Source organism: Anaerovorax sp. IOR16 (assembly GCF_017168145.1).
In the GTDB taxonomy this organism is placed as follows: Bacteria; Bacillota; Clostridia; order Peptostreptococcales; family Anaerovoracaceae; genus IOR16.
This window is the reverse complement of record NZ_JADQTL010000011.1, coordinates 172,087-229,757: the sequence shown is the minus strand read 5'-3', so window position 1 is coordinate 229,757 and position 57,671 is coordinate 172,087. Positions and strand designations below refer to the sequence as shown.

The 57,671-nt window shown below is 35.2% G+C and carries 49 protein-coding genes, 3 tRNA genes, 2 pseudogenes and 1 riboswitch (1 of these 55 running past the window's edge); of the genes and pseudogenes, 3 read left to right on the top strand and 51 right to left on the bottom strand.

The window, feature by feature from the left end:
• The first annotated feature begins 76 nt into the window (after positions 1–76).
• Positions 77–1,474 (top strand): trimethylamine methyltransferase family protein, encoded by a 1,398-nt coding sequence (locus I2490_RS14945; RefSeq protein WP_206460562.1) that lies wholly within the window; start codon positions 77–79, stop codon positions 1,472–1,474.
• A 23-nt stretch (positions 1,475–1,497) separates the two neighbouring features.
• A pseudogene (mttB, locus tag I2490_RS14940) lies at positions 1,498–2,937 on the top strand ([trimethylamine--corrinoid protein] Co-methyltransferase).
• A gap of 114 nt (positions 2,938–3,051) precedes the next feature.
• On the opposite strand, the gene I2490_RS14930 reads toward mttB, so the two are convergent.
• The 28 genes and pseudogenes from I2490_RS14930 to I2490_RS14795 all read right to left on the bottom strand — a co-directional run bounded on the left by I2490_RS14930 (position 3,052) and on the right by I2490_RS14795 (position 32,789).
• Positions 3,052–3,864 carry a MerR family transcriptional regulator gene (locus I2490_RS14930; protein ID WP_206460559.1) on the bottom strand — a complete coding sequence of 271 codons (813 nt, stop codon included), beginning with the start codon at positions 3,862–3,864 and terminating at the stop codon, positions 3,052–3,054.
• A gap of 185 nt (positions 3,865–4,049) precedes the next feature.
• Positions 4,050–4,994: an ABC transporter ATP-binding protein gene (locus I2490_RS14925; RefSeq protein ID WP_245157218.1), complete on the bottom strand. Its 945-nt coding sequence runs from the start codon at positions 4,992–4,994 to the stop codon at positions 4,050–4,052.
• 2 nt (positions 4,995–4,996) lie between these two features.
• The gene (locus tag I2490_RS14920) at positions 4,997–5,785 is read right to left on the bottom strand and encodes an ABC transporter ATP-binding protein (RefSeq protein WP_245157217.1); all 789 of its coding nucleotides are present in this window, start codon (positions 5,783–5,785) and stop codon (positions 4,997–4,999) included.
• A 20-nt stretch (positions 5,786–5,805) separates the two neighbouring features.
• A complete protein-coding gene (locus tag I2490_RS14915) occupies positions 5,806–7,338 on the bottom strand; it encodes an ABC transporter substrate-binding protein (protein WP_206460558.1) in 1,533 nt (510 codons plus the stop codon).
• Between the two features lie 45 nt (positions 7,339–7,383).
• Positions 7,384–8,202 carry a nickel transporter permease gene (nikC, locus tag I2490_RS14910; protein WP_206460557.1) on the bottom strand — a complete coding sequence of 273 codons (819 nt, stop codon included), beginning with the start codon at positions 8,200–8,202 and terminating at the stop codon, positions 7,384–7,386.
• Complete coding sequence (gene nikB, locus I2490_RS14905) at positions 8,199–9,140, bottom strand: nickel ABC transporter permease (RefSeq protein ID WP_206460556.1); 942 nt, start codon at positions 9,138–9,140, stop codon at positions 8,199–8,201. The genes nikC and nikB overlap by 4 nt, the downstream gene beginning before the upstream one ends.
• A 108-nt stretch (positions 9,141–9,248) precedes the next feature.
• Positions 9,249–9,430: riboswitch (cobalamin riboswitch) on the bottom strand.
• A 144-nt stretch (positions 9,431–9,574) separates the two neighbouring features.
• A complete protein-coding gene (locus I2490_RS14900; protein ID WP_206460555.1) occupies positions 9,575–10,399 on the bottom strand; it encodes a 3-keto-5-aminohexanoate cleavage protein in 825 nt (274 codons plus the stop codon).
• Between the two features lie 62 nt (positions 10,400–10,461).
• Positions 10,462–11,826: a TRAP transporter large permease gene (locus I2490_RS14895; RefSeq protein WP_206460554.1), complete on the bottom strand. Its 1,365-nt coding sequence runs from the start codon at positions 11,824–11,826 to the stop codon at positions 10,462–10,464.
• A complete protein-coding gene (locus I2490_RS14890) occupies positions 11,819–12,364 on the bottom strand; it encodes a TRAP transporter small permease (RefSeq protein WP_245157216.1) in 546 nt (181 codons plus the stop codon). The genes I2490_RS14895 and I2490_RS14890 overlap by 8 nt, the downstream gene beginning before the upstream one ends.
• Positions 12,365–12,469: 105 nt before the next feature.
• A complete protein-coding gene (locus tag I2490_RS14885) occupies positions 12,470–13,504 on the bottom strand; it encodes a TRAP transporter substrate-binding protein (protein WP_206460553.1) in 1,035 nt (344 codons plus the stop codon).
• Positions 13,505–13,596: 92 nt separating this feature from the next.
• Complete coding sequence (locus I2490_RS14880; RefSeq protein WP_206460552.1) at positions 13,597–14,631, bottom strand: zinc-binding dehydrogenase; 1,035 nt, start codon at positions 14,629–14,631, stop codon at positions 13,597–13,599.
• A 207-nt stretch (positions 14,632–14,838) separates the two neighbouring features.
• Positions 14,839–16,926 (bottom strand): sigma 54-interacting transcriptional regulator, encoded by a 2,088-nt coding sequence (locus tag I2490_RS14875; RefSeq protein ID WP_206460551.1) that lies wholly within the window; start codon positions 16,924–16,926, stop codon positions 14,839–14,841.
• A 248-nt stretch (positions 16,927–17,174) separates the two neighbouring features.
• On the bottom strand, positions 17,175–17,456 hold the full coding sequence (locus I2490_RS17090; RefSeq protein WP_206460646.1) for a PspC domain-containing protein: 282 nt from the start codon (positions 17,454–17,456) through the stop codon (positions 17,175–17,177).
• Between the two features lie 401 nt (positions 17,457–17,857).
• Complete coding sequence (locus tag I2490_RS14865; protein ID WP_206460550.1) at positions 17,858–20,890, bottom strand: type I restriction endonuclease subunit R; 3,033 nt, start codon at positions 20,888–20,890, stop codon at positions 17,858–17,860.
• 131 nt (positions 20,891–21,021) lie between these two features.
• A complete protein-coding gene (locus tag I2490_RS14860; RefSeq protein WP_206460549.1) occupies positions 21,022–21,798 on the bottom strand; it encodes a hypothetical protein in 777 nt (258 codons plus the stop codon).
• Between the two features lie 69 nt (positions 21,799–21,867).
• Positions 21,868–22,527 carry a hypothetical protein gene (locus I2490_RS14855; RefSeq protein ID WP_206460548.1) on the bottom strand — a complete coding sequence of 220 codons (660 nt, stop codon included), beginning with the start codon at positions 22,525–22,527 and terminating at the stop codon, positions 21,868–21,870.
• Between the two features lie 324 nt (positions 22,528–22,851).
• Positions 22,852–23,856, bottom strand: coding sequence for a hypothetical protein (locus I2490_RS14850; RefSeq protein ID WP_206460547.1), 1,005 nt, complete (start codon positions 23,854–23,856; stop codon positions 22,852–22,854).
• A 36-nt stretch (positions 23,857–23,892) separates the two neighbouring features.
• Positions 23,893–24,066, bottom strand: coding sequence for an AbiH family protein (locus I2490_RS14845; RefSeq protein WP_206460546.1), 174 nt, complete (start codon positions 24,064–24,066; stop codon positions 23,893–23,895).
• Between the two features lie 313 nt (positions 24,067–24,379).
• Positions 24,380–26,011, bottom strand: coding sequence for an MBL fold metallo-hydrolase (locus I2490_RS14840; RefSeq protein WP_206460545.1), 1,632 nt, complete (start codon positions 26,009–26,011; stop codon positions 24,380–24,382).
• A gap of 73 nt (positions 26,012–26,084) precedes the next feature.
• A complete protein-coding gene (locus tag I2490_RS14835) occupies positions 26,085–26,597 on the bottom strand; it encodes a hypothetical protein (RefSeq protein ID WP_206460544.1) in 513 nt (170 codons plus the stop codon).
• Positions 26,591–27,154: a hypothetical protein gene (locus I2490_RS14830; RefSeq protein WP_206460543.1), complete on the bottom strand. Its 564-nt coding sequence runs from the start codon at positions 27,152–27,154 to the stop codon at positions 26,591–26,593. The genes I2490_RS14835 and I2490_RS14830 overlap by 7 nt, the downstream gene beginning before the upstream one ends.
• Before the next feature lie 428 nt (positions 27,155–27,582).
• Positions 27,583–28,764 carry a restriction endonuclease subunit S gene (locus I2490_RS14825; RefSeq protein ID WP_206460542.1) on the bottom strand — a complete coding sequence of 394 codons (1,182 nt, stop codon included), beginning with the start codon at positions 28,762–28,764 and terminating at the stop codon, positions 27,583–27,585.
• Positions 28,765–28,782: 18 nt separating this feature from the next.
• Positions 28,783–29,262, bottom strand: a pseudogene (locus I2490_RS14820) (tyrosine-type recombinase/integrase); the annotation flags it as partial.
• Between the two features lie 156 nt (positions 29,263–29,418).
• Positions 29,419–30,492: a hypothetical protein gene (locus tag I2490_RS14815; RefSeq protein ID WP_206460540.1), complete on the bottom strand. Its 1,074-nt coding sequence runs from the start codon at positions 30,490–30,492 to the stop codon at positions 29,419–29,421.
• A gap of 62 nt (positions 30,493–30,554) precedes the next feature.
• Positions 30,555–32,072 carry a class I SAM-dependent DNA methyltransferase gene (locus tag I2490_RS14810; protein ID WP_206460539.1) on the bottom strand — a complete coding sequence of 506 codons (1,518 nt, stop codon included), beginning with the start codon at positions 32,070–32,072 and terminating at the stop codon, positions 30,555–30,557.
• Positions 32,073–32,518: 446 nt separating this feature from the next.
• Positions 32,519–32,594: transfer RNA gene (locus I2490_RS14805), tRNA-Met, on the bottom strand.
• Between the two features lie 25 nt (positions 32,595–32,619).
• A tRNA-Leu gene (locus tag I2490_RS14800) sits at positions 32,620–32,708 on the bottom strand.
• Between the two features lie 6 nt (positions 32,709–32,714).
• Positions 32,715–32,789, bottom strand: a tRNA-Asn gene (locus tag I2490_RS14795).
• A 203-nt stretch (positions 32,790–32,992) separates the two neighbouring features.
• Between I2490_RS14795 and I2490_RS14790 the strand changes: the two genes are divergently transcribed.
• On the top strand, positions 32,993–34,192 hold the full coding sequence (locus I2490_RS14790; protein WP_206460538.1) for a M20 family metallopeptidase: 1,200 nt from the start codon (positions 32,993–32,995) through the stop codon (positions 34,190–34,192).
• Between the two features lie 72 nt (positions 34,193–34,264).
• Here I2490_RS14790 and I2490_RS14785 read toward each other — a convergent pair whose 3' ends face one another.
• The 23 genes from I2490_RS14785 to ftsW form a co-directional block, all read right to left on the bottom strand.
• Positions 34,265–35,068: a hypothetical protein gene (locus tag I2490_RS14785; protein WP_206460537.1), complete on the bottom strand. Its 804-nt coding sequence runs from the start codon at positions 35,066–35,068 to the stop codon at positions 34,265–34,267.
• Between the two features lie 121 nt (positions 35,069–35,189).
• Positions 35,190–35,765, bottom strand: coding sequence for an indolepyruvate oxidoreductase subunit beta (locus tag I2490_RS14780; protein ID WP_206460536.1), 576 nt, complete (start codon positions 35,763–35,765; stop codon positions 35,190–35,192).
• A complete protein-coding gene (iorA, locus tag I2490_RS14775; protein ID WP_206460535.1) occupies positions 35,766–37,541 on the bottom strand; it encodes an indolepyruvate ferredoxin oxidoreductase subunit alpha in 1,776 nt (591 codons plus the stop codon).
• A 66-nt stretch (positions 37,542–37,607) separates the two neighbouring features.
• On the bottom strand, positions 37,608–38,630 hold the full coding sequence (locus tag I2490_RS14770; RefSeq protein WP_206460534.1) for a tetratricopeptide repeat protein: 1,023 nt from the start codon (positions 38,628–38,630) through the stop codon (positions 37,608–37,610).
• A complete protein-coding gene (locus tag I2490_RS14765; protein ID WP_330634692.1) occupies positions 38,627–39,298 on the bottom strand; it encodes a DUF4080 domain-containing protein in 672 nt (223 codons plus the stop codon). The genes I2490_RS14770 and I2490_RS14765 overlap by 4 nt, the downstream gene beginning before the upstream one ends.
• Positions 39,265–40,143, bottom strand: a complete 879-nt coding sequence (locus tag I2490_RS14760; RefSeq protein WP_206460532.1) for a B12-binding domain-containing radical SAM protein — start codon at positions 40,141–40,143, stop codon at positions 39,265–39,267. The genes I2490_RS14765 and I2490_RS14760 overlap by 34 nt, the downstream gene beginning before the upstream one ends.
• Before the next feature lie 12 nt (positions 40,144–40,155).
• Positions 40,156–41,028: a radical SAM protein gene (locus I2490_RS14755; RefSeq protein ID WP_206460531.1), complete on the bottom strand. Its 873-nt coding sequence runs from the start codon at positions 41,026–41,028 to the stop codon at positions 40,156–40,158.
• Between the two features lie 36 nt (positions 41,029–41,064).
• Positions 41,065–42,783 carry an arginine--tRNA ligase gene (gene argS / locus I2490_RS14750; RefSeq protein ID WP_206460530.1) on the bottom strand — a complete coding sequence of 573 codons (1,719 nt, stop codon included), beginning with the start codon at positions 42,781–42,783 and terminating at the stop codon, positions 41,065–41,067.
• A 35-nt stretch (positions 42,784–42,818) separates the two neighbouring features.
• The gene (locus I2490_RS14745; protein ID WP_206460529.1) at positions 42,819–43,265 is read right to left on the bottom strand and encodes a DUF523 domain-containing protein; all 447 of its coding nucleotides are present in this window, start codon (positions 43,263–43,265) and stop codon (positions 42,819–42,821) included.
• A 16-nt stretch (positions 43,266–43,281) separates the two neighbouring features.
• Positions 43,282–43,773 (bottom strand): Smr/MutS family protein, encoded by a 492-nt coding sequence (locus I2490_RS16750; RefSeq protein ID WP_245157215.1) that lies wholly within the window; start codon positions 43,771–43,773, stop codon positions 43,282–43,284.
• Positions 43,749–45,650 carry an endonuclease MutS2 gene (locus I2490_RS14740; RefSeq protein WP_245157214.1) on the bottom strand — a complete coding sequence of 634 codons (1,902 nt, stop codon included), beginning with the start codon at positions 45,648–45,650 and terminating at the stop codon, positions 43,749–43,751. The genes I2490_RS16750 and I2490_RS14740 overlap by 25 nt, the downstream gene beginning before the upstream one ends.
• Before the next feature lie 5 nt (positions 45,651–45,655).
• Positions 45,656–46,276, bottom strand: coding sequence for a cell division protein ZapA (gene zapA / locus I2490_RS14735; RefSeq protein ID WP_206460528.1), 621 nt, complete (start codon positions 46,274–46,276; stop codon positions 45,656–45,658).
• A gap of 24 nt (positions 46,277–46,300) precedes the next feature.
• The gene (gene pheT, locus I2490_RS14730; RefSeq protein WP_206460527.1) at positions 46,301–48,733 is read right to left on the bottom strand and encodes a phenylalanine--tRNA ligase subunit beta; all 2,433 of its coding nucleotides are present in this window, start codon (positions 48,731–48,733) and stop codon (positions 46,301–46,303) included.
• Positions 48,734–48,751: 18 nt separating this feature from the next.
• On the bottom strand, positions 48,752–49,774 hold the full coding sequence (gene pheS, locus I2490_RS14725; RefSeq protein WP_206460526.1) for a phenylalanine--tRNA ligase subunit alpha: 1,023 nt from the start codon (positions 49,772–49,774) through the stop codon (positions 48,752–48,754).
• Between the two features lie 33 nt (positions 49,775–49,807).
• Positions 49,808–50,623 carry a TrmH family RNA methyltransferase gene (locus I2490_RS14720; protein ID WP_206460525.1) on the bottom strand — a complete coding sequence of 272 codons (816 nt, stop codon included), beginning with the start codon at positions 50,621–50,623 and terminating at the stop codon, positions 49,808–49,810.
• Positions 50,624–50,712: 89 nt separating this feature from the next.
• Entirely contained in the window at positions 50,713–51,867 is a 1,155-nt protein-coding gene (gene ftsZ / locus I2490_RS14715; protein WP_206460524.1) for a cell division protein FtsZ, read from the bottom strand.
• Between the two features lie 62 nt (positions 51,868–51,929).
• Entirely contained in the window at positions 51,930–52,301 is a 372-nt protein-coding gene (locus I2490_RS14710) for a small basic family protein (RefSeq protein ID WP_330634682.1), read from the bottom strand.
• Positions 52,298–52,915 carry a DUF881 domain-containing protein gene (locus tag I2490_RS14705; RefSeq protein ID WP_206460523.1) on the bottom strand — a complete coding sequence of 206 codons (618 nt, stop codon included), beginning with the start codon at positions 52,913–52,915 and terminating at the stop codon, positions 52,298–52,300. Before I2490_RS14705 ends, I2490_RS14710 begins: the two co-directional genes overlap by 4 nt.
• 125 nt (positions 52,916–53,040) lie before the next feature.
• Positions 53,041–53,772, bottom strand: a complete 732-nt coding sequence (locus I2490_RS14700) for a DUF881 domain-containing protein (RefSeq protein WP_206460522.1) — start codon at positions 53,770–53,772, stop codon at positions 53,041–53,043.
• A 20-nt stretch (positions 53,773–53,792) separates the two neighbouring features.
• Positions 53,793–54,557: a cell division protein FtsQ/DivIB gene (locus I2490_RS14695; protein WP_206460521.1), complete on the bottom strand. Its 765-nt coding sequence runs from the start codon at positions 54,555–54,557 to the stop codon at positions 53,793–53,795.
• Positions 54,544–55,812, bottom strand: coding sequence for a UDP-N-acetylglucosamine 1-carboxyvinyltransferase (gene murA / locus I2490_RS14690; protein WP_206460520.1), 1,269 nt, complete (start codon positions 55,810–55,812; stop codon positions 54,544–54,546). Before murA ends, I2490_RS14695 begins: the two co-directional genes overlap by 14 nt.
• A gap of 103 nt (positions 55,813–55,915) precedes the next feature.
• Positions 55,916–57,007, bottom strand: coding sequence for an undecaprenyldiphospho-muramoylpentapeptide beta-N-acetylglucosaminyltransferase (gene murG, locus I2490_RS14685; RefSeq protein ID WP_206460519.1), 1,092 nt, complete (start codon positions 57,005–57,007; stop codon positions 55,916–55,918).
• A 10-nt stretch (positions 57,008–57,017) separates the two neighbouring features.
• On the bottom strand, positions 57,018–57,671 hold the 3' portion of the coding sequence (ftsW, locus tag I2490_RS14680) for a putative lipid II flippase FtsW (protein WP_206460518.1). It continues 474 nt past the right edge of the window; the window shows 654 of its 1,128 coding nt (coding positions 475–1,128); its start codon lies off the right edge, out of view — the gene reads right to left on this strand; the stop codon is at positions 57,018–57,020.

The window sequence follows — 57,671 nt, the reverse complement described above, 5'->3', positions numbered from 1 at the left end:
ATGAAACGATTTGAAAAGGAGGAAGTTAGATGGTGAAGGAAATGCATGATGTTAATGCAGAAAAAGGAGGTAACTCATGAGATTCAAGGCGGAAATTTTCTCACAAGAAGAGATTAAACTGGTTCATCAGAAAACTATGGAGCTTCTGGAAAACACGGGAATTTGGGTCAAAAGCCGCAGAGCATACCAACTGATGAAAGAAGCCGGTGCACAGGTAGACGATGAAACACAAAGAGTATATTTTACAGAAGACCGTATCATGGAAGCGCTTAAAAAAGCTCCCAAAAAAATAGTGCTGGCAGCAAGAAATTCTAAGTATGACTACGAGATTCCATCCTATGAAAGCAGGCATACTATGTCTGGTATTTGTACCAATATTTACGATCCTTACACCGGAGAGCAACGTGAAAGCACCAAGGAAGATGTTAGGAATGTAGGGAGAGTTTTTCAGAAAACAATAACCGGTATGGTAGCTTGGACTGGATGTTCAGCCGTAGACGTCCCGGAGAAAACACATTGTCTCCACGAGATGGCTGCGATTATTCAGGGAACCTCCAAACATGTACAGTTTGAACTAAGCAACACAATTGAATCTGGCTATGCAAAAAAAATTCTCGACTTATTAACAGGTTCTAAAGAAGAATTTATTAAAAGAAAAATAGCTTCGGTATTGTACTGTCCGGTTTCACCACTAACTCAAGATGCTAACATGCTGGATGCCTACTTGGAATTATCCGACTATCATGTACCTGTTAACATCTATCCAATGCCTTTAATTGGACTTACATCACCGGCATCTATTTTCTCTACAATCGTACAGATTAATGCAGAAGTCCTTTCAGCTATAACCATCTTCCAAACAGCAAATCCAGGCTGGCCTGTAATTTACGGTGTTGCTTCCGGGGCAGCTGATGTAAGAAGTGGCGCTTATGTGAAAAGCGGAGAAGCACCTTTAGTTAGTTTAGGCGGTACAGCTTTAGCCAGATATTATGGTCTGCCTTGCTGTGTAACTGGAGGAGGAACTTTTGAAACCATGCCTGCATACTTAGGGGGCGCTGATTTAATCGATGGAATTGGTACCTGTGATAATGGAATGGCCGTAAGCCTTGAAATGATTCTAACAGAAGATGAGATTGCTCAGCGAACTTTACGTATTTGCCGAGGAATTCGGATTAACGCGAATACGGATCTGGTAGATGAAATAAAAAAAGAAGGCCCTGGCGGTGCTTTTCTTGCTCATAAATCTACAATGATAAATTTCCGTGACAAAGATGAAATTTATTCTTCACCTTATTTTCCATCCGTACTGCGTGGATCGATTAATGAAAAATCAGATTCTATTGCCATTGCGAATAAAATAGTTCGAGAGATTTTAGAAGGTCCTATTGAAGATGAATTACCTAAAGAAGTAGTAGCTGAAATAGATAAAATTTGTGCTGATGCAGATACTTACGTAATAAAAAATGAAATTTAATCAATTTAATAAGGAGGGATTATATGAAATTTTCTTATGAGAACCCATTACCATCTTATCAGATTTTAAGTGAACAAGATCTAGAGAAGATTCATGCCACTAGTCTTTCTGTGATGAAAAACTATGGCGTTCGGGTATATGGAAAAGAAGCAAAGGAAATTTATCAAAATGCAGGCTGCATCGTTGATGAAGATTCCGGTCTCATTCGCTTTCCAGAGGATTTAGTAAACGATGCAATTTCCAAGACACCGGCACACTATACTATGTGTGGCAGAAATCCAAAGAATGATTTTGAACTAGGGAGTGACAAAGTCTTTTATACAAACTTTGGGACCGGCATTGAAATTGTTGACTTAGAAACAGGCGAACGAAAAACATCGGATTCTAATGATCTTGGCAACGTGGCAAGGTTTGTGGATTCAATTCCAGAAATCAATGCTTTTACGACAGCGGTTGCTTCCCAAGAAGCTCCTGCTCACCTAAAAGATCTATACGAGGCAAGAGCAGTCTTCTGCAATACGACAAAGCACGCTATTTTGGACGCGGAAAACGGCAAAAATGCTAACCTGGTTATTGACATGGCAGCTGCCATAGCAGGTGGAAGAGATCAGCTTCGCGAACGTCCATTTCTAACCCTTTGCGTTTGCCCCAATAGTCTGCTGGAGATTCATGAGGGTGCGTCAGAGGTTATCATTGAAACTGCTAAGGCTGGTCTTCCAATCAGCATACTCTCAATGGGACTTGTAGGAGGTACCACTCCGTCAACTCTCGCAGGTACCCTGGTGGTAACCAATGCAGAAATACTGGCCGGCATTGTGTTAGCTCAGTTAGTCAATCCGGGTAACCCTGTTATGTATGGCAGTTCAACAACCATTATGGATATGAAATTTGTCAGCTCCCCGGTAGGCGCACCGGAACACGGTATGTTTGGCGCAGCAGTAGCTCAACTTGGGAAGTATTACAAGATACCGACAAAGGTTGGTGGAACATAGGCAGACAGTAAGTGTATGGATGCGCAGATTGGTCATGAAAAAACCCTAACAGGTTTAATCCCAGCCCTTGCGAAAACCAGCCTCATTTATGGCATGGGAATGATGGATATGGGGATGGCGGTCAGCTATGAACAGCTGCTGATGGATGCAGAATTTGTGCACATGTTTAAACGAGCAGAACAAGGAATCGAAGTAAATGAGGATACACTGGCCCTGGATGTAATTACCGCGGTAGGACCCGCTGGGAATTATTTAGGACAAAGACATACCTTAAAATATATGCGCAAAGAAATTTCAACAGCAAAATTAATTGATCGGAAATCCGCATCTCTTTGGGAAAAAGAGGGTTCCTTAAACATTGTGCAACGCGCCAATAAAGAGGCGAAACGTATCTTTGCAGAATATGAATTGGAGAGACTTAATGAGGAAATTCGAAAGAAACTGGATTCCATCATTGAAGCAGCTAGATAAGAAAGTACATAAATAAATAAATATATATATATAATTAATTATAAAAAATTTTAGGGGAGCAAGAAATGGAAAACAGCTTGTTCCCCTGCTTATTACTACATTTATAATGGTCCATTATTCAACAGGTATAGAAATTTTCATTAAATAATCGTTTGGATTGGACTCTGAAAATAGATATAACTGATCTTGTTCATATATATCACCCTTGATTTTAAGGTTATTTTTTTCTATGTACTCTTTCATCTTTGTATAAGCAGCGGATAAAGTTTTATAGGAACCTCTATGATATAAAATAGCATACTTTCCTGCGGGTTTTCGGTGTATATTGGGACCAATAATCTTTCGTATCGGTTTGCTGCTGTAATAATCAGAGCGAAAATTATTTTGTTCAAAATTTTTCTTCAGAACAATTTCTCCTATAGGAAATACATTACCCAATTTTTTATGATTAAAATATTCTGTTAATTCTTCTATCTTAACCCAATAGCTTTTATCATTCATGTCATCTAATGAGGGTGTTGTTGTAATCACCATATATTCTTCATCACATTGTTCCAGATAAATCTCTCCAATATTGATATTAAGTGAAGTTTCGATAATTCCGATTGTATTGTCTACAAACTTCTTTGTATAAGATAAGTGTCTTTGCATTTCTATTAGTTCATGTCTTTTCTCCTTTAATAAGTCGAGAAATTCTTTTGTATTCTGCTTTGATCTATATTTTTGTATTTCTTTTAAGGACATTCCCATAGCTTTTAATGAAGCTATGATTTCGAAAATCATAACCTGATTGGGAGAATAATATCGGTATCCATTCTCAGCAAAATAATCCGGCTTCAAAATTCCAATTTCATCATAATAGAGTATTGTGTCTTTTTTTACTCCACATAGTGAAGCAAATTCTCCTGTTGTTAAATATTCTTTCATAATTATTTTCCTTCTACGATTGCTTTACCCTATAGATTATTCTACAAAATAGGTGAACCAATTGCAAGAATATTACAAATAGTAAATCTTATGAAATTGAAGTCGAGCCCTCTCCCTTCCGTCGATTCATATAAGTACAACAATAAAAAAAGACAGGATAATCATCCTGTCACATAAAATTTATTTCAATACAAATTACAAGCAACACTGCATCTCAAATTCAAATATTTTAAGCACGGTTTTTCTCTATAACAGTTTTCACTAGCATTTGGACAACGTAGAGCAAACAAACAACCCTTTTTAATCGTATAATCTTGAATCTGAGGTTTAATTACTTCTATATTTTTATTAGTATTTTTCGCCGAAAATACAGCGTTTAACAAAGCTTTCGTATAAGGATGCTTTGCGTCTCTCGATATATTTTTACTCCTTAATATCTCTACTATTTCGCCTAAATACATAACATATATTTTATCACTAATACTTTCTGCAAGTGCCAAATCATGGGTGATAAATATATTGCAAAATTTTGTATTACTCTGTAATTCAAGCAAAAGGTGAATGATTTGCTTCTGTATGGAAACATCTAAGGCAGAAGTACATTCATCACATATGATTACATCCGGTTTTAAGCCAATTGTTCTAGCTATAACAACTCTTTGAAGCTGCCCTCCACTCAACTCATTTGGATACCTGTCAATAAAATCTTTGCTTAATCCAACCGTTTCTAATAATTCTTTCGCATAATTTAATGCCTCTTTTTTATTCATTAATTTGAAATTTAAATATGGTTCAACCATATACGAACCAATTTTCATTCTTGGACTAAAAGTACTTAATGGATTCTGAAAGATCATTTGAACATTCTTATAATATTCCTTTAATTGTGCACCATGTAAATTGGTAACGTCTTTCCCGTTGTAAAACATGCTCCCTTTTGTAACCGGTATCAATTGTGAGATTAGTTTTGCAAGTGTACTTTTGCCACATCCACTTTCACCCACAATTGCAATGCATTCCCCTTGGCGCAGACTTAAATTTACATCTTTAATTACATGAAAACTATTTCCTGTATTATCTCTAAAATATTTGTTAATACCTTGCAATTCAAGAATCGTATTTCCCATCATCTTCAACACCCTTCCAGTTCAGGAATAGAATTTAGTAAATTCTTTGTATAATCCTCTTGTGGGTTTGTTATAACATCTTCCTTCAAACCAAATTCTACAATTTTTCCATGATTCATTACCATGATTCTATCTGCCATATATGCTGCGCAACCGATGTTATGCGTAACAATTATGATACTTGTATCAAAACTATTTCTAAGCTCAATCAACTCATTTATTACCTGTGCTTGTGTGATTACATCCAGCGCACTGGTTGACTCATCTGCTAATATCAATTTGGGCTCCATTGCCAATGCCATAGCAATACCAACTCTTTGCTTCATTCCCCCACTTAACTGAAAAGGATAAGAATCCATTATTCGGGAACTATCATTAAAATTCATTTTTATTAAGGTTTCTTCTGCCTTTTTGATTGCTTCCTGTTTTGAAATATCAATATGGCTTTGAATACTTTCTACAAACTGTACACCAATTTTTTGAATTGGATTTAAAAAGGATCCTGCGTCTTGAAAAATCATGCAAATCTCATTTCCCCGAATCGTTTTCCACTTATTTTTACGATACTTACGTAGGTCCTCTCCATTAAATATGATTTCACCAGATACGATTTTCCCTCCTGAAGAAAGTAAATTGATAATCGACCTTATCAATGTTGTCTTGCCACTTCCACTCTCACCAACAATACCAATGATTTCCTTATGCCCTATCGACATATTTATATTTTCAATAATGTTTCTCTCACCGTTATATTTAACAGTGAGAGATTTTATTTCAAGCAACTGATTTGTCATTTTTTCCGACTCCATTCAAATCATTTCATTTTTACTCTTTCATCGATATGATATATGTCAGAAACAAATCTATGAATTCCCTCTACATTGCTTCTTGTAACTACCGATCCTTCTAAATAGAATAAAAAGACAACTCCGGCATCTTTCATCAGAATTTCCGAACCTTTTATTCCTAATTTATCTCGTTCCCCTTTACCAAAAGTGGTTTTCAGTTCCTCACACACAGCATCAAATTCTTTATTACTGTAATTTCCACGGTTTGCCGGAGAACCAGTCTTATAAGCGGTTTCAAACAAATATTGAGGATCTGCGGTAGGCGCAGAAGTCCAACGATCCCATATAATATCCACTTTATCAGAATCAGCAATTTCTGATAAATTTTCATATTGCGTAATTTCCAATCCCAATCCAATTTCTTTATATTGAGATTGCATTGCTACTCCTGTATTCGCCGCATCCCTTCCAAAATGTGAAAGTGTAGCAAATTGTAACACAATGTTTTTTCCATTCATTTCTCGAATGCCATCACCATCTGTATCAACAAATCCCACCTTATCCAATAACTCCCTTGCTTTATCCGGATCATAGGAATAATAATCCTCTCCCTTATATCCAAAAGAAAGTGATTCATTAAATGGCCCTTTTGCCATAGTGGCATCATACAATTCCTTTGCATATGTCTTTTTATCGATACCATATGTAAGAGCTTGTCTGAATTCCAAATTTTGCATATACGGCTTCTTCATATTAAATGCTAAAAATGCCACACGTAAATTCGGGCCTCGCTGTACTACATATTCCTCATTTCCTTCAAACAATCCTAAATCTTTTCGATTTAATGCTGTTGCAAAATCAACTTCTCCTGATTGTAAAGCCATAGCACGTGCAGAAGTATCTGCAATAAGTTTTACATCAATCGTATCTACATCCACATCGCATTTCCAATAATTTTCATTTTTTTTAAGTTTTAATCCAACATCCGGTTGATACTCTGTAATTTGAAAAGGGCCGGTACAAATTGGCTGAAAGGCAAAATTATCTCCATCATCCGCAGATGCATCCACAATAATATACACAGGATCTGCCAATAAATTAATTAAAGTAGGGAATATTTGGGACGTCTTAATCGTTAATTTTTGTCCTTCTGCTGTAATAGAATCAATCGGAAGCTTTACATCTTCTCGATCCGTTATTTCTAATGCTCGTTCAATTGATTCCTTACATGCCTTAGCATCAACTGGATTTCCATTATGAAATTTTATACCTTCTCTTATCGTAAACACCGTAGTAAGCTCATCAATCTGCTTCCACGACTCTGCAATAACCTCTTTAAATCTCATATTCTCATCGAGTTGCACAAGATTCTCCCCTGCACCAAAACGAGCTACTACCCATCCATTCCATCCTTTTGTTGGTTCCGCATCATCAGACATCCAATAGGTAGCTGCATTCAATGTTTTTGTTTTTCCAGCATCGGTAGGTTGATTTTGATTGCAAGCCCCTAGCGTAAAACAAAGTGCTATAACTAGTAGAATTACTATAACTTTTTTCATTTCCTTTCGCTCCTTTTAATAATATTATTTATATCTAACATGTGTTTAAACATGCTTAGGATCAAGTATATCTCTTACCATATCACCTAACGTATTAAAGATAGCTACTACTATAAATATTGCTAACCCGGGGTAGATTAATAACCAAGGAGCTGTCTGTAGATAGGCTCGACCTTCGCTTAACATATTCCCCCATTCGGGAGTTGGTTGCTGCACGCCCAAACCTAAGAAAGACAAACCGGAAAGTGTTAACATCATTCCTCCAATATCCAATGCAAATTGCACTATAAGCGGAGAAATAATATTGGGAAGAACATAATGAGAAATTAATTTTAATCTTCCTGCTCCTGCCATTTTTCCAGCATCCATATATTCGCTGTTTTTAACCGACATAACAAGAACCCTTGCTAATCTGGCATACTTTGTCCACCAAACAACTGACAAAGCAATGATGGTATTTAACATACCAGGACCTAACATACCAACGATTGCAATCGCAAATATGAGACCGGGGAAAGAAAGGACAATATCGGAAGCTCGCATAATAATTGTATCTACAATTCCATTCGCCATTCCTGCAACAATTCCAATGACAACTCCCAGTATAAATAATAAAACCAAAAGCAAAAATGTCATTCCAAGCGAAACTCTCGCACCATAAAGGATCCTAGAACAAATACACCTACCCACTTGATCTGTCCCTAATGGGTATTGATCACTTGGTTCCTCCAAAATTCTTACAAAATCGGTTGCCAAAGGATCATTGGGAGCAAAAATAGGGGCAATGATTGCAAACAAAATCGTTAATATAGCTATCGATAATACAATGATAAAAGTGGTTTTTTTATATTTCATACTTTTCATATCATCTCCCCTTTCAAACGAACTCTAGGATCAAGTATTTGATTTATGCTTTCTACCGTAAAACTAATCATAATATATATAAATGACATAAAGATAACGTAAGCTTGTAATAATGGATAGTCTCTGTTAGTAATCGCATTCATGATCATAGTTCCCATACCCGGCCAAGAAAAAATGGTTTCTACGATAACGGTTCCTCCTAACAATACCCCAATCGATAAAGCAAAAAGAGTGATAATCCCTTTCAAAGAGTTAGGAAGCACATGATTGAAAATAATTTTACTCTCCTTGATTCCTCTGGCTCTGGCACCCATAACATAATCGGATGAAAGTTCTTCTAATATTGCTGCTCTTATCTGCCTGGTGTACCTTCCAATTAACGGTATTGCTAATGTTGCCGCTGGTAAAATCACACCCCTAAATCCATCTTGACTTGTTATTGTAAACCAATGAAACTTTACTACAAATTGATATAAAAGTAATAAACCCAACCAAAAAGCTGGAATGGATATGCCGATTAAAGAAATAGATCTTATTATATAATCTATAATCTTATTTTTTTTAATTGCCGATAATATTCCCAAAGGAAAAGAAAACACAACTAAAAAGAGCAACGCTACAAGTGCTAATTCTATCGTCTTAGGAATTTTTTGTTTTAAGACATCTGCTACCGGCCCTTTATTAATATAAGAATATCCTAAATCTCCTTTTAGCAAATTAATGAGCCAATTTCCATACTGTACAAGAAATGGATTGTTAAGCCCCATTTCTTCTCTCGTTTTTTCTAAAACCGCTTCGCTTGGAACCACATCTTGAGATCGAAACATCATTTCAGCAGGATCACCTGGACTAATATATGTAAGGGTAAAGGTTAAAAACGATGCTCCAAATATTACTATAATCACTTGCAGTAATTTTTTTGAAAAATATAGTTTCATACTACCTCCTGCTTAAACTCAATAAAAAAAGATCCATTAGCAAAAAAATACTAATAGATCCTCCATTTTTGGAATCTACACCACAAAGATCAAAGCTCCCTATTCTATCTTTGTCATTTTATTAAGGCAGGTCTCCTGGCTTATGACTCTTCCGCTGCCCCCCTTCCCAGATTTTTCAATCCAGTGGGTTATGGGCTTTGTCATCATTTACAGTGGTGGATCCGCGCCGGATTCGTTTCCCGGTCTTCCCTATTCTCCTTATGCAAGGCACCTTAATATTAATTCAATTTTCAAATTTAATGGAATTATCATTCCATTTTTCTATAAACAAACTAACATAGTTTACGTCATATGTCAATAAAACATTTAATAAAAAAGGCAGATATTTCTATCTGCCTCATAGTTAACGAGTATTCTCTGATTTCACTAATTAATTATTTTTTATTTAAAAATAAAATTTCTCTTGCTTCATCAGGTGTTGCAACTGGTCTTCCAAGTATTTTTGCAAGTTCAACAGCCTTGGCAACCATTTCCCCGTTGCTCTTAGCAAGAATACCTTTTCCTAAGTAAAGGTTATCTTCAAATCCAACTCTTACATGTCCGCCCATTGCTATTGTTGCAGCTGCAATGTTCCATGCATTTTTACCAATACCAGTTGCAGTCCATGTTGATCCTTCAGGAATTGAATTTGCCATAAATACTAAATCTCTAACTGTAGCTGTCATCTGAACACCTAATACAAAGTCAAAATGAAGCGGATGTACCAGCAATCCCTTTTTGTCAGCCTTCATAGCAATATCGATCATACCCTTATCAAATACTTCAAGCTCTGGCTTTATACCCCTGTCTTTCATAATTTTAGCAAAGTTAAATATAGTGTTATCCGTATTTATAAAGATTTCATCACCACCAAAGTTACAAGTACCGCAGTCAAGTGTTGCCATTTCTGGAGTAGGTACAATTTCTGTTGATTCTAATCTCTCAAGGTCAGTCATACCGACTGCTCCACCTGTTGAAGGCTGAATAATAACGTCTGGACATTCTTTCCTTATTGCATTCACACATTCTTGAAATCTTACCATACTCTGAGTAGGGGTACCATCGTCCCATCTTACATGTAGATGAATCAATGCTGCACCCGCGTCATATGCAGATTTCGCTTCTCTTACGATTTCCTCTACGGTATAAGGAACATTCGGATTTTGTTCTTTCGTCACTTCTGCTCCACAAATGCATGCACTGATAATTAATTTTTCCATAATTTATTCCCTCCCATAACATACAAAATTAAACATCAACCGTAATTAAATACTGATTATCATTACAGCAGACCGATTGAAATAGCAGGCACATATGTAATTAATAACAACCCTATTATTGATACAACCATAAAAGGCACAATATATTTAAACATATCTTGCATTTTTATCTTGGCTACCGCTGCACCTACAAATAAATTACAACCATATGGAGGTGTACACAATCCAATTGCTAAATTTACAGCCATGATAACCCCAAATTGAATCGGGCTTATGTCAAATGCTTTAATTGCTGGCAATAAAATTGGTGCCATAATAATAATTGCAGGAACCGTATCCAATAAACAACCAATCAATAAAAGCATTATATTGATTAATAATAAAACGATATATCTATTATCCGAAACACTTGTTAAAAATGCTGTTATCGCCTGCGGTACTTTTTCAAAGGTAATAAATGTAGAAAAAACTGTAGAAGTACCCAATAAGAACGAAGTAACTCCATTTAACACTGCAGCAGATAGGAATGCACCGTATAGTGATTTATAGTCCATGTCATGATAAACAAACAAACTAACAATAATTGAATAAATTACTGAAACACAGGCAGCTTCTGTGGGTGTAAATATACCGCTATATATACCACCTAAAATAATAACCGGAGAAAGCAATGCCCAAAAACCATCTTTAAATGTTCTTGCGATTCTTTTGCCTCTCTTCTCCATCACCACTCCGGCAGGTAAAAGTTCAACCTCTGCATTTTTATTTGCTTCATGTGTTGCCACAATATTCGATATAACGTCTTTTGGTTTTCCTTGCTTTAAATCTTGGCCTAACTTTCTACACATAACAACATTCGTGCCCAAATATAAAAAGCCTAGGATAATTCCCGGTAAAATACCTGCTAAAAAAAGACTTGGCACAGATACACCCGTACAAGCACCATACAATACAAAGGATAGACTTGGCGGTATGATCGGTCCAACAATTCCACCAAAACATACTAATGTCGCTGCATAAGCCGGATCGTATCCTTTCTTTTTCATTTCCGGAATCATCATCCCTCCAATTGCAGATGTAGTGGCCATTCCTGATCCCGATAAAGCACCAAAAAACATGCAAGCTAAAGTGGTTACACAACCTAAGGCTCCGTCAATAAAGCCAATCAATGCAGAACAAAAGTCAACGATTCGTTTTGCAATGCCACCTGTTGACATAATGGTACCTGCCAACATAAAAAATGGGATTGCCATTACCGTGAACGAACTAATTCCAGAATAGCAATACTGGGCACTTGTTACCATATTTAAAGAAGATGCAGCTATCATTGCCAACATTGTTGCACCACCGATTGCAAATCCGATTGGCACACCTACCGCCAACATAATAAATAAAGCAGCAATCAAAATGATCATTCCACTACTCATTCATCTCACCTCCTGAAAGCTTAGGTTCTCCCAACATAAGTGCTTTGACAGAACGAATTGTACTTGCCACGTCTCGAATACTCATGAGCAGACACCCTAAAAATACGGCCAAATATCCATAAGACATGCTGATTTTTATTCCAGCATAATGGGAACTCATCTGAGAAATTACTAATGTATAAGCATAATAACCAATAGTAGTACAAATAATTATTACAATGATATTTGATACAATATTTGCAAGTTGTGCCATTTTAAAAGAAAGACGATCTGTCAATATCGTAATTTTGATGTGTTCCCCTTCTCTTTCACCTAAACTAATTCCCAGCCAAGAAATCCAAACGAAAATAAATTTACCCAATTCTTCAGACCAATATAATGAGTTATTAAAAACATATCTCATAATTACCTGAAAGAAAATTACCAGAACCATCAACGCAAATGCAGATACGATTAATAGTTCTTCTATATGATTAAAATAATAGATAAAGCCTTTTTTATCTTTCATATATTTAATATAAGTGCAGTAAATGCACAAATTCCTCCTCTCCAATACTAAAAATCGGTCTAAAATGCCGGAGTAATAGTTTTGGGGCTCCTATTCTCCGGCACAACCTAAGTAGATAGAAAATAGTTTACAGAATTATTGTGGAACGGTTGCTAACCATGCATCAATAACATCATCACCAACACGTTTTCTCCATTCCTTATAAACTGGCTTCACAGCTTCTTTCAATGCTTCTTGTTCCTGAGCGCTCAATGTATAAACAGTCGCACCTTCTTGCTCAAATCTTTCTAAGTAACTTAATTCATTTTCACGTTCCATCACTCTCTGTTTTTCACACATTTGATGCACACCATCAACCACTTTTTCACGAGTTTCATCATCTAAAGAATTTAGCCACTCTGTAGAACAAATTACTGGATATGGAGAGCTGCAATGATTTGTAACCGTAACATACGGTGCTATTTCATGGATATTAAAGTCATTGAATACACCTAAAGAATGGTCTAACGCATCTACAGTTCCTTGCGAAAGAGATGTGATAACTTCTCCCCATGCCATTGGAGTTGGATTTGCTCCCATTGACTGCCAAAGTTTAACATTTAAATCATTCTGTGCAATTCGTACCTTTTGACCTTTTAAATCATCGGAATTATGATAAATTTTCTTTGAAGAAGCTACACAACGCATGCCATTATACATCATATCCAAACAAGTATATCCAGAACCCTCTAAAGCTTCATTGAATAATTCAAGTCCGCCATTTTCAAAGGTTCCCTGCACCCATTCATCATATGTACTATATAAATAAGGTAAATCTACACAGCTTGCTTTTTCACCTACAATAGAAGAAATAACAGATGCTAATCCAAAGTAGATTGTAACATTACCCAATTTTACTCCTGCTGCAAGATCCGGATCATCTCCAAGTTGTCCGTCCGGGTACATTTCCACTGCCACTTTGCCGTTTGTTTCTTTTTGTAAATAATCGTTTAACCATATTCCGCATTCATTTGTTGAACGGTTAGAAGAGTCCGTATGTGCAATGCTTATAACGATTGGATCCTCACTGCTTTTAGAATTCGCATCATTTGACGAAGTCCCACAACCAGCAAGTGCTAATAAAAACATACTTAAAGATAAAAATAGTGCAATTACTTTCTTTGCTTTCATTTCAAACCTCTTTCCTTTCAAACAACAGTTAACTTTATTTGATCATCATATTAGGTTCTGCCCCAATGAAAACCCATTATGAAAACCTCAATTTATTTGCAATATCTATTTGTCAAATATTCTCTTAATTTTGGAAAGCTTCTTACAATGTCAAATGTAATTTCAGCATGTCCCGGATAATAACCATTTCCTATCAACATCGGGGTATATTTTTTTATGCCTTCCGCCCCCAAAGATGCTTTTGCAAAGTTTGTACTCATACTGAAGAAATAAACCATACCACTATCTTTTGTAACCATAATTGAAGAAAGTTCCGTATCCGGTACAGAAACGGTATTGACTGTAAAATCTGCCAATTGTCCATCCATAACTTCCATATATTTATTGTACGCTTCCACAGGTTCTTGCCCGTTTGCATTGAGAACAACATCTGCAATGCCTAATTCTTTAATTAATTCGCACTGCTTTTCTGAATACTCTATGCAAACAACCTTTCCTGTCACTCCAACTCTTCGCTTTGCCTCTGCCAAACATAATAATCCAGCTTTGCCTGCACCCTCAACAACAACGATATCTCCAGCCTTGGCATGTGTTGACACCATCGATGGTGCTCCACATACATCCATCAAAGCTAATGAAAGCTGCCATTCTAAGTCATCAGGAATTTTGGTCCAGATACCGGATTCAAATAAGATTGCATCCGCTTTGCAAAATACTTGTTCCGTATCCACGTCTATTTTTTCGATTTCATAAATTTTTAAAGGAGTTAGTGATAAAGAAACAAGTGTAGCAATTTTATCACCGACTTTAATATCAACTGTATTAGATAAATCTTTTCCAATTTCTTTTACAGTTCCGATGAGCATCCCTCCGGATTTCGTCACTGGATCTTGAAATTTACCTTGTTTCTCAACGATATTCATTATTTCTTTTTCTATTTTTTCAATGTTTCCATTGGCTTCCTTTGCAATACGTCCAAATGCGGTTGCTGTAGGTTGCAAAGCAATTACTTCAATTAGTATTTCATTATCATAAATAGCCGGATTATTATCCACTATTTCAGCCGCTTGTGGTAATAAACCTACTGGACTAATAACACGATGCGTTCCATATTTGTTTCCTTTCATATTTCAACCTCCAATTTAATAATTAATTTCTAAAATATATATTGCAGGTTTGATGCCAAAACAAAAAAAGCACTACTTATATAATGTCTTAACGTTTAAATTCCAATGAATTTAAGTTATATTAGAACATTATAAATATTTAGCGCATCACAAAAGCGATACAATAATGTATCGCTTTTGTGATGCATTATTGTATCGCTTATTCAATTATGTATCAATTCTATGCTTATGACATTTTCTCACAATTGTTGGCTGACTGACCGCAAGTGCTTCTGCAACTTTTCGAGTTGAACCATATTTTTCTTTGTATTTCATAATGACCGTCTTTTCTGTTTCATCAATTATTTCTTGTAAAGTTTGCTCATATTCAAAATCACTTTCATCTTGAATCATAAATCTATCTTGAGAATTCATATTTAATGAAGTCTCTATATTTATATTATGTAAAACATCTTTAATATTAATTATCTGATTGTTTGATAAAACAATCAGTCTTTGAACAATATTTTGAAGTTCTCTTACATTTCCATAGAAAGGTTGTTTTTCCATGTATTTTAACGCTTCCTCGCTAAACTGTTTTTTAACATTAAATTCTTTATTATACTTTTCTGTAAAATAATTAATCAAAGCTATAATATCTTTTTTACGTTTGCGTAATGGAGGAACGGTAATTGGAACAACCGTTAATCGATAATATAAATCTTCTCTAAATTTGTTTTCTTCAACCATTTTCAATAGATCCTTATTCGTTGCAGCCACTATTCTGGTATTTACTTTAATCGGTGTTACTCCACCGATTCTTATAATTTCTTTTTCCTGTATCGCTCTTAAAATTTTAGATTGAAAATGAAGAGTTAATTCTCCTATTTCATCAAGAAACAAAGTACCATTTTGTGCAGCCTCCCAAAAACCAATTTTACCTTTATCATTTGCCCCGGTAAATGCTCCTTTTTCATAACCAAATAATTCAGACTCGAATAAATGTTCTGGAATGGCAGCACAATTTATTTTGATTAAAGGAAAAATTTTGCGATCACTATTTTGATGAATGATTTGAGCAATGATCTCTTTACCGACTCCAGACTCTCCAAAGATAATAACAGGTGAATCATATTTTGCCACTTTTATTGCCTTATTTAGTACTTCTTTAGACTGTTGACTTTCAAAAATATACCCCATTGCATGATAATTATAATGTATATCCATATCATTGCTATTTGACTCATAGGTTTTATTTATATCGTAATCTTTTTTTTGTACCTGTTTTGGTGTTTTAACACTAAAGAAATTTCTTAGCGTTTCATACTTTTGTAGTAAAAGCAGTGTAAATTCAGCATGTCCCTTCATAAAACCGGTATATGGTATAAGGGTGACTTCTTTTCCTATACTTTCTGCAGTTAATGATGCCATCTTGGAATCACAGTTCAGCGTTGAAAAATATACCACACCACCATCTTTAACAAATAATAAGCAAATTGCTTCTGTATTTATGGAATTGATACAATTTATTACAATATCATAATCTGCAGTAATATTATTTATATCAAAGCCTTTTTGGTAACATTTTGTTATGTCCATCGTTATAATTTCATCAAAAATCCCCATTTGCTCCAATTTATCTAGATTATGATTGCACTTTATTAATCCGACTAATTTACCCGTTGCACCTAGCTTCTCTCTTGCAGCATGAGCACATAAGATTCCCATTTTGCCATATGCACCCAAAATTAATACACTTTGTCCTCGTGATACAATTTTATTCGTACGCATAGGTGCTCCTGCTTCATCCATAGCGGTTATCGCTAATTGCAATAGAATATTGCTCGGTCTAAGTATGAGTGGAGTATTTGCAAATAATACACACTGTCCCTCAACATATATTTGTGCATTTTCATAATCAATATAATGAATTCTTTCTATTGTTATCGGAGTGATTGTTAAAGATGCTAATGAAATGATTTCATCGCCTACTTTAATATTATTAATATTGGGGTATTTTTTTCCGATTTGTTTTACTTTACCATACAGCATTCCCCCTGTACCCGTAACTGGATTATGCAATTTTCCTCTTTCTTTTATTATACGTAAAACATACTTAGCAAAAGCTTTATCGTCTTCACCAGCCTCATCCAAGATTTCATTAAAGCTGAAACGGTTAATACAAACAATTTTTACATCAACTAGAACTTCATCTGCTTTTAACTCCATGCTATTATCTAACTTCCAAGCCGGCTGCGGTAAAGAACCTTTTGGCTCCAATGAACGCAATGCACCAAAATAATTTTTTAACTCCATATTTTACCTCCATTATGCAAAAAATTGTTCGACATTCTAAGCTAATCTATTTAATTGTTAAATTTTTAACGCACAATAATAGTTTGATTTTCCCTAAATGTAACAGAAAAAAACTATAACTATTTTATATTTCAGTAAAAACTTTTTCATTTACATAATGAAAAAGTTACTTATTTGAGAGTTGTAATATATTGGACAGGTATTTTTAGTGGAACTATAGTCCACAGTATTTCTTTGACAGTTATCTTTTATAATAAGGAACTAGGCGAATCCGGTATCGCTATAGATAAAATTGCGTATGTTAATAGACCAATCCCAGAAAAAATAAAAAATAATCTAACAACTGTCGCATTCCATCCAAAGTATTCAGCTATGCCACCACATACACCTGCAAAGACTCGATTGCTTTCACTTTTACACAAAATCCTATTTCCCCGACATGTTGTACCATTTTTACTTAATATTTTAGCACCAATAATAAATATCACAGATATAATAAGGAAAAATAAAAAAGGAAAAATTAGTTTCATAAATCCAGATCCCTCATTTTTAGCTATTTTGTAAACGTTCACCATATACACCCAAATTATACAACTAAATACCAAAAAATTCAAACGACTCAATTGAAGGAATAGGGATTTTAGGTACTTTAAAATTCTATTTTCTACAAGCCTTGCTTTTTCGTTCGGTGCCTTTTCAGGTTCGAGTCCCATCCCTCTTTGCAAACATTAAAAAAACTTGCAATCGTTAAAATTGCAAGTTATCTTCTTGGTTGCGGGAAGAGGATTTCTGTAGTAGGATACATATTTATACATCTCCACTTGTATCATATTCTTTGTAGCTTGAAGAATTTTCTAAAAGCGATACAACTTATTTGCATATGCCGCTTTATCCATATTAAAATCCTCCGCCATTTTCATAGCTCAGCATTTTACATTTCCATCTGGCTACTCATTAACTCAGCCTGCTTAATAACCGTATCTATAGCACTCTGCGCTTTTTCTGGTGGATACTTATACTTTCTAAGAAGCCTTTTTACCATAACACGCATAGCTGCTCGTGCAGATTCCTTCTTATCCCAATCTATAGTTCTATTTTTTCGAATCATTTCTGTAAGCTCATGAGCCATTTCTATTAACACAGAATCCTGCATTTCCTTTAATACCTGTGGATCTGCTACCAAAGCATCATAAAAAGCATATTCCTCTACCGATAAACCTTTTTCCTCACCGGCTTTATAAGACTGCACCATTTCTTGAGACAAGTTTAATAATTCTTCAATAACTTCTGCACTCGTAATCAAACGATTATTATACTTTTTTAGTAACTGTTTCATCTTTTCAGAAAATAGTTCCGCTTTTACAACTCCAGTTCTCCTAAATACTTTTATATTATCTTCTAAGAGTTTTCTTAACATTTCTGCTGCAATATTCTTATGTTTCATATTTCGTATATTTTGCATATACTCATCAGACAATATAGAGATTTCTGGATTCTTCTTTCCAGCTTGCTCAAAAATATTTATAACCCCTTCTTGCTGAATAGCCTGTTCTAATATCTTCTCTATTCTTGCATTGATTTCATTCGTCGTAAGACCTGTACCAGGAGTTACTTTGCATACTCCGGCTTTCACTCCTTTAAAATATTCAATTTCCATCTTCAGTTCATCAGATAGCATACTTCTACATAAAGTTTCTGCCTGACTTAATGCGGTTGCTTCTCTTATAAATATCTTTTTTTCTTCTTCCGTATGTCCTAAAACATATTCTACACCATCTAAAATAATATCTAAACGTGCTTTATTTGAAGAGCCAAAGAATGCCTTATAATTAAACCCATAGAAGAAATCTCTCATGATTTCTAATTTTTCTAGAGCAATATTTAATGCTTTACTCAAATCTGGAACTTTATCTTTATCACGATTTGTATATTGATTTAATGCAGATTTTAATTCAGCAGCCATTCCAATATAATCAACGATTAATCCAGCTTCTTTATCTTTATAAACACGATTTACTCTAGCGATTGCCTGCATTAAATTATGCCCTTTCATAGGCTTATCCACATACATTGTTGTCATTGAAGGTACATCAAATCCTGTAAGCCACATATCAACTACAATTGCAATTTTAAATTCACTATGTATATTTTTAAATTGGATTGCAAGTTGCTTTCTATGTTCCTTATTTCCTATTATATCATGCCATTCTTCATCGTCTTTATTGTTCTCTGTCAGTACAACTTTGACCTTTTCATTCCATTCAGGTCTTTTTTCTAGGATAGTTTTATATAAAGTAATCGCTATTCTTCTAGTCATGCAAACAATCATTGCTTTACCAGTAAGAACATATTGCCGATCCTCATAATGAGCAATGATATCATCTGCCAGCATTTCAAGCCTTTGTGATGAACCAATTATTGTTTCCAAAGTTGATAAATCTTGTTTTGATTTTTCTATAGTTTGTGACTTTGTTTGCCCATCTTCGCTCATTGCCTTATATTCCGCATCTATTTGTTTTAAAACAACTTCATCTAAACTTAACTTAGCTGTTCGGTTTTCATAATAAATAGGAACGGTAGCACCATCTTCAACCGCCTGTGTCATATCATAAATATCAATATAATCACCAAAGACTTCTACTGTAGATTTATCATCCATAGCAATTGGCGTTCCTGTAAATCCGATAAATGTTGCATTCGGTAATGCATCTCTCATATTTTTCGCATAGCCATACTTCCATTCACCGGTTCCTCTATCTAATTTTGCATCTAACCCATATTGCGAACGATGCGCCTCATCTGCTAGAAAGATGACATTTTTACGGTCAGTCAGTACTTCTGTACCTTCTTCAAATTTTTGAATTGTAGTGAATACTATTCCCCCTGCATTTACAGTTAATAGTTCTTTTAAATTCGCCCTATCTTTTGCTTGCTTTGGTTCCTGTCTAAGTAGCAATTTGGATGATGATGCAAAGGTAGAAAACAATTGATTGTCCAAATCATTCCGATCTGTAAGTACAACAATCGTAGGATTATTAAACTCTGGATCACTAACGATTATTCCTGTATAAAAAACCATTGAAAGGCTCTTACCACTACCTTGCGTATGCCATACAACACCTACTTTTTTATCATTGTTTATTAATGCTTGCTTTGTTCTCTCTACTGCTTTTCTTACAGCAAAAAATTGATGATATCCTGCCACTATTTTAACTGTATTACCTTCAATATCTTGAAATACAATAAAATTACGAATAATATCCAACAAGCGTTCTTTTCTAAATACTCCATCTAATAATACACCGATTGGATTAAACTCTTTTTCCGGGGGCTCACCATTTCTCGATTTCCAAACCATATATCTTGTAAAGTCAGACGTAATAGTTCCCATGCTCGCATTCACACCGTCAGAAATAACATTGAACGCATTATAATGGAACAGTGTAGGAATATCTAATTGATAGTTCCTCACTTGCTTATACGCACTCTCAATTGTCGCATCTTCCTTAACAGCACTTTTTAATTCAAAAAGCACCATTGGGATTCCGTTTATAAAAATCAAAATATCGGGACGTTTATTCTTATATTCAATGATTGTATATTGATTAATCACCTTAAAATCATTAACTTTTGGATGATCAAAATCAATTAATTTAACTTGAAAGGTTTTATTTTCACTGCCGTTTTTATATGGAACAAGAACTCCTTCAATCAGCATTTTATGAAAGGATGCATTTATATCTGCCAATTTTACTAAACCAATATTTTTGATTTGTTTATATGCTTCTTCAGCAATTTCCATTGTAATACCTTTATTTATACGAAACATTGCATCATAAAAGTAGGACTCTAATACCACCTCATGGTAATCACGTTCAATATCTGGTGCATATAAATGTTCATAACCTTTAGCTTCAAATATTTCTATTATTGCTTGTTCTAAAGTATCTTCTGTAAATGGCATTATGTACGCTCCTTTCATTTCTAAATCCCAATTCAACTTACTATCTTATATGTGTAAACGTAATACTAGAATCATATTGAGAACATTCCGGTTTATCCTATGATCTACTATTGACAAAATGATTTTCTACTTTACAGAATAGATTGAGTTGATATATTAGATATTATCAGCTCAGTTGAATAACTTATAGCACAGTTATTAAATTTTTCCTTCCTAACCATTGAAGTAATAAATGCAATATCACATTTTCTCTTATTATCAAATTTCATACTATCATCTATATAAAAATAAATGTTTTTTGATACTGTGATTGCACAAATGTATTTATCTGTTTTAGCATTTCGTAACCTTATATACTTCATATTATCATTTCGCAAATCCCATTCAGCAAATACAATTCCATAGAATATCATAGGAATATTGTAATCATGGTCTTCATGTAATGGCATAGATAATTTTTTTCTTCTTATACTTCTACGAGCTTCTCCTTCACCAAAAGTAAAATAATTGTATTTACTATTATTAGCTGCTTCACCTCGTGTTTGTATTGATTTCTGTTTTTTAGGTGATTTGTTTAATAGCTCTAAACAAGTCTTTAACTTTCGATTAATTGAATCGTGGTTATCTGAGTTATAACAATAGTCCTCCAACTCTTTTTTCTTGGCAGATTTAAAATTATAGGAGCAATCTTCTTCATGTTTTGCCGATGGCTTCGTTTTGAAATGTGGAGTTTGTGCGTTCGGATGAAATGACAACTGTGCAGCAAAACATTCAGGGCAATAAAAATCACCGTAATATTTATCATCGTATTCACCATCATGTTTTCCATGTATCTCTTGCAATTTTTCCACAGAAAGAATTTCATCTCTACTACGTAGATAACACTCCTCAAATTTTGTATTTCCCATTTTGTATCCCTCATCTTACTACAAGTTTTAAAAATAGGTTCAAACCATTATTATAAACTCTGATGCCTATCAACTTGGAATGTGTATAACTATATGATAAAGCTTCGTTATTATGTCGTTACGTTTTAATTCTGTTACCGCCCACTTTAATTCTGGATATTGGTTATTTAAAGTCTCTGTAAATTTAACCAGTTTAAATGGATAATTATATAACTTAATAAATAGTAAGTATTTTTTCCAAAACTTCAGAAAATCATTTGTTTTAACATATGAGATAATAAAATTACATTTATTTCCTAACGTATCATATTTATATATCTTGTCAATGTGTTGTGATATATATTCTTTTTTGACACTTGATAGTTTTAAGGCTTCTATTATTGAATAAGGAAAATCTAATTTTCTGACTAAAATGTCGACTTCTCCTGCTTGTCTTCCAGCATTTGATGTTCCTTGTCTCGTCTGATCTCGTAAATCATATCCCGAAATTGTAAGTAAGTCTCGAATATAATCATTCATATCATCTTCAGAAGATTCCTTATACTTATGATTTGCTTGCAGTCTTTCACTGCAAAAAAATAAGTCCTGTAAAAGTGTGGTTTCGGACACATCCTTTTTCGGAGGTTTGCTAGCCCTATGATTTAATTCTTCAAATTGTTCTCGTAAATCTTTAGGCATTAAATCCCGGTATTCTTTTAGGTCAACATCAGGAAATAGCACTTTAAACAAATCTGTATTTCTTAAATATATTATTATCATTCTTTCTAAGCTACTGGGTAAAAAGTCATGATCTGCAAAAAAAATGTAATAGTATTCTTCAAAATCAGTAATAACAAATAATCACCCACCTTTAACTATTACTAACTACGGCTTGCATAAACTCCTAACCTTCAGCCTTTAAGGAATTCTACTCCATTTTAACTTTCAATTATAAATCCCAATTTAGCTTGGTAAAATTATGCTTAAATTGTTTAAAATTCTATTTCAAAGTTCTCGTGATAGTGATTTTCTATATTATAAATTATCCAACTCAAAATTCCCCCTGTATGAATTTTACCATTCTAATTTGTTCAAAGTCTTTGCAATTTTATCAGTAGAAGGTAACTCATCGCACTTAAGTATATCTTTTAAGTCAAAATATTTTGCTCTTTGTATTGGATAAGGAGTAGATTTTTTAAAGTTTGTATGATAAAATTCATCAACTAAAAAATACCGATGCGGTTTAGCTAAATCATAACCATATTTCCTCGATCTCAATATGGCTTCTTTAATATTTTGCAACTCTTCATGCATAATCTCTTGTCCTTCTTCAATTTTATATTGCAATTCTCCATCAATTATCTCCACCACTATAATTTTTTGTATTTTTCCAATTGCTTGAATACATTTTTTTGAATATAACCCTATATAAGCATGCTTTGAAAAATTTCTTTTTGCATCATCATAATATAAATTAAGCTCCAAATTATCCTTTAATGTTGTTCCTGCAGTCATTGCTCTCATAAACTTATAGTCATCTGGAATTAAATTTTCTGCAAAACAATAATTTTCAAAATCATATAGTACATCCATTATTTCATAGTCTCTTTCATCAATAACACTCTTTAAACCCTCAACTAGTCCTTCAAATGTCATATTACAATGGACTATTGGTATATCTAATTTTTCATTGTATGACAAAAGATAAAAATCAAATTCATCCTTTAGGTCTTTTTTCATAGGTCTAGGATCCAAAGTCAATAGCACTTTATTGTCTTCAGTTGAAAATGATTGTAAATGATTTACCAATTGTTTAAGATTAAACTCATTATACAATTTTGTTTCAACCACTATTTTAAAACTTGATTGAGAAATAACTGCATCCGGAATACTCCTAGCACTTTTTTCTTGTAATATAAAATTCAGTTGAGGTTCCATTTCGTTTGAGAATACAAACTCTTTTAAGAATGTAAAAAATTTACTTGATGAAAATGTATATAATCTTGACAACATAAGCATTACATTGCTTGTATCAACATTTTCTTTAGTATGATATCTTTGAAAATAATGAATCTGCATTTTCCCTCCTAATCTAATAAATCCCAATTTAACTTACTATCTTATAATCAATTTCAATTCTCTATTACTTTCCGAGCAGCTTCCATAGGCTTCTTCAAAAGAGGATAAGAAGTCAGGGTCGGTTTCATATAAAAAATCTCGAAAATTAATATAGTCTGTTTTTAAAGAATGCGCTTTATCAAAGCCATTTCCTATTACAAATAAATTCATTAGTTTCCCTTTCATGAACATGATAGTTCTTATTTATCATTATCTTCTCCTCATCAAATTGCAGATTTAAGTTTCATATTAGAACTATAATTAGAATCTAAGCCAATTATTAAATCCTAATTTAACTTACTGTCACTTAAAATATAGCAACTTTATCTGCTGATAAAACACCATTGCAACACAAACTACGTTACCTCTATAAAAGAAGCTATCTAAATTCTTTATAATCCATAGGCTTAAATCACTTTGTAAGTTTTAAATTAGGAATTTTACTCTGGTATATAATAAATAATTAGAGTCTCCTCTATATTTTTTAAGTTAATTCTAAGTTTTCTCTACTTAACACATGAATTCTATGTTGATTATCATCTGAAAAAGATTTTTTAAATTTATTTAGCACTTTGGGAAACGAATGAAACAAGATGAATTTACATTCTTTATGTTGAACAATAAAATTCTCCAGTGACTTTCTATCGCTATGAAAACTCCAATCGGATGACGCAAGTCTTTTAATACTCTTATATTCCAAGTTTTCTATACAATCATATGTCCTATTTTCAAGAGCTAGTGGTCCCGTTAGGAAGCAATCAACTCCATTAAGCAATGGAATATTGTCTAATTTTTCTACATCCTTAAGTGATAAAATATATACTACATCTTGTTTTCCATGAAACTGTTCCCCTTTTGTTATAGGATATACTCTACGTGTTTCAGCAAAATTTGCTCTTCCAGACGCCAATACATACTTTATAAAAGGATCTTTTCTATATTTAAATAAAAGCCATGAGCGTAATACATTTTTTAATAGCTTATATAAATCTTCATTTACAACAAAATTTGTTTGTTTGCTACAAAGCACAGATTTCGCAAATAGCTTTAAATAAATATTAAATAGCATTTCGGTACCTTTACTAATAAACAAGGCGTTATTATCCTTTATTTTATCAAACAAAGACTCCGACACATCTTCAAAGTCATCCTCTCCAATTGATAAATGACTCTTCATTACCAATGCTGAATCTAAAATAATGTATTTGTTTTTAAAGTATTTACTTACGATTCCATTAAAAACATCTTTATAACAATAAAACCCATTTCTTAGACATATATCTCCTGCATATACCACAACTGTATCTCTATATTTATACTTAACGCCTACAGAGCCAGGACAATGATAACTTTCAAAAAATTCCAATGTAGAAAATATGTATGATCTATTATTCAAAAAATCTGATATAATAACATTTTTTAATATTCTTTTCTTATCTTCATCCACTATACTATCCATATCAAGCATATAGTTTAAAGTAAGAGATGACATGATTACTGGAATGTCCTTCTTCTTAAGGATGTCGGCAAGTCCTCCTGTGTGGTCATAATGGAAATGTGATATAAAAATATAATCTATACTCTCAACAAACTCCTCCTCTATTCCAAACCCTGTATCTAATAAAATGTTGCCTTTCTTACATTTTAATAACATCGCTGTAGCTGCATAATCACTAGCAACATTTTTTATAGATAATGGTCTTCCCAGATGAACATACGGAGGCTTATTTTTTGTTATTTTCCAATACTTATATGATTTTTCTGCTTTCAAGTGTGTAAAGTTCGCCCTTGCACCTGTAATATACGGATACCATCCAGTTTCCTTTGTAATTATTTCTCTTTCACCAAAAAATGCATCTCTAAACTTTAGTGACGGTTTTGTATAAATATAGGCAATATTATATTTAAATGCTTTACCTTTTTTCTCTGTATAGTCAAATTCATAGAAAGCAATAAATTCAATATAATCATTTATGTGATCATAATTGTTATATAAATAGTCAAAGAAGGACTCTATATTACACGTAGGATTATGTTCTATTGATAACATGTTTTTGGCTCTTTTCAAAGACATAAATAGTATTCTATTCGTTATTTCATAATCACAAAATATCATTAGTATCCTCCTTGCATTTTAAATAAAATTACTTTACGAGTCTAAATACTTTTGCGAATAAAAAGTTATTTTTTTATCGAAGTTTATTAATTTTTAGTAAATAAGTTAAACCTGTCCTTATATTCTTTCTATGATTGAATTCAGCTTCAAGCCCAGCATTAACCATATTATATCCCATTTTAGCTAATAATTTTGCTATCGCCATTTCAGGTGGTAGTGTTGTGAAATTAGTAACTAATTCTGGAGCATCTTTAGCTAAATCTATAGCTCTTTTAAACCATGGTTTTGTTTTATCCTTTAAAACCATTTTTAATTCCTCAAGTTCAGGATATACTGTTGTATCTACAATGAATTTTGCTTCTCTTTGTATATCTTCAATTTCCATGTCAGAGTTAATCGCTGCATTTAACTCCTTTGATAACTTAAGCATCGATAGTCTGAAAGGTTTAATATATTGCTTTGTTTCTTCCCTAAATTCTGCAATATCTTTAGGCATCATTGCTTTTAATTCTGGAAGTAGTAATTTAACACTTTCAATCGCCAAAATAGTTGATAATATTTTGGCGTTACTTTTAGCATCTACCACCCAAGACTTGGTATTGGCATCATCGGATTATCATTAATAAGAGGCATTCCTTTTTGAATTGCAAATATTAAAGCGTTAGCTGGATAAGAAATCCAACTTGGACCATTAACACTCGCCTTCTCATCTCCTGGTAATCCTTTCGAAAATCCCATTACAGGCGTAGGAGTAAAGTTTGAAGGAGGCGATCCATATACAAGTTCTTCAAGTTCCTTAGTTAAATCACTAGCTCCTTTTTCTAATACGCCTAAGTTGCCAAATTCACCAGTAAAAACACAAATATCACTTAGATATTTATTATGTAATGCAAAAATCATACTATTAAAGATAGATGGATCATCAATTCCTCTAAATCCATTTTGTCTTATTCTTTCAATTTCTTTTATTGTTTCCTTTTCATCTATACCTGAGTTTGGTATATAAACCCCAGGGAAATATATTTTATCAAATATAAAAGACATAAATGTTAATGACTCAAATGATGGTACTGGGTGTGAATAATACACCGCATTGAAACTTTTATCATTTTTTATATTATAAGCTATATGTTTTTCTATCATAATCGTATTTACCTCAATTGAATAATATATTTTTAATTAAATGAATTTAAGATTATAAACATAATTGTAACACTTTAGCAAACCAACAAATCCTAATTTAGCTTACTATCTTGTATCCAATTTGTAATATGACTACTATTTATTTTAAGCAAATTTAAGCTCATCTTCTAGTTACAATAGCAGTTATGGTTATATTGGAATTTCTAACAATACACACACGATGTCTACCCTCATTCACAATATATTTATCTATATCAGCATAATAGTCAATACAAATTTCATCACATGGACTATCTGGATGAAATCCATTATTCTCGATTTCGTAAAGTAGAGATGGACAGTACAATTGTTGGTTTCTATATAATGACTTTATTTTTTCATTTTCATAATCATACTCCCAATTCCTTAAAAAGCTTATTTATATGATGCTAAATGTTTAGGTTAAAATTATCTAAGTTTATTTCTCCTAACATGAGTTTTGGTAATAGTGTATCTCTTAACTGAACTAATTTTTCATTCTGCATAATATTATGAGCTATCATATTATAAATTGGTTGCACTATATTATTAAATTCAAACAATTCAGCATCACTTGGTGCACATATTTTGGTATTTCTAAAGTCAGTCTTATTAAATTTAGGCTGCGCTGATCCACCCGTAATTCCATCAAGGAGCTTTTGTCCAATTCTATTTCTAAAGAAATAGTAAAGATACAAATTATAGTCATACTTTTCATTTGTAGATTTAATCATAATAACATTATTTCCCAAACTCATCGGAAAGTCAAAACTAGGGCATAAATATACGCTACCTACATTCCCTACATTAGATATGATCAATTCTCCTCCAAACAATTTACTTTTTGCAAGGAATTCATAGGAGTGCTTGTCTATATATTTACGTTCACCTGCAAGATTTATTTTTAAATCAGTGTTTCTCATAAACAACGCATATTCTGGGGAATCATACAAAGTTACATTTTCTTTCAAACTTTTAAAACTACCGTTGGCAACATAATCTGAAATAAATAAATCCAAATTTCCAATAGAGTTTTCTTCATTCTTCCTAACTTTTTCATAAATCTTTTCCCAAAGAAGCATAGATTGCTTATCTAAATTCTCATTTAGTTTATTATTAATTCGTATTTTTTTATCCAGATTTTCTAATAACTCAACAATTTTCTTCTGATGGTCAATTGTATATTCAGGTACTAAATATTGCATAATAGCAGCCTTATCACCTCGAGGCATTTTGGTTCCTTTAGCAGACACTGTTGAATAATCAAAGAACTTATTTTCTGACAATACATAATAAATATACTCAGATAAATATCCTGATTTATTCCTTATCACTAATATATCATTTGAACATCCTCCATCCCTGTCTGCTAACCATATCTTTTTAAAATATGGCCTAATATTGGATGTTAAAACATCACCTTTTTGATATTTTGTTACTTTACCTGCTGATGGCTTTTTACTTGCTAAACAAACTCCACCTTTATTTGGTAACATATTTTCAGTAGATATATAATCTTTTATTTCAACATCATTAATACCAATCTTTTCACTGACATACTCTGCTGCCTTCTCTAATTCAATTTTATCCATATTAATACGTCCTTCTAACTAACCTATATACTTCTTATGTGATATCTTCACATAACTTTGATTTACCATAGTATAATGCATGGTAGTATCTATTTTCTCATGTCCTAATAAATTCTGAACTTGTTCAATAGGCATCCCCTTTTCAATAGCAACAGTAGCCATAGTTCTTCTGAATTTATGAGGATGAACCTTTTTTATTGATAGCTTGTCCCCTAACTTCCTTAAGATTAATTGAATACCACCATCCTTCAACCGATTATATGGATGTCTTAATCTTACAAATAAAGCAGGGTTCTTATCCATTCTTTGTTTTAAATAATCTTGAAGATGTACTTTTGTCTTAGCATCAAAATAAACAATTCTCTCTTTATGCCCTTTTCCAAATACAATACACTCCCTGTTATTAAAATCTATTTGATCAATATTCAGTTGTATTATTTCTTCCACTCTCATACCAGTGGAATACAACATATCAATTATTGCAAGGTCTCTTGCATTGGAACAAGAATCTCTTTTTTCATTTTTAAAATTACGTCATGTATAAAATTATTATTCATGGTATAACCTCTCTTTACTTTTTTAAGTAGACTAACCATAAATAATGGCACTATACAATATATTCTATTAGATGCCATTGTAAATAACTTATTATACCTATTCTATTGATATTTCTATAGATGTTTTAAGAGATTCGGCTTTTACAATATTTATCTTTATTTCAATCCATTCTTTCATAGATTCAATATTTTTATAAATAATTTCAATGGTTTCATTATCTCCATGTAATTTAAAACCTTTTCTTAGATCAAGGGATTCTATACTTATTAAATCAAGATACTTTTCATCTCTCTTTAATGGTTCTATAGTATCTGCTATTGAAAGGATAAAACAAAGTTCATTATTAATAGTGATTCTATCATTATTTCTCTTAACGATGCCTTCTGAATCACCATACTTTTCAATATATTGATTTAATGTACTAATCCAGATATTATGAGAAATAATTGCGTCTGCAGCTTTTGCATATTCATCAAAATGTTTATTTGATAAATGCAATTCTCTGCCAGAGCTGTCATCTCTAATATAAAAGTTGTCTCTTGTATCTTCTTTGTTAGTACGTTTTTTCCAAGCAGTATTAAATTGTTTTCTTAATTTATCATATAGTAAAAGTCCACCTGCAATTCCGTGGTCTATTTTCCTTTCTTTATTTTCATCACTAATTGCACGACACTGAAAATAGAATTCCACAATTTCCTTTGGATGGGTTTTGAAAATCCGATCGTGAACATATTTTATATTACATATTTCTTGTAATGCTTCTAACCCCTCATTCTCTATCATATTTAAAGTTTGAGAATCTGTATTCCCTTCGAAAGCATATCCAATATCATGATATAGACAAGCCAGAAACCAGTAATATTTAAAATTCAAATTATTAATATTTCGTGTTTGTGTATCTATATGAAAAGACTCTGCAATCTTGATGCCGAGAAAAAATGTAGATATTATATGTTGAGAACGTTCTAGAATATGTCTTTTATATTTATTTAAATTAACATCTTTAAAAACCTTTTTCTTCCCACCAAATTCAAAATATTTTTGTATAAATTCTAAAGCATCTTTATCACTCTCTAATGAATCTAGTATCGACATTGGTATATTTAAATAATATGACCATCTATTAGTATTACTTGCTATTTCTTCATAGCATTGTCGTAATGTCTGCATAATAAGCTCCTTTTTACTTTAAAAGCTAAATGATAATTTAGCTTACCAACATACAATCCATCTTATATTTTAAATCCAATACTTCCTAAAGTCTTACGTATCTTTTCTTCTAACTCTCTAGATTCCTTAAACTGTTGACTGATTTCACTTGTTAACTTTTCCATCTTTTCTTCAAATGGAATTCCATCATCTTCTACTTCCTCAATGCCAACATACCTTCCTGGAGTTAATACATAATCGTTTTCAGATATCTCATCAATTGTCGCCACCTTACAAAATCCCTGTACATCTTCATACCCATCATTATTTTTCCATTTATGATACGTCTCCGCTATCTTTTGAATATCATCTTCACTTAACTCTCTTACTCTACGATCAATCATATATCCAAGATTTCTTGCATCAATAAAGAGAACTTTATTTTTTGTATTTTCATTTTTACCTTTTCTCATAATCCAAAGACAAACAGGAATACCCGTTGAATAAAATAGTTGTCCTGGCATTGCCACAATACACTCTACTACATCACCTTCTACTAACATATTTTTTCTGATATTTCCCTCATTAGAAGTATTTGAACTCAAAGATCCATTCGCTAGAACTGTGCCGCATACTCCTCCATTTGGATTTAAATGATGAAGCATGTGTTGTAACCATGCATAGTTTGCATTACCTACAGGCGGTGTTCCATATCTCCAACGTACATCTTCTTGAATCTTTTCTCCACCCCAGTCAGAAATATTAAATGGGGGATTTGCTAATATATAATCAGCCTTAAGTGTTTTATGTAAATCTTCATGGAAGGAGTCTGCATTATGTGTACCCAAATCTGCCTCAATCTGTCTTAACGCAAGATTCATCTTTGCAAGTTTCCATGTTGTAGGATTAAATTCTTGTCCATATACAGAAATATCTCTTACATTTCCTTGATGTTCTTTTATAAACTTTGCAGATTGGCAAAACATACCGCCAGAACCACAAGCAGGGTCAAAAATCCTTCCTTTAAAAGGTTCTATAATCTCAACTAACGTACGAACAACACAAGATGGCGTATAGAATTCTCCACCTAACTTACCCTCGGCACTTGCAAATTTCCCAAGAAAATATTCATAAACCCTACCAAGGACATCTCTTTCTTGCGCCAAAGTAGTTCCAACATCTACATTTGTAAACAATGTTACTAGCTCACCTAACCTAGTTTTATCTAATTCAGGTCTGGAGTAATTTTTATTAAGAACCCCTTTTAATGATGGATTTTCCTTTTCTAAAATTTCCATTGCATTATCAATTACTTTACCTATTTCGGGTGAAGTTGCGTAAGACGCTATTCTACTCCATCTAGCTTCTAATGGAACATAGAAAATATTATCCATTGTGTATTCATCTTTATCTTCTTCAAATCCAGAACCTTCACGAACTAACACTTCGTATTTATCATTAAATGAATCAGAGACATATTTTAGAAATATAAGACCTAAAACAACATGCTTATATTCAGATGCATCCATACTTCCTCTTAATTTATCGGCTGCCAACCATAATTTATCTTCAAAACCTACATTAGTTGTTCCTTTTGCCATTTATATTTCTCCTTAGTTTGATTTTTTTTAACATATATACACAAATTATACAACTAAATACCCAAAAATTCAAACTACTTGCTTAAAGGAATAAGGATTTTAGGTACTTTAAAATTCTATTTTCTACAAGCCTTCCTTCACCGCTCGGTACCTTTTCAGGTTCGAGTCCTCTACATCATAACAATAAAGAAAGTATGGTAGAATAAAAAAAAGACAGGATTTTCATCCTGTCATACTTTCTTGGTTGCGGGAAGAGGACTTCCGCAGCTGCTTTACTTCTTTATCTTGCATCTGCCGTCCTTCGCCCAAGCACAGGGCTCGGACCACCTCACGCGCAAGACTTCACAAGCCTTGCTTTATCGTTCGGTGCCTTTTCAGGTTCGAGTCCCTTCCTTCTTTGCTAACATAAAAAAACTTGCAATCGTTAAAATTGCAAGTTATCTTCTTGGTTGCGGGAAGAGGACTCGAACCTCTGACCTTCGGGTTATGAGCCCGACGAGCTACCAACTGCTCCATCCCGCGATATTAAGTTTTAGTCGTTAGTAAATGGTGCCGGGAACCGGGGTCGAACCGGTACGATCGGTAAAGATCGCAGGATTTTAAGTCCTGTGCGTCTGCCAATTCCGCCATCCCGGCACATATTGGCTCCAAGGGTGGGGCTCGAACCCACAACCTATCGGTTAACAGCCGAGTGCTCCACCATTGAGCTACCTTGGAACAAATGTTATCGCTGACGACAAGGTTTATTATACAACATCTTTTTACCCTATGTCAATATAATTATTTCTATTTTCTCTTTTTTATTCTAATTTTTTTTTACATGGCTATTCCCACTATTATTCCTTTTTTTTACTACTTCATTCTTATTTCTATGCGTGTTATAATAAAATCACTAAAAAACGGAAAAGAAGGGAATCTCGATGAAACACAGTGAAGTCATTGAACTATTGAAAGAACTTATTGCCATTGAAAGTCCTTATTATAAGGAAGCCGATATTATGCAATACTGCTATAACTGGCTTGAAAAAGAAGGCTTTTCACCGGAACATCATTATTACAGTGAAAAAAAAGCAATCGGTTTTGATGGCGAAAACATCATTTGCACAATCAAAGGACAACCCGGAGGACCTACCATCTGTTTAAATGGTCATTTGGACACCGTTCCACTCTGTAAAGGCTGGACCTATAACCCTTATGAACCAACCATTGAGGATGATCGTATTTACGGTCTCGGCGCCGTAGATATGAAGGGTGGTTGTGCAGCACTTATGGTTGCTTTAAAGCGGCTAAAAAACAGCGACATCCCTTGGAAGGGCAACATCATTTTAACCTTAGTCTCTGATGAGGAAGGACCTTTTGGTCTTGGAGCAAATGCACTGATTGAAGACGGACTCATTGACCGAGTCGACTGCTCTGTTATTACAGAACCAAGTACAGGCTTTAGTCAATATGATTTTCCTGTACTTTGCTTGGGTGCACGTGGATGCTTTGTTTATAACATTGACTTTTATGGCAAAGCCGCTCATGCCTCCAGTCCTCAAAAGGGCGTCAATGCAGCAATTGAAGCTGCGAGATTTATCTTAGAATCGGAAAAACTGCAATTGGAAAGCGACGGCATCTTAGGCCCTGGCTCCTTCTGTATTCTAAAAACAGAAGCAGATGGCGGTGCTTGTAGTGTTCCTGACTTTGCAAGAGTTACGGTACATAGACATATCGTAACAACTGAGGATGAAGAAAGCATATTTAAAGAAGCAGAAATGCTTTTAAAGCGAGCTGGTGTGAAATGTGAATACAAAATTGACGTAAGACCGGAACCTTCACCAGGAAGTCGTTATTACAAACCTTATGTTGTAAACAAAGAAGATATTTATGCAAATGCAATGAATGCCTCAGTGGAAAGCGTTTGCGGAAAACCGGCTACTATTGATTATCTTGACAGCATCGGTGATTTCAATTATCTTGGTACTCGTATCTGTACGCGAGACGGCAATCAGCCTCCAGCTCTGATTATAGGACCGGACGGCGGAAACATTCACAGTTCTGATGAGTATGCTACCATTTCATCAGTGGATGCAACCTGTGATATCGTTTATGAATTTTTAGCACGAATAATGAAATAATCAAAAAGAGTCAGTTCTAAGAGCTGACTCTTTTTCTTATTCATAATCCAGTTTTATATGTTATTTATACTACTATACAACGTTTTCCTTCTCATCGTCCTCTTTCTTTTCTAACTCATTTTCAACAGGTGCTATTTTCTTTATACGAGGGATAAATCTCTTCGCAAATGATCCATTTCCTCGACCTTTGATATACAAAAGACCAATCATACAAAAACCAACAGCGCCGATAAAGTTAACAAATAAGTCAGTCATGGTGTCATACAAGCCGATGTCAATATAACCACCAAAATTCCAAGTTTCTCCGTTAACTACTATGCTTTCAATCGGAATGGTCACTGGAATATTTTCGTTAGCAGGATGTAGCAATACAGAAGAAATTGAAGTCAATATGGTATCTTTTTGCATATCCGAATATGTAAAATAATCCATAGCAAATTCAAAAAACTCCCATAAGACTCCAACCGTCATAGAAAAACAAAAGGAAACCAACGCCACAAAAATTGGAGATAATCGAATGGAAAAGCGTTCACTTTGGTTTAGAATATCAATTAAAGAAAACCCAATGCCTGCACATAAAAATCCATTCATTGTATGCAGCATGGAATCCCACCTAGGGAATATTAAATAATACTCATGAATTTCCCCTAAAATTTCAGCTGCAAAAATAAAAACTAAAATTATAATTTCCAGTGTATTCGGCAATTCTATGTGAAGCCGTTTATCAATAAAAGTTGGTATCATAAAAAGAAACAATGTCATGATACACAAAAATACATTATTCCAATTATGATTAAATATTTGTGCAATCATAACCACAATAACTAATACTCTAAGTACCACATAGACTGTAGTTTTTACTTTATTTTGTGACATAAATTCCTCACTTTAATTTCTATTGTTTTAAAAAATGGCTTCACCACTCTATACTTGCCTTTTTTAGCTAATAGGAAAAAGAACACGATATTTCCTACTAGCTAAAAAAGGGAAGCAGGTATTAAACCTGCTTCATTCCTTCTTGGAAAGCTCTAATGTTTATGTCTTCGAAGCCTTTTTTTACATTTGCACGAATCACTACTTCCCAGTCAATTCCTGGAATATTCATCGCTTTTACAAGTGCTCCTAAAAGAACAATATTCATTGTTTTACTATTACCAATTTGTTCGGCAATGGTGGATGCCTCAAAAACGGACACATTCGCTTTTGCAGTCAAATCCGCTAAAATACCTTGTGGGTATTTTGCCGCACCCATAAGAATTGGAACAGATGGAATTTCAAAATCATTGATAACCATCTTTCCGCCTTCCTTCAAATATTCAATCCAACGCAGCGCTTCCATCTTTTCAAATGCAACGATAACATCCGCTTCGCCTTTTCCAATAATTGGAGAATACACCTTTTCTCCAAAACGAATCTGCGTACTTACATTTCCGCCTCTCTGAGACATTCCGTGAATTTCTGACATCTTTACATCATAACCAGCTTCCAGTAAACCCATAGATAAAATTTTGCTGGCTAAAATCGTTCCCTGGCCGCCGACACCAACCAGTAATATATTCTTTACTTCTTTCATTTATTTCACCTCCGAAATCGCATCAAACGGACAAACTTGGACGCAAACTCCGCAACCCGTGCAAGAATCTGCATTAATTGTGATGGTTTCACCTACATAAATGGCAGGACATCCTGTTTTTGCACACAATTTGCACTTTCTGCATTTGTCTTGATCAATCACGCATTTCTTTGGTTTTAAGTCAAAGTCATTCTTATCCTGCTGGGAAAATTTCTTCAAGATACATGGCCATTTTGTAATGATGACACAAGCTTCATCTTTGCCTAGAGCCTCATCCAATGCATGGTCTACTTCATCCAGCTTTAACGGATTTACTATGTAAATATTTTCTTTCTTAATACCGATTGCCTGACAAAGTAAAGGAATATCCACCTCACCGGTTGCATCACCCATTAATGTGTAGCCTGTTCCAGGATTTTGCTGGTGGCCCGTCATACCGGTAATTCGATTATCCAAAATAACGGTTACATTGTTTCCTTTATTGTAAGCAACATCCATCAAGCTATTGACACCGGAGTGGAAGAATGTTGAATCGCCAATTACCGATACAACTTTTGTATCTGCACCGGTGATCCCAAATGCTTTAGAAGCACCGTGTCCCGTACTAATACTTCCTCCCATACAAATACAAGTATCCATTGCATTTAATGGTGCAGCTGAACCTAATGTATAGCAACCGATATCTCCGGTAATCATCACATTCTTTTTCTTGCTCAATGCATAGAAAAAGCCTCTATGCGGACATCCTGCACACATTGCAGGCGGACGAACAACTGCATCAAGATCCGATTTCAAAGTAGGCGCCTCAGTACCAAAAACACCTTTTCTGACAATATCGGTATTCAACTCATCGTATTCCGGAATGACTGCCTTTCCGATGCATTCAATACCAGCTTCACGAATCTGTCTTTCCATATATGGATCCATTTCTTCTACAATATAAAGTTTTTTTACTTTTGCTGCAAAAGCCTTAATCTTTTCCATTGGCATTGGGAAAGTCATGCCAAGCTTTAAATAAGAAGCATCATCACCAAATACTTCTCTAGCATACTGATATGCTACGCCGGAACTGATAACTCCAACTTCACTTCCGTTCATTTCCTCTACGTTGAGTTCTGTATTATTGGAGTATTCTTCCATCGCAGCCAAACGTCCTACCAAATTACGACGCATCACTTTACCGTTTGCAGGTGTTGCAACATATTTTTTAATATTCTTTTCATAAGGCTTCGCTGTTTTTTCTACACGATCTTCGAACGTAACTGCGCTCTTACTGTGACATATACGAGTTGTCATTCGAAGCAGCACAGGCGTATCAAATTTCTCAGACAGCTCAAATCCAATCTTTGTAAAATCCTTTGCTTCCTGACTATTGGAAGGCTCTAGCATCAATAATCTTGCTGCTGTTGCATAGTTTCGATTGTCTTGCTCATTTTGTGAACTATGCATTCCCGGGTCATCTGCTGATACCAAAATGCAACCTCCGCCTACACCAGTGTATGCAAAAGTAAACAAAGGATCCGCCGCTACATTGACACCCACATGCTTCATGGTAGCAAGAGAGCGAACACCTGCAATAGAAGCACCAATCGTAGCTTCTAAGGCTACCTTTTCATTTGGAGCCCATTCACAGTATAAAGAATCTTTGTATAATACCAGATTCTCCAAAATCTCTGTGCTGGGTGTTCCTGGATATGCGGAAGCAAAATTCAATCCTGCTTCATAAGCGCCCCGCGCAACGGCTTCATTGCCTGTCATTAGATGTTTTTGTTTCATTTCCTCTCCTCTTCCTTTCTTTTATTCTAAGATACCGTAACCAAATTCAATATGCTGCGCATTCGATTAATTGATTACTACTTGTATCTTTTTACGATATTTTTCTGCAAGAGATTCTTCTCCTTGCTGCTCATAAATATCTGCTAATTCTTTCATGCTCTCAATGTGAGACGGGTTTAACTCCAAGGCACGTTTTAATGAGGCTATCGCCTCCTGCTCCTGATTGATGTGGGAAAACCCTACACCTAAATAATAATGCAAGGGCCACCATGTCTCATATTGCGTTTCAGTAAACGGCTTTAATACCTTAATACCATCTGCAAAACGGCCTGCTAATACATGGTTGCAGCCCTTTTCGATTTCAATTGGCTGCGTAAGCTGTTCCAAACGCTCATGTATTTCTTTTTTATCGTCTTTATTCTTGCTTCTTTCCAAGAATTGTTTCCATGTCAACGATGCTTTTATATAAAGTCCCATATTTAAGTACGCATATCCTAAGAAATAATAGGACTGTGCAAAATCCGGATGTACTATAGTTGTTAATTCAAAATACTCTATAGATTCTGCTTTAAAACGACCAACGTATTCCGAGTCTTCTCGGTCCGAACCTTCCTCATACAACTCCCGACATCCTCGAGCGTAACTGTACATTGCATGAAGATTGTCCGGTGAAATGACCAAAGCGGCACGAAAATGAATGACCGCAGAATCCATCTTTCCTTCCTCTGCATGATCTCTGCCTTCTTTAACCAAAGCATCCACAATTTTATGATTAAAGTATTTTTTTAGATATGCAACATACTGAGGTACATACTGAAACTGAGGATTTATGCCCATAATCCATGCCATATTTTCTGCAATGTGTACCAATGACAAGCCTTTTTTGCCGTGAAAATCCACGACATCTTGATGTCTGAGAGGAATGGGAACCCCTTTCATGATATCGAGAATGCCCTCTCGCTTTAAATGTGCTTCTGAGAATTCATCAAACACAAAATCCTTTAGATACTCTTCGAAATAATGTCCTACATGATCGGTTCGTGTTATAAAATTAGGCACTGTATTTTTCGAGGTTGTTTCTTTTTTCATAAAGTCACTTCCCACCCTTTTTTCTTGAATTTCTTTACTGCATCTGGATTCATGGTTCTATGCATATCCCATTCCAGTAAATTCTTTAATTTCTCTGCAGTCCCAGGCAATGTTTTTTCTTTCCATTGTCCATAATAGTAAAAAATACGGTATAAGTCTTCCTTTTTATGAGATCGATGCTGATATCCTTTTAGGTAATAAAAATGAGAAAATTCCTCATAAAAGTCAAACGGTGATTCCGAAAACTCCTTCACAGCAAATTCAAGACTGTCTTCAAACCCACCCCGATTAAAATATAAATCAAGTACTGACTCAATCATTTTAAGCTGAACTAGACTCGCTGCGCTCAGATAATGATTGGAAATCACTTCATAAGGTGCCTTACTACGATATATGTATTCATGCTCTTTGGCATTAAAGCGAATGGCGGTACCTTTTAAAAGCTTCAGAAATCCAAGCTGTAATTGATGTGCGTTTAATGAATATACATCATTAAACGAAGTACGGAAGGAATCATAATTTTCATAAGGCAATCCTGCAATCAAGTCCAAATGCAAATGCACCGTTCCAAACTCACGCAATCGTTTCACATTCCTTGCCAGGTTACTAAAATTACTGTTTCGATTACAGCTTTTTAAAGCTTTTTCATTTGTGCTCTGTACTCCGATTTCAAATTGAAATAATCCGGGACGTACATTTCCATAAGCTCCAATAAAGCATCATCGATCAAATCACCACATAACTCAAAGTGAAAATTTGTGATGCCATTATCCGTTTCCATCAGATACCGAAGAATCTCAATACATCGTTCTTTATCATAATTAAAAGTACGATCAATAAACTTAACCTGTTTTACCTTCTTATAAATAAAGTAACTCAAATCGGTCTTAACGCGGTCCATAGGCAGCGCCCGGATGCTTTTCTCCAAAGAGGATAAGCAATAGCTGCATGAAAATGGACAGCCACGAGAAGATTCGTAATACAAAACCTTATCGGATTCATTCATAAGAAACAGATATGGAAACGGTACCAATTCAAATTGAACCGGTGGTGCAGGTGAATTTGCAAAAACCTTATCATTGGATCGATATGTTAATCCCAAAATTGTTGAAAAATCAGGTGTTTCTTTCACGATCTCATCCAAGAATACCGGAAATATTTCTTCACCCTCACCGGATATAATAAAATCAATTGATTCATTTTCCATCATCAATTGGGTAGGATCGAAGCTTACCTCTGGTCCTCCCAATAAGATACGAACTTGAGGCTTTGCTTTTTTTACGTTTTCTGTAAGATACAAAATCCGTTCTCGATTCCAAATGTAGCAAGAAAAGCAAATGATATCATAATCCTCACGTATCAATTCCGAAAAAATATAATCATCGTCATTGTTAATTGTAAATTCCTTAATTGTGATTGATGGTTGTTTTTCTTGTGAAACGACGTATAAATACTTCAATGCCAAATTGGAATGAATGTATTTGGAATTTAAAGTTGTTAATAAAACCTTCATAATCTACTCCGTTTATAGCATACGAAATCGCTCATCTTTTAACATTTCTGTGTTCTTTTTTGCCAAACGGATCTGATCTAGCATCTTCTCTTTATCTTTTGGCAAATCACCTTTTAAAGACAAATAATTGGATGCATGGTTGCTTCGGAAGACACAAGGCTTTGTCACCTTAATGTTTTCAAGAAGCAATTCTGCCTCATCCATTACCTGTTCTTTTGTCAAGCATTGAAATGTTCCATCCATAACGTCTTTATAAATCGGTGCCATTGGATCCAGCATTAATGTCAATAAACTTACATAGGATGGCTCCATTTCACTAATCATCGTGCCGCTTTCAATTGCATGCTCTTTCCAATTGTTCTGTCCTGCCAAACCTGAAATAAAGGTCACAGAAGCAGCAATTCCGGAATCTTCAATTTTTCTGACTGCATCAATCAATTCTCTTCGGGTAGCACCTTTTTGTATCTCAGCAAGAACGCGATCACTCCCTGATTCTGCACCAATGTAAATGATTCCAACGCCATGCTCCTTTAATTCTTTTAATTCTTCCGGCCTTTTTCTTAAAACATCCTGAGGAGAGCCATAAATTCCAACTCTCTTGCATTCTGGGAATAATTCTTGAATGCGATTTAAAATGGTTAGTAATGCTTTGTTTGACAAAACAAGGGCATCTCCATCTGCAAGAAAAATCTTTTCTACATGAGAATAATATCTTCTTGCCATTTCCAAATCCTCTAAAACCTCCTCCGGTTTTCGGATTCGAAATTGTTTATCCTTAAACATACTGCAAAATGTACATTTATTGTGTGCACAGCCAATTGTAACTTGTATAATTAAGCTATAAGCCTCACTGGGAGGGCGGTATACACTTCCTTCATATCGCATTGCTTTTCCCCCTTTTTTCGTTACTTCTTTTAAGAATTACATTTTTTCCGGTGATTGCATGCCGAGCAATGCTAATCCATTTTTAATCGTCTGCTTTGCCGCATAAGTTAAAACTAATTTGGCATGTTTTTCAGCTTCATTGTCTACTAATATATGCTCATCATGATAGAACTTATTGAAGCTTTGTGCAATATCCACTACATGTCTTGTTACCACAGAAGGTTCATACTTATCCGCAGCATCGATAATTACCTGCGGGAATCGATAGATTAACTTAGCCAGCTGATAAGCACTGTCTCCGGAAATATAAGACATATCAATGTTATCAATGTTTGCTAATGCCTTTTCAGTTTCTTCTTTTGCATTTCGCAGAACACTGGCAGCTCTTGCATGTGTATACTGAACATACGGTCCTGTTTCCCCTTCAAAATTAAGAACTTTATCCCATGAAAATACATAATCCTTGATTCTGCTGTTGGAAAGCTCTTGGAAAATGACAGCACCAATTCCAACCTGCTGCGCAGTCTCTTCCACATTTTCTGTATTTACATTCTTTTCAAGAATAACCTGCTTTGTTTGTTCCACTGCACGGTTTAGTACCTCTTCCAGGAATACCACACGTCCATGTCTCGTTGACATCGTTCCTTCCTCTAAGCTTACGAGACCGAATGGAATGTGTACGCAATCCTTTGCCCATTCATAGCCCATTAATTCCACAACTTTAAACCATTGCTGGAAATGTAGATTTTGCTGTGATGCAACAATGTATAGATTCTTATAAAAATTATAATGCTCTTTACGATAAATCGCTGCAGCAATATCTCTCGTAATATACAACGTAGAACCATCACTCTTTGTAATCAGAGCCGGAGATAAATTGTATTCTTCTAAATCAACAATTTGAGCACCTTCGGACTGCTTTAAAAGATTTTTCTCTTTTAATTCATCCAAAACACGTCCCATCTTATCTGAGTAGAAGCTTTCACCTGCATAAGAATCAAATTCTATGCCAAGCATGTTATATACGCGTTCAAATTCTTTTAAACTTTCATCACGGAACCACTGCCATAATTCAGTCTCTTCCTTAGCTCCCTGCTCTAGCTTTGTAAATGTTGCACGTGCTTCATCATCCAAAGAAGGATTTTTTTCTATCTCTTCATGGAATTTTACATAATAGCCAAGTAAAGTTTTAATTGGTTCATTAATAACATCCTCTTTGTTTCCCCAGTGGCGATAAGCTACAATCATCTTGCCGAATTGTGTTCCATAGTCTCCAAGATGATTGATACGTACCGTATCATAGCCAAGAAAATCATAAATCTTATAAATAGAATTTCCAATTACCGTACTACGAATGTGTCCAATATGGAATGGCTTCGCAATATTTGGAGAAGAAAACTCAACAATAACCGTCTGATCCTTTCCCAAATCGGAAGAACCATAGCGTTCTTTTTGATCTACAACCGAAGTTACCAATTCTTTGGTAAAGGTTTCACGATTTAAAAATAAATTTACATAAGCATTAACCGATTCTATTTTTGAAAAAAGTTGATTTCCTTCTAACTTTTCACGAATTCCTGACGCAATCATTGCCGGTGCTTTACGCATAGTTTTTGCCAATCGAAAACATGGGAAAGCATAATCCCCCATCTTTGCATCGGATGGAATCTCTATCATTTTTTCAATTTCTTCTTTGCTTAGTCCTTCTACATGTGGAGCTAAGCATTCTGCAATTTGTGCCTTAATATTCAACATATATTTATCCTCCTCGCTTTTCATGCAATTTTATCTTATCGTTTCATCAAACTTTCTTCTGAAATAACGTGAATCCCATTTTCCTTCAATAACCGAACAAAAAAACCATTACCAGAAACCAACTTTCCTTGAAACGTCCCGTCATAGATTTTCCCGGAACCACATGATGGGCTTCTTGCTTTCAAGATAGCCGATTCTATCGACTCCCCATTTTTGTCCGCTTCCTTTAATGCAACCTCATAAGCAAGCTCTGCCCCTTTTTGAAAGGCTTCGGTTACATCCTTACCTTCTTTATTGATTACCTTTCCTTCCATGATTTCTGCCGGTGATCTCGGAGTTTCTAAACCTCCCAAAACTTCCGGACAAACCGCTATATATGATTTATTTTTTAAAAACTCTTTGACTTCCATCGATTCATTGCTACCTCCATTATACCGGCAGCAGCTTCCCAATAGACATGCACTTACAATATGCAATTTCATTCCTCCCCCGAAACTCTTATCGTAAGGTGACAATGGTAACTCCATCTCCACCTTCATTGTACGCTCCCTTTCGGTATTTTTCCACATGCTTATGATGTCGGAAAAGCTGAGACAATCCATCTCTTAAGATTCCTGCTCCTCTTCCATGAATAATCGTTACCTCTTTCAGTCCTGCCATATAAGCATCGTCCAAATATTTGTCAACTTCCATAGACGCATCATCTAAATTCTTTCCAATTACATTCATGCTCATAGAAATGGCTTGTGCCTTACTTCGATAAAGTGCACCGTATCTTGCTTTCTGCTTCTCTTTTTTTGTAACATTTTCCTGAATCTTAGAAATTTGTTTTAGATTAACTGTCATTTTAAGAAGGCCTACCTGTAACTGCAAATCACCTTTGTCATCCGGAAGCGTGAGTACATTTCCCTTTTGGTCCAAGGAAAGAACGCGTACCCGATCTCCAAGCTTCAAATCACCTGGTCTCACAGGGCTATCATTTTGAGGCATTTCATAGCGTTCTCGATACTTTTCCCCGCTCTGCGAATTTTACTTCGTGCTTGTTCCTGTCTGCGATTCCGTTCAGAAGGATCTTGTATCTTCTCTAACTCTCGTAATTCTTTCTGTACTTGATCCGAAAATTCCTTTGCTTCTCGAACCATTTCTCTTGCTTCTTCTTTTGCTTTTTGAAGAATCTTTTCTTTTTGTTCCTTAAAACGCTGTTCTTGACGATCCAACGCTTCTTTCTGACGCTTCATTTCAAGACGAAGGGCAATCGCTTCATCTCGTTCTTCCTCTGCCGTAATTTTATCTTTCTCAATGGTCGTTATTACTTCTTCAAATTCAATATCACCTTTCTCCAAAAGGCCTCTTGCATGATCAATAACTACATCAGGCAGTCCTAATTTTTTTGAAATCTCAAAAGCATTAGATCTTCCCGGTACCCCAATTGAAAGGCGATAAGTTGGACTTAATGTTTCTACATTAAATTCCATTGATGCATTTTGCACTCGATAGGAAGAGAGCGCATATTTTTTCAACTCTGTATAATGCGTCGTTGCAATCGTCTTTGCACCTTTTCCATAGATGTTTTCTAAAATAGAAATCGCCAGTGCTGCACCTTCCGTCGGATCCGTACCAGCTCCCAACTCATCCAATAAAACTAACGTATTTTCTCTGCTTTCTTGTACTATTTGTACAATGTTGTTCATATGAGAAGAGAACGTACTTAAACTTTGCTCGATACTCTGTTCATCTCCAATATCAGCAAAAACCTGTTCTAATACCGGAAGTTCCGTTCCATCCGAAGCCGGAACATGTAAACCAGACTGTGCCATCATAACAAATAGTCCTACTGTTTTTAACGTTACGGTTTTTCCTCCAGTATTTGGTCCTGTAATAATTAATGTATCATACTCTTTTCCAAGTGCAATGTTAATCGGGACTACCTTTTTCGGATCAATTAGAGGATGTCTGCCATTTTTTATTCTAAGATGACCCTGTGTATTCATTTTAGGCTCTGACGCTTTTTGTAATACTGATAATTTTCCTTTAGCAAAAATAAAATCCAGCTGAACCAAAAGTTTTTGATTATTTAACAGTTGTTCATGAATCAGTGCAATTTTTTCCGAAAACTCTTCTAAAATACGCTGTATTTCCTTTTTTTCAGCCAATTCCATTTCCCGAAGTTCATTATTTAAATTTACAATCGCTTGTGGTTCAATAAATAAGGTTGCCCCCGTTGACGACTGATCATGAACAATTCCGGAAAATTTACTTTTATGCTCCTGCTTTACAGGAATTACATATCTGCCTTGACGCATTGTTACAATCGCATCTTGTAAGAGAGTTCGACTTTCGGATGAATTCAAGATACTATTCATCTTTGCTTTAATTGCATCATTTTGTCTTAAAATAGATCTTCGAATCCGCTTTAATTCCGAACTCGCATTGTCCGCCATTTCATCCTCCGATAAAATGCAGCGGTCGATTTCATCTTCCAAGCGTTTATCAATAAATAATACTTCTGCCAAACCATTAATGTGCGGCAATGGGGGTAAATCACTCTTTAAGAAACTGGCAGCATTCCTGGCAACCTGCAAATTGTATAGAATTTCTAACAGTTGCTTCATTGTAAGAGTTCCACCCTTATGCGCAAAATAAATGGAATCCTTTATGTCATAAAAACTCCCTAAAGGAAGTGCCCCTTTATGCATAATAACGGAAACCGCTTCCGTGGTTTCCGTTAATTGCTCTTGAATTTGATACACATCAATAGAAGGCTTTAGCTCTTCGAGGACTTTTTTTGTCATCGAAGAAGCTGCCTGGGTACACAATCTCTCTATGATTTTATTGTATTCTAACACCCGATATGCCTTTTTGTTCATGTATACTACTCCATCATTTTTTTATAGCGGTCCAACTCTCCTTTTAACTGGATGTTTTCCATTTGAAGATCAAAAAAACTGCTTTCTACGTCTCGGCATTTTGCTTCCAGTTCCTTAACAATCGAAGAGTTGGAAATTTTATTTTCTTCTTGTGCTTTCATACGTTCTAACAACGCTTCATTTTTTCGACATAAAGCATCGTATTCTTCCTGTAACGCTTTCAATTTTCCGGAAATCTGACTAATCTCTACTGTTTTTTCATTAAATAGTCTCTGCAATTGATCCCGATGCTCCATGCTGCTTTGGGCATCTTCTTTATATTGCAAAAAATTCTTTTTTGCTTCATCCCAAAGCTGTACATAATGCTTTGAATCTTTATCCAATTGAATATTTTTCAATTTTAAGGATTCGTTTTCTTCCATCGCTCTAAAATAATCGTCAGAAACATTCACAGCAGAAAGCACAGCTAAGGATGACGTAGAAGTGGTAGGTAGAGCGACAGCAATTTCATTCATTTTACGATCTACATAATCCGCAACTTTCATAATGTGCTCTCTGGGCATATCGCCTGAAATGATATATTCCTGGCCATAAATTCTGACAGTCACCTTATTTTTGTCTTCCATAGAAAATGTCCGCCTTTCTATCCGTTACATTTCACGCAATACCGCGTGGCATCCTTCTTTTAATGCAACCAATATTTTATCATTTACCTTGGTTACTTCTTCTTCTGTCAGTGTACGATCAGCGGCACGATACGTAAGTGTAAACGCGACACTCTTTGTCCCAGATAATAACTGCTTTCCGCGATATACATCAAACAACGTTACCTTTTCAAGTAATTCTCCACCATGAGCCTTGATAATCGATTCGATATCACAAACACAGTTTTCTTCGTTCACCGTTAATGCAAGATCACGAGTCATAGCAGGATATTTTGGAAGTGGGCGATAAAATTTCTCTGTATTTGCTTTTTCTACAAGAAGGTCAAAGTTTAGTTCACAACAAATAGCCCTCGCTCCAATACCATATTTTTCCAAAACATCCGGGTGAATTTCTCCTATGATTCCAATTTCCACACAATCATACACAAGAGTTGCACAACGACCTGGATGGAAGGTTGCAATCTTTTCTTCCGGAATATAACGACACTCGTATATTCCTAATTTATTCAAAAATTCTGTTACCATACCTTTTAATGTAAAGAAATCTTTATTCGGTCCATAAACAGCAACACACATGGATTCTTTCTCTTCCGGAAGCGGATCTCCTTCATGATGATTGTTGAAGAAGGTCGTTCCGATTTCAAAGGCAGCTACATTTTCGTTGTTTCTGCTATAATTTCTTGCTAAGACTTCCAACATATTAGGAATTAACGTAGTACGCATTACGCTGGTATCTTCTCCAAGTGGATTTAATAGTCTAATCAGTTTTCTTCCTTCTGCGTTTTCATCCATTTTAATAGAATCCACACCTTTTGGACTTACAAAAGAATAAGTCTGAACCTCACTGGCTCCCAGTGCAGTCATTGTTTCTTTTGACAAATCTCGCAAACGTTGCTTTTCGGATTTACCTGCCTCAGAATTTCCTCTAGGTAAAGTTACAGGCATCTTATCATATCCGTAAATTCTTCCAATTTCTTCGACAAAGTCAATCTCTGTTTCCAAATCCAAACGTACCGTAGGCGGTGTTACCGTAATCGTATTTCCAAGATGCATGGTTTTCATTTCCAATCGATGGAAAATATCAATCATTTCCTTAGCGGAAAGATTAATTCCAAGTACTTGATTGACTCGATCCACTCTCACCTTTACCGATTCCGCTTCTGCTTTTTCTGGATATACATCAACGGAACCCTTTAAAACCGTACCTGCATTTAAAAGTTCTATCAATCGACATACTCGATTGCAGGCTTCTTCTGCAAGATTTGGGTCAATGCCCTTTTCAAATCTGGAAGATGCTTCGGTACGAAGTGTTAATTTTTTTGATGTACTTCTAACACTGTCTGCATTAAAATTAGCAGCTTCAATTAAAATCGTATCTGTATCCTCTTGAATTTCCGAATTTTGACCACCCATAACTCCGGCAATAGCAACGGCTCTCTCAGTATCCTTAATGAGCAGCATGTTATTAGTCAATTTACGTTCGGTTCCATCCAAAGTCGTGAATACTTCACCCTCCTGTGCAGTATCCACACTAATCTTACTGCCCTTGACATTTCGAATATCAAATGCGTGTAGCGGCTGTCCATATTCCAACATTACATAGTTAGTAATATCGACAATATTATTAATCGGACGCATGCCTGCATAAATCAATCTTTGCTGAAGCCACCAAGGAGATTGTTCAATCTTAATATTCGTTACCACTTTTGCAACGTAACGCTTACATAGATCTGGTCTTTTGATTTCTACTTCAATAAAATCCTTACACTTTCCCTCTCCCTTTTCTTCACAACGAGTTTCAGGATAAGAAAGTTCAGTTTCAAATGTAGCAGCCGCTTCTCTTGCCATGCCAATCATGGATAAACAATCCGGGCGGTTTGGTGTGATTTCAAAATCTATCACTTCACCCTTTAGATTTAAAGCTTCTACAATACTCATTCCCAAAGGGTACTCTTTTTCTAAAATCCAAATACCATCCTTGTGTGTTACCGGCACCACCTTGTCTTCAAATCCTAGTTCTCCAGCAGAGCAAAGCATGCCAAAGGATTCTACCCCTCGAAGCTTTCCTTTTTTAATGGTAACACCTTCCGGTTTTTTTGGCTGTCCATGAAGCGGTCCAGGGATTTTACTTCCATGCAATGCCACAGGGACATAATTACCCACTGCAATATTCGATGCTCCCGTTACAATTTGAACCGGTTCTTCTGCAGCAACATCAATTTTCGTAATGACAAGCTTATCTGCATCTGGATGTTTGTCTATGGACAAAATCTTTCCAATGACAACATTTTCAATGTTCTCTCCAAAAACTTCAACTGTTTCTAAGTTGGAACCTGACATAATCATACGATCACAAAATTTATCTATATTTTCATCAACGTTTGTATATTCTTTTAACCATTGAATAGGTACTAACATATTATCCCTCCGTTTTTATTATTTGAATTGCTGAATGAAACGCATGTCATTTTCATAGAACAAACGGATGTCATCCACCCCGTACTTTAGCATGGCAATTCTTTCTACACCCATACCAAATGCAAATCCCGTGTATTTTTCCGTATCTACATGCCCGACTGCCAATACATTTGGATGCACCATACCACATCCTAAAATTTCAATCCAGCCACTTCCTTTACATACTTTACAGCCCTTACCTCCACATTTAAAGCAAGAAACATCCATTTCTGCGGACGGCTCAGTAAATGGAAAATGATGTGGTCGGAACTTTGTTTTTGCATTTGATCCAAACATTTGTTTTGCAAACGAATCCAGTGTACCTTTTAGGTCTGCCATCGAAATGCCTTCATCCACCACAAGTCCTTCCACTTGATGGAACATCGGAGAATGTGTAGCATCCGGCGTATCACAGCGGAAACAACGTCCCGGAGAAATCACCTTAATCGGAGGATTGTCCTTCATCAAAGTACGAACTTGTACCGGCGAAGTCTGAGTTCGAAGCAATACATCCTCAGTAATATAAAAAGTGTCGGTAAAATCTCTAGCAGGATGATTCGGCCCAGCATTTAAAGCATCAAAGTTATTAAAAACTGTTTCAATTTCCGGTCCTTCTATAATACGAAATCCCATATTCATAAATACTTTTGAGATCTCATCAATGGTAATAGAAATTGGATGTTTTACACCAAGCTGAATCAAACTTCCCGGCTCCGTAACATCTATTTTCTCACTTTTTAGTTTCGTAGCTTTTTGTAATTCTTTCATCATCGCGAATTTTTCTTCTAGTATTGCTTCAATCTGGCCTCTCGTACTGTTAGCAGTTTGACCTAAAGTCTTACGTTCTTCCGGACTCAAAGATTTCATACTTCTTAAAATTTCTGTAAGCTTTCCTTTTTTACCTAAAAATTTAATTCTAAGTTCTTCCGTTTCTCCCAAACTGGAAGCTTTATCTAATTGTTCTTTTGCTTCTTCCAATATGGCTTTAAGCTGATTTTGCATGCTATTTATCCTCCATTTCATTGTTCACTATTCTCATCGTTGTTCTTTTTGTCTTACCGCTTCATACATTAAAATCCCTGCGGCAACCGCAGCATTTAAGGACTCTACATTGTCCATCATTGGAATTCGAATAGTTACATCTGCCCCATCAATGAATTCCTTACAAATTCCATTCCCTTCGTTTCCAATAATTAGTCCAATGTTTTCACAAAGATCTGTTTCATAGTAGATCTGACTGTTTTGCAATGTAGTGGCAAGAATTCGTTTTTTATATTTACGAAGATAACGAATCGTTTCTTCTGCACTGTTCGTAAAAAAAATCGGTAACCGAAATAACGCTCCCGCTGCAGAACGAACTACTTTTGGAGAAAAAATGTCTCCCGTTCCTTTGCATAAGATAACTCCCTGAAAACCAGCTGCATCAGCAGTTCTTAATATTGTTCCCAGATTCCCGGGATCCTGCAATCGATCTAAAACTAATACATTACTGGTTGGTCGCGCTTGATGAAAAAAATTTTTTTCTGAGCATTGTGGTTTTTTTACGACTCCCATAATCCCTTGCGGCGTCTTAGTGTCACATAGTTTTTCAAATAGTTTCTGTGAAAGAAAAAATACGTCAATGTCTCGGTTTTGAATCTCTTCGAAAAGATCCGAAAGCTCCGATTGTTGCTTGTTCATTTCTTCCCGCAAAAAGACTCGAGTCAATTCGGCTTTATTTTCCAAAGCTTCCCGTAAAAGATTTGGACCTTCAATCATATACTGCCCAGAAATCTCTCTATGCTTTTTTTGCTGCAAACCCAATGTGCTTTTATAAATTGCATTGTCTGCAGATTGAATGATTTTTATCATAATTTTGGTTGCCTCATCCAGAAAATTTGTTTATGGCATAATACAGAAAAAGAAGCCGGTTCATTTACCGGCTTCGATGATACACTTTGCTAAAAGCTCCCTTTGTCTTTATTTAAGAAAGACGGTATTGCAAACGAATTTGTTAATTTTTCTCGAAACGCTCTATCATCATCGGATAAATCATGGTATTGTGCATTTCTATCCCGCGCATTCTCTGTTTCTGACTCATGCTCTTCGTGTTCTCTAGCCTCTGTTTTATCTTTATTTGATGGTGTTAAAATGTCAACGTTGCGATCCTCAAAGCCAGTTGCGATTACCGTAATGATAATTTCATCCTTTAAATCTTCTTTAACAGATGCACCAAAGATTACAATTGCATCCTTGTCCGCTGCTTTTTCAATTTGATCGGCAGCTTCATTTACTTCAAGCATTCCTAAGTCGTAGCCACCCATTATATTAAGTAAGATAGCCTTAGCTCCATTGATCGATGTTTCAAGAAGCGGGCTTTCAATGGCGTCCTTCACGGCATCCGATACTCTGGAATCACCGCTTCCTCGACCTACGCCCATATGTGCAATGCCACGATCACTCATAACCGTCTTTACATCAGCAAAGTCTAAGTTAATCAAACCTGCCTCAGCAATCAAGTCAGAAATTCCTTGTACTCCTTGCTTCAAGACTTCATCTGCCATCGCAAATGCCTGAATCATTGTAGTATTTTTCTCAGCCACCTGAAGCAATTTATCATTTGGTACAACGACCAAAGAATCGACATATTTCTTTAAAAACTTTATTCCTAATTCTGCGTGTTCTCTACGCTTCTTACCTTCAAAAGTAAAAGGCTTTGTTACAACTCCTACTGTCAATATACCCTGATCTTTCGCCGCTTTCGCTATAATTGGAGCTGCACCGGTTCCGGTTCCGCCTCCCATGCCGGCCGTAATAAATACCATATCCGCACCGGAAATGAATTTTTCAAGGTCGTCAATGTTTTCTTCCGCAGCCTTTTGTCCCACTTCCGGGTTGGCACCTGCACCAAGTCCTCTCGTCAGCTTTTCACCGATTTGAATCTTTGTCTCTGCTTTCGATCCGGCAAGCGCCTGCTTGTCCGTATTTACCGCCATAAAAGTGATTCCATTCAAACCTGCATCTATCATACGATTGACCGCATTGCTTCCACCGCCGCCAATTCCAATTACTTTAATTTGGGCATTCTTATCTTCGTTTACTTCAAACTGCAACATAAAAAGTAACCTCCTGTTACCATAATAATATTAATTATACCATAATACTAAGGCCCATGCACCTATTTCTTGCTTTGATTCGTATCTTTTTTTAAGACATATTTCTCCACCACAATACGCCGAATCACTGCTAAATTATTGAATAATCTTCCACCAAATACAAAAATAGCCGCATAGTAAAGAGGTACACCAAGCAAATCTCCTAAATAGGTCAATGCTGCTGCCAAAATAGCATTCGTAATAAAACCTGTAAAAAAGATAATGCCATTGTATTTATCTTCAAACTGTGCACGTGCTGCCCCTAAAATTGAATCTAATGATGCTAAAAGGGCCATTGTAATATAAAAAGAATATTCTGCCGGATAGGTAATATCCAACCCAAATCCCAAAACCAGACCGCCAATTAAGCCAATGGTCATTGCTACTAAAATCAATTGGTTTCACCTTCTTTCCTGATAAGCATATACCGATAACTGTGTTCTTCCGGAAAAGCCGGAATTTCCACTTCTTCTTCCATGTTAAGTTTAAAAATTAAACCATAGTCTTTTAACAATGTTCCATAACCATCTGGCCCTAATAATGTAGATGCCAAGCGGTCCGAAGCGCCAATCGCTTTGATTCGAAACGGTCGGGCTTCAAATTGTCCATTGATGCGTACCGTATAACCAGAACAGGAAATTGAACTTCCATTTGCTATGCGATGCCCATTCACAGAAACAGCTTCCGCACCGGCTCCATAAAGGTCATTCAATATCGTAAGTAAATCACTGTCATGTACCAGAACATTACCGACTGGTTCTTCCTCCATTAAAGCTCTTGTTGCATCATCCAGATAAATAGAAACACCTTCCCCTTTCACCGCAGTGGAATGACTAACCAATTTATATTCATCTAATTTATTTTGCATATCAGAAAATAAATCTGTATCTTTATCCTCCGCAGCAAGTTCTTTATATTCTTCCAATTTGTTTTCTGTTTCCAAAATTCGCTCTTCAATTTGAAGAATGCTCTGTTTCTCACTTTCAATCGCAACCCGATATTCATCCATAATTTTGGAGAAACATATAATTTTTGTCCATTGGAAATTTGCATTTGTGTTGCGATAAAAAAACCAACCGCTAAACAAAAACAAACTGTTAAAAATTTTGCTAATCGACTCATAGGAGCAACCTCCTATTCCTTTTCTTCTTCCACTATGGGTTGTGCATAGCGGAATTTTAAAATGCCATTATATCTAGGGATATTAATTTCTCCTTGCTTTACGATATCAACATGAACACCGGACTTTTTCAAATTTTCTATGATACCATATCGAATGGTAATTGTTGCTTCAATGGTATCCGGATTTCCAATGGCTTTTATTTGATAAGGTGGAGCCGTTGGAATCGTGTTGATGTTAACATTGTCACCTGCCAAACTGATTTCTGTCGTTGCAATGATTCTTTGTCCATTAATAGAAATTGCCTCTGCTCCAGCATCTTTCAGCTTATTAACTAGATTCAACAACAGTTCATAATTGGTCATAAGATAACTATAACCATCACTGAATTCATCCGGCTCCGGATCATCCAATGTGATGATGATACCAGATCCCTTGACTTCAACCAGTCCTGCTGCCATTTTATACTTTTCCTGCTCATTTAAAATTGACTTTAGGGTGCTGTCTTCTTCTGCCTTTTTCTTCTGAATGTCCTCCATCAATCCCTCAAGTTCAATCAGACGCTGTGTTGCTGCTTCTTTTTCAGCTCGTACTTTTTTTAATTCCGCTTCCAAACCTTGCGCTTTTGCAAGAGGTATCAAACCTCCTGGGTCAGAACCTTGTGTGGTATTCACCTGTACTGATACAATCAGACCAATGAGTAATGCCAGTAGTCCAACCATAATGATTCCACTGTATTTCTTCATTTGTTTCTACTCTCCTACCTCTATTCAATCTCAGGGCTAAAAGAAAAATAGCCTTCACTTCCCATTTTTATAACTCCCCGTTCAATTCCCTGCGTATATAATTTATATAATACACTTTTTAAATCATCCATATTTTCTCGAATATTTTCTAGAGTACCCTCACAATATAGATAATCATAAATATACGCCTTTATAACAACTTTTGAAATATCTATTTTTTTAAAATAAATTTCATTTTCCTCCATTGCAGACAACATCTTTAAAGTATCAGTTAATACTGAATTTTCTTCTACTTCCAAAGGAAGACCAGGATCCATTTTTTTTACAGTCATTCCCATAAGAAGAGGAAGCGTAGGTGCAACATCGGTTTTACGTAGCACCAGACCATCTTCATCCATTAAAAGATACTCTTCTCCATAAGGAACGGCAGCATACTCCTTTCTTTCTTCCACTGTAATCACTACAGTTCCAGGCAGACTTCTGGAGATTTTGACATTTTTCATATAAGGATCCTTACGCATTCTATTTTTTGCATCTTTCATCGATGTTTCAAAGATATTTTTCCCGGTTTTAATTTTAGACATGCTAATGATTTGTTCCGCTGTATAATAATCATTTTCTTTTACTTTTATTTTTTGAATATCAAAAAAGCTAGATGTTAAAAGATAATATACCCCTATTATTATAACAAAGAAAATTAATATTTTTAACAAATAGCGTTTTTTCTTTCTTTTTTTCTTTTTTCTAGGCTTTTGCACATTTTGATTTTTTTTACTTTCTTTCATCCTCTTGTATTCTCTCTATCTTAGTTCCTAAATTCTTTAATGCTACTTCAAATTTATCATATCCTCTATCAATATGGCAAATGTTTTCTACAATCGTTTCATCCGATGCCGCAAGTCCTGCAATCACCATTGCAGCCCCGCCTCTGAGATCTTTCGCCTCAACACGGCAGCCTTGAAGTTGATCGACCCCTGTTACTTTCGCACTGCAACCACAAATCTCTATAATTGCCCCCATATCTCGTAAAGAATCAATATGTTTAAAACGATTTTCAAAGATTGTCTCTGTCATTTTGCTTTGACCATCTGCCAAAGCCATTAAGGTTAAAAATTGAGACTGCATATCCGTAGGAAAACCCGGATAAGGAAGTGTTTTTATTTCACGAATGGCTTTCAATCGATTTGGCGCCTTTAAGTAAATTTTATCTTGTTCAATCTTTAAAGAACATCCCATTTCACGAAATTTTGCTAATGTACTTGCCATTTGCGCCGGAGCAGCATTTTCAAGAAGAAGTTCTCCTTTGGTTGCAGCCGCAGCCGCTAAAAAAGTTCCAGCCTCAATACGATCTGGAATCACCTTATAATCGGTTCCATGCAAAGGTTTTTTCCCTGAAATCACAATTTCTCCAGTTCCAGCACCTTCTACACAACTGCCGCAAGCATTTAAAAAATTTTGTAAATCTTCAATCTCCGGTTCTTTTGCTGGGTGTACAATATGAGTTTCTCCTTCTGCAGAAAGTGCAGCCATCATGATGTTTTCCGTCGCTCCAACACTTGGAAAATCGAGCCGTATGGTTGTTCCCTTTAAGCCAGTTGATTTGCAAACCAAACTTCCATCTTCTTCTTTAATTTCTGCCCCCATTTTTCTGAGTGCATCTAAATGCAAATCAATTGGACGCGCACCTATGGCACATCCTCCTGGTTGGCTCATCTCCACTACTCCGCAGCGAGTCAACATCGGACCAAGTAAAAAAACCGATGAACGCATTTCCTTTCCTAAGACTTTTGGTATGTAAGTTTGCGTCAGTTGACTGGAATCAACTACAATCGCATCCTTCTCCCGTTGGATTTTACACCCTAGTTCTTTTAATATAGCTAGCATGGTATTCACATCCAATAGGTCCGGACTATTATGAATGGTACATACATCTCCAGTTACCAGCGATGCTGCTAATATGGGTAGAACCCCATTTTTTGCTCCGGTTAGTTTATGGCTTCCAAAAATACGGTTTCCACCAATTATATGATAACTGTCCAAAAAAAAACACCTCCGCAGAAAGTCATAGTTCTTATTAAGATACTTATAAACTATACTATGAAATTCTGCAAATTGTGTTACAGTATAGGTCGTACATTTTCAATCAAAATTCTAAATTCTCATAAATGATGTCAACAGCATCAAAACGACCGACTGAAGCACTAGCCATTCCCATGGCATTTAAAACTTCCTTATTATTTTTTAATCGAAGAATTGTATCCATTAACTTTTCCTCAGTTAAATCTTTTTCTTCAATCAAAACTGCACCGCCCTTGTCCGCTGGTACCTTCGCATTAAAGTATTGATGATTTCCGGTAACATTTGGGGAAGGAATTAAAATTGAAGCTTTTCCACAAGCCGTGATTTCCGATACCGTTAATGCACCGGATCGGCTAATGACAAGATCTGCCGCAGATAAGTATTCATGCATGTTATCTACGTAAGGCAATAATTGAATTTGTTTTCCATTTATATTCAATTTTAATAATTGCTCCTCAATGGATTTATAATGTATTTTCCCGGTAATAAAGAACAATTTAAAATCTGGAATTTTACTTAATTGCTCTGCCACCTTTACCATTACACTATTTATTTTTCCGGCACCCAAACTGCCTCCAAAGCATAAAATTACAAACTCACGATCTGCAATATTAAGTTTCTCACGAAAATTTTGCATGGTACTGGTTAAAAAACTTTTTCGGATTGGATTACCCGTTACTACTAATTTCTGCTTTTTTTTAAAATGCGCCTGTGCCTCCGGAAAACTTATAAAAACCTTGTCCACATAGTTTTCCAATAATTTATTTGTAACGCCAGGGAACGCATTTTGTTCGTGAATGTAAGTTTTAATTCCATATTTATGTGCAGCTCGCACAAGAGGACCGCAAACATAGCCTCCCGTACCTATAACGATATCCGGCTTAAACTCCTTTAATATCTGCTTCGCCTCTCGATTTCCTTTTGCAAGGTCCATGATGGTTTTGACATTTTTCCAAATCTTTTTTCTATGAAAACCACTAACTGTGATGTATCGTATTTCATATCCGTTCTTTGGAACAAGCTCTTTCTCCATTCCATAACGGGTTCCTACAAAAATAATCTCTGCATCGGGATTTCTCCTTTTTATTTTGTCTGCAATTGCAATTGCAGGGTAAATATGTCCTCCGGTTCCACCGCCGGTCATGATAACTCTCATGAATTCCTCCTTATTTTGCAGAATGCTTTGATATATTTAACATAATTCCCATCGAGCCCATAAATAACAATAATGCATTTCCTCCAAAGCTTACAAAAGGTAAAATGATACCAGTCGGCGGCATTGAGGAGGTCACAACAGCGATGTTTAAAATTACTTGTACCGCTAACATAATTGTAATTCCTGAAGCAATGAGCATACCAAATAAATCAGGTGCATTCAGTGAAATATGTGCGCATCTCCAAATCAATACAATGTAAACCGCAATTAAAATCAAGCAGCCGATGTATCCAAGCTCTTCACCAATGATGGCAAAAATAAAGTCATTTTGAGGTTCCGGCAAATATAATGTTTTTTGAATACTCTTGCCCAAACCAACTCCAAACAATCCGCCTGACCCCAACGCCAGTAACGATTGCGTAACCTGCCATCCTGTACCTAATGGATCTTGAAATGGATCAATAAAACTGAACATTCGTTTCATTCGATACGGTTCTGCCAAAATTAACGCTACAATTCCTGCACAACCAGCAATTCCAATTGCAAAAAGATATTTTAGATTTAACCCGGCTACAAACATCATACCAACAATAATTGCAACAACCGTAATGGCAGTCGACATATTCGGCTGTTTCATAATTAAACCAAAATAAGCTCCACAGAG

Excerpts from the sequence above, each read along its gene's own strand:
- I2490_RS14945 (WP_206460562.1), top strand. The coding sequence starts at position 77 with ATGAGATTCAAGGCGGAAATTTTCTCACAAGAAGAGATTAAACTGGTT.
- I2490_RS14930 (WP_206460559.1), bottom strand. The coding sequence starts at position 3,864 with ATGAAAGAATATTTAACAACAGGAGAATTTGCTTCACTATGTGGAGTA.
- I2490_RS14925 (WP_245157218.1), bottom strand. The coding sequence starts at position 4,994 with ATGATGGGAAATACGATTCTTGAATTGCAAGGTATTAACAAATATTTT.
- I2490_RS14920 (WP_245157217.1), bottom strand. The coding sequence starts at position 5,785 with ATGACAAATCAGTTGCTTGAAATAAAATCTCTCACTGTTAAATATAAC.
- I2490_RS14915 (WP_206460558.1), bottom strand. The coding sequence starts at position 7,338 with ATGAAAAAAGTTATAGTAATTCTACTAGTTATAGCACTTTGTTTTACG.
- nikC (WP_206460557.1), bottom strand. The coding sequence starts at position 8,202 with ATGAAAAGTATGAAATATAAAAAAACCACTTTTATCATTGTATTATCG.
- nikB (WP_206460556.1), bottom strand. The coding sequence starts at position 9,140 with ATGAAACTATATTTTTCAAAAAAATTACTGCAAGTGATTATAGTAATA.
- I2490_RS14900 (WP_206460555.1), bottom strand. The coding sequence starts at position 10,399 with ATGGAAAAATTAATTATCAGTGCATGCATTTGTGGAGCAGAAGTGACG.
- I2490_RS14895 (WP_206460554.1), bottom strand. The coding sequence starts at position 11,826 with ATGAGTAGTGGAATGATCATTTTGATTGCTGCTTTATTTATTATGTTG.
- I2490_RS14885 (WP_206460553.1), bottom strand. The coding sequence starts at position 13,504 with ATGAAAGCAAAGAAAGTAATTGCACTATTTTTATCTTTAAGTATGTTT.
- I2490_RS14880 (WP_206460552.1), bottom strand. The coding sequence starts at position 14,631 with ATGAAAGGAAACAAATATGGAACGCATCGTGTTATTAGTCCAGTAGGT.
- I2490_RS14875 (WP_206460551.1), bottom strand. The coding sequence starts at position 16,926 with ATGGAGTTAAAAAATTATTTTGGTGCATTGCGTTCATTGGAGCCAAAA.
- I2490_RS17090 (WP_206460646.1), bottom strand. The coding sequence starts at position 17,456 with ATGAAACTAATTTTTCCTTTTTTATTTTTCCTTATTATATCTGTGATA.
- I2490_RS14865 (WP_206460550.1), bottom strand. The coding sequence starts at position 20,890 with ATGCCATTTACAGAAGATACTTTAGAACAAGCAATAATAGAAATATTT.
- I2490_RS14860 (WP_206460549.1), bottom strand. The coding sequence starts at position 21,798 with ATGGGAAATACAAAATTTGAGGAGTGTTATCTACGTAGTAGAGATGAA.
- I2490_RS14850 (WP_206460547.1), bottom strand. The coding sequence starts at position 23,856 with ATGCAGATTCATTATTTTCAAAGATATCATACTAAAGAAAATGTTGAT.
- I2490_RS14845 (WP_206460546.1), bottom strand. The coding sequence starts at position 24,066 with ATGAATTTATTTGTAATAGGAAATGGCTTTGATAAAGCGCATTCTTTA.
- I2490_RS14840 (WP_206460545.1), bottom strand. The coding sequence starts at position 26,011 with ATGATATTTTGTGATTATGAAATAACGAATAGAATACTATTTATGTCT.
- I2490_RS14830 (WP_206460543.1), bottom strand. The coding sequence starts at position 27,154 with ATGATAGAAAAACATATAGCTTATAATATAAAAAATGATAAAAGTTTC.
- I2490_RS14825 (WP_206460542.1), bottom strand. The coding sequence starts at position 28,764 with ATGGATAAAATTGAATTAGAGAAGGCAGCAGAGTATGTCAGTGAAAAG.
- I2490_RS14815 (WP_206460540.1), bottom strand. The coding sequence starts at position 30,492 with ATGCAGACATTACGACAATGCTATGAAGAAATAGCAAGTAATACTAAT.
- I2490_RS14810 (WP_206460539.1), bottom strand. The coding sequence starts at position 32,072 with ATGGCAAAAGGAACAACTAATGTAGGTTTTGAAGATAAATTATGGTTG.
- I2490_RS14790 (WP_206460538.1), top strand. The coding sequence starts at position 32,993 with ATGAAACACAGTGAAGTCATTGAACTATTGAAAGAACTTATTGCCATT.
- I2490_RS14785 (WP_206460537.1), bottom strand. The coding sequence starts at position 35,068 with ATGTCACAAAATAAAGTAAAAACTACAGTCTATGTGGTACTTAGAGTA.
- I2490_RS14780 (WP_206460536.1), bottom strand. The coding sequence starts at position 35,765 with ATGAAAGAAGTAAAGAATATATTACTGGTTGGTGTCGGCGGCCAGGGA.
- iorA (WP_206460535.1), bottom strand. The coding sequence starts at position 37,541 with ATGAAACAAAAACATCTAATGACAGGCAATGAAGCCGTTGCGCGGGGC.
- I2490_RS14770 (WP_206460534.1), bottom strand. The coding sequence starts at position 38,630 with ATGAAAAAAGAAACAACCTCGAAAAATACAGTGCCTAATTTTATAACA.
- I2490_RS14760 (WP_206460532.1), bottom strand. The coding sequence starts at position 40,143 with ATGAAGGTTTTATTAACAACTTTAAATTCCAAATACATTCATTCCAAT.
- I2490_RS14755 (WP_206460531.1), bottom strand. The coding sequence starts at position 41,028 with ATGCGATATGAAGGAAGTGTATACCGCCCTCCCAGTGAGGCTTATAGC.
- argS (WP_206460530.1), bottom strand. The coding sequence starts at position 42,783 with ATGTTGAATATTAAGGCACAAATTGCAGAATGCTTAGCTCCACATGTA.
- I2490_RS14745 (WP_206460529.1), bottom strand. The coding sequence starts at position 43,265 with ATGAAATTGCATATTGTAAGTGCATGTCTATTGGGAAGCTGCTGCCGG.
- I2490_RS16750 (WP_245157215.1), bottom strand. The coding sequence starts at position 43,773 with ATGCCTCAAAATGATAGCCCTGTGAGACCAGGTGATTTGAAGCTTGGA.
- I2490_RS14740 (WP_245157214.1), bottom strand. The coding sequence starts at position 45,650 with ATGAACAAAAAGGCATATCGGGTGTTAGAATACAATAAAATCATAGAG.
- zapA (WP_206460528.1), bottom strand. The coding sequence starts at position 46,276 with ATGGAAGACAAAAATAAGGTGACTGTCAGAATTTATGGCCAGGAATAT.
- pheT (WP_206460527.1), bottom strand. The coding sequence starts at position 48,733 with ATGTTAGTACCTATTCAATGGTTAAAAGAATATACAAACGTTGATGAA.
- pheS (WP_206460526.1), bottom strand. The coding sequence starts at position 49,774 with ATGCAAAATCAGCTTAAAGCCATATTGGAAGAAGCAAAAGAACAATTA.
- I2490_RS14720 (WP_206460525.1), bottom strand. The coding sequence starts at position 50,623 with ATGATAAAAATCATTCAATCTGCAGACAATGCAATTTATAAAAGCACA.
- ftsZ (WP_206460524.1), bottom strand. The coding sequence starts at position 51,867 with ATGTTGCAGTTTGAAGTAAACGAAGATAAGAATGCCCAAATTAAAGTA.
- I2490_RS14705 (WP_206460523.1), bottom strand. The coding sequence starts at position 52,915 with ATGGATGAATATCGGGTTGCGATTGAAAGTGAGAAACAGAGCATTCTT.
- I2490_RS14700 (WP_206460522.1), bottom strand. The coding sequence starts at position 53,772 with ATGAAGAAATACAGTGGAATCATTATGGTTGGACTACTGGCATTACTC.
- I2490_RS14695 (WP_206460521.1), bottom strand. The coding sequence starts at position 54,557 with ATGAAAGAAAGTAAAAAAAATCAAAATGTGCAAAAGCCTAGAAAAAAG.
- murG (WP_206460519.1), bottom strand. The coding sequence starts at position 57,007 with ATGAGAGTTATCATGACCGGCGGTGGAACCGGAGGACATATTTACCCT.